The organism is Arthrobacter sp. 10N418, from assembly GCF_056394725.1.
Map to the genome: position 1 here is coordinate 1 of NZ_JBFTIK010000020.1, position 56,914 is coordinate 56,914.

Annotated in this window: 56 protein-coding genes (1 of these 56 cut by a window edge); 33 read left to right on the plus strand and 23 right to left on the minus strand. The window is 63.2% G+C overall.

Features of this window, described 5'->3' with window-relative positions; genetic code table 11:
- Positions 1-93 precede the first annotated feature (93 nt).
- Together AC1DCZ_RS15175 and AC1DCZ_RS15180 are read right to left on the minus strand one after the other, a co-directional pair.
- Positions 94-525 carry a LexA family protein gene (locus tag AC1DCZ_RS15175; protein WP_476975334.1) on the minus strand — a complete coding sequence of 144 codons (432 nt, stop codon included), beginning with the start codon at positions 523-525 and terminating at the stop codon, positions 94-96.
- Positions 526-872: 347 nt separating this feature from the next.
- The gene (locus tag AC1DCZ_RS15180; protein WP_476975335.1) at positions 873-1,529 is read right to left on the minus strand and encodes a helicase associated domain-containing protein; all 657 of its coding nucleotides are present in this window, start codon (positions 1,527-1,529) and stop codon (positions 873-875) included.
- A 439-nt stretch (positions 1,530-1,968) separates the two neighbouring features.
- On the opposite strand from AC1DCZ_RS15180, the gene AC1DCZ_RS15185 reads away from it, so the two are divergent.
- From AC1DCZ_RS15185 to AC1DCZ_RS15195, 3 genes are all read left to right on the plus strand, one after another.
- Positions 1,969-2,397 (plus strand): hypothetical protein, encoded by a 429-nt coding sequence (locus AC1DCZ_RS15185; RefSeq protein ID WP_476975336.1) that lies wholly within the window; start codon positions 1,969-1,971, stop codon positions 2,395-2,397.
- Positions 2,398-2,474: 77 nt separating this feature from the next.
- Complete coding sequence (locus AC1DCZ_RS15190; RefSeq protein WP_476975337.1) at positions 2,475-2,825, plus strand: DUF3846 domain-containing protein; 351 nt, start codon at positions 2,475-2,477, stop codon at positions 2,823-2,825.
- Positions 2,826-3,403: 578 nt separating this feature from the next.
- Positions 3,404-4,747 (plus strand): ParB/RepB/Spo0J family partition protein, encoded by a 1,344-nt coding sequence (locus AC1DCZ_RS15195; protein WP_476975338.1) that lies wholly within the window; start codon positions 3,404-3,406, stop codon positions 4,745-4,747.
- Positions 4,748-5,100: 353 nt separating this feature from the next.
- On the opposite strand, the gene AC1DCZ_RS15200 is transcribed toward AC1DCZ_RS15195, so the two are convergent.
- The gene (locus AC1DCZ_RS15200; protein WP_476975339.1) at positions 5,101-5,496 is read right to left on the minus strand and encodes a DUF7793 family protein; all 396 of its coding nucleotides are present in this window, start codon (positions 5,494-5,496) and stop codon (positions 5,101-5,103) included.
- Positions 5,497-5,844: 348 nt separating this feature from the next.
- Between AC1DCZ_RS15200 and AC1DCZ_RS15205 the strand changes: the two genes are divergently transcribed.
- The 5 genes from AC1DCZ_RS15205 to AC1DCZ_RS15225 all read left to right on the plus strand — a co-directional run bounded on the left by AC1DCZ_RS15205 (position 5,845) and on the right by AC1DCZ_RS15225 (position 7,761).
- Entirely contained in the window at positions 5,845-6,117 is a 273-nt protein-coding gene (locus AC1DCZ_RS15205; protein WP_476975340.1) for a glutaredoxin family protein, read from the plus strand.
- Positions 6,118-6,143: 26 nt separating this feature from the next.
- Entirely contained in the window at positions 6,144-6,680 is a 537-nt protein-coding gene (locus AC1DCZ_RS15210) for a single-stranded DNA-binding protein (RefSeq protein WP_476975341.1), read from the plus strand.
- Positions 6,681-6,758: 78 nt separating this feature from the next.
- Positions 6,759-7,214: a hypothetical protein gene (locus AC1DCZ_RS15215; RefSeq protein ID WP_476975342.1), complete on the plus strand. Its 456-nt coding sequence runs from the start codon at positions 6,759-6,761 to the stop codon at positions 7,212-7,214.
- Positions 7,204-7,467, plus strand: coding sequence for a ParB family protein (locus AC1DCZ_RS15220; protein WP_476975343.1), 264 nt, complete (start codon positions 7,204-7,206; stop codon positions 7,465-7,467). Before AC1DCZ_RS15215 ends, AC1DCZ_RS15220 begins: the two co-directional genes overlap by 11 nt.
- Before the next feature lie 3 nt (positions 7,468-7,470).
- Entirely contained in the window at positions 7,471-7,761 is a 291-nt protein-coding gene (locus tag AC1DCZ_RS15225; RefSeq protein ID WP_476975344.1) for a helix-turn-helix domain-containing protein, read from the plus strand.
- A gap of 337 nt (positions 7,762-8,098) precedes the next feature.
- Here AC1DCZ_RS15225 and AC1DCZ_RS15230 read toward each other — a convergent pair whose 3' ends face one another.
- The gene (locus tag AC1DCZ_RS15230; protein WP_476975345.1) at positions 8,099-8,398 is read right to left on the minus strand and encodes a hypothetical protein; all 300 of its coding nucleotides are present in this window, start codon (positions 8,396-8,398) and stop codon (positions 8,099-8,101) included.
- A gap of 223 nt (positions 8,399-8,621) precedes the next feature.
- Between AC1DCZ_RS15230 and mobC the strand changes: the two genes are divergently transcribed.
- The 10 genes from mobC (at position 8,622) to AC1DCZ_RS15280 (ending at position 21,738) form a co-directional block, all read left to right on the plus strand.
- Complete coding sequence (mobC, locus tag AC1DCZ_RS15235; protein ID WP_243182105.1) at positions 8,622-9,014, plus strand: plasmid mobilization relaxosome protein MobC; 393 nt, start codon at positions 8,622-8,624, stop codon at positions 9,012-9,014.
- 2 nt (positions 9,015-9,016) lie between these two features.
- Positions 9,017-10,633 carry a relaxase/mobilization nuclease domain-containing protein gene (locus AC1DCZ_RS15240; protein WP_243182104.1) on the plus strand — a complete coding sequence of 539 codons (1,617 nt, stop codon included), beginning with the start codon at positions 9,017-9,019 and terminating at the stop codon, positions 10,631-10,633.
- Between the two features lie 29 nt (positions 10,634-10,662).
- Positions 10,663-11,895, plus strand: a complete 1,233-nt coding sequence (locus tag AC1DCZ_RS15245; RefSeq protein ID WP_243182103.1) for a hypothetical protein — start codon at positions 10,663-10,665, stop codon at positions 11,893-11,895.
- A gap of 205 nt (positions 11,896-12,100) precedes the next feature.
- Positions 12,101-12,793 (plus strand): hypothetical protein, encoded by a 693-nt coding sequence (locus tag AC1DCZ_RS15250; RefSeq protein WP_243182102.1) that lies wholly within the window; start codon positions 12,101-12,103, stop codon positions 12,791-12,793.
- 768 nt (positions 12,794-13,561) lie between these two features.
- A complete protein-coding gene (locus AC1DCZ_RS15255; RefSeq protein ID WP_476851572.1) occupies positions 13,562-13,933 on the plus strand; it encodes a hypothetical protein in 372 nt (123 codons plus the stop codon).
- A 462-nt stretch (positions 13,934-14,395) separates the two neighbouring features.
- Positions 14,396-17,599 (plus strand): RHS repeat domain-containing protein, encoded by a 3,204-nt coding sequence (locus AC1DCZ_RS15260; protein WP_476975346.1) that lies wholly within the window; start codon positions 14,396-14,398, stop codon positions 17,597-17,599.
- 1,403 nt (positions 17,600-19,002) lie between these two features.
- Positions 19,003-19,605, plus strand: coding sequence for a zinc metalloprotease (locus tag AC1DCZ_RS15265; RefSeq protein WP_243182099.1), 603 nt, complete (start codon positions 19,003-19,005; stop codon positions 19,603-19,605).
- Between the two features lie 14 nt (positions 19,606-19,619).
- Complete coding sequence (locus AC1DCZ_RS15270; RefSeq protein ID WP_476851573.1) at positions 19,620-20,165, plus strand: hypothetical protein; 546 nt, start codon at positions 19,620-19,622, stop codon at positions 20,163-20,165.
- 609 nt (positions 20,166-20,774) lie between these two features.
- Positions 20,775-21,236, plus strand: a complete 462-nt coding sequence (locus AC1DCZ_RS15275) for a hypothetical protein (protein WP_243182097.1) — start codon at positions 20,775-20,777, stop codon at positions 21,234-21,236.
- Positions 21,237-21,276: 40 nt separating this feature from the next.
- Positions 21,277-21,738 (plus strand): hypothetical protein, encoded by a 462-nt coding sequence (locus tag AC1DCZ_RS15280; RefSeq protein WP_476975347.1) that lies wholly within the window; start codon positions 21,277-21,279, stop codon positions 21,736-21,738.
- A gap of 211 nt (positions 21,739-21,949) precedes the next feature.
- Here the strand turns inward: AC1DCZ_RS15280 and AC1DCZ_RS15285 are convergent, their stop codons facing one another.
- The 13 genes from AC1DCZ_RS15285 to AC1DCZ_RS15345 all read right to left on the minus strand — a co-directional run bounded on the left by AC1DCZ_RS15285 (position 21,950) and on the right by AC1DCZ_RS15345 (position 35,572).
- Positions 21,950-22,882 carry a DUF8175 domain-containg protein gene (locus tag AC1DCZ_RS15285; RefSeq protein ID WP_243182095.1) on the minus strand — a complete coding sequence of 311 codons (933 nt, stop codon included), beginning with the start codon at positions 22,880-22,882 and terminating at the stop codon, positions 21,950-21,952.
- 425 nt (positions 22,883-23,307) lie between these two features.
- Positions 23,308-23,904 carry an RNA polymerase sigma factor gene (locus AC1DCZ_RS15290; protein ID WP_243182094.1) on the minus strand — a complete coding sequence of 199 codons (597 nt, stop codon included), beginning with the start codon at positions 23,902-23,904 and terminating at the stop codon, positions 23,308-23,310.
- 324 nt (positions 23,905-24,228) lie between these two features.
- Positions 24,229-24,666, minus strand: a complete 438-nt coding sequence (locus tag AC1DCZ_RS15295) for a DUF4913 domain-containing protein (protein ID WP_476851575.1) — start codon at positions 24,664-24,666, stop codon at positions 24,229-24,231.
- A gap of 14 nt (positions 24,667-24,680) precedes the next feature.
- Positions 24,681-26,453 carry a type IV secretory system conjugative DNA transfer family protein gene (locus AC1DCZ_RS15300; protein WP_243182092.1) on the minus strand — a complete coding sequence of 591 codons (1,773 nt, stop codon included), beginning with the start codon at positions 26,451-26,453 and terminating at the stop codon, positions 24,681-24,683.
- A gap of 24 nt (positions 26,454-26,477) precedes the next feature.
- Positions 26,478-28,049, minus strand: coding sequence for an ATP/GTP-binding protein (locus tag AC1DCZ_RS15305; RefSeq protein ID WP_476975348.1), 1,572 nt, complete (start codon positions 28,047-28,049; stop codon positions 26,478-26,480).
- Positions 28,049-29,557, minus strand: coding sequence for an SCO6880 family protein (locus AC1DCZ_RS15310; RefSeq protein WP_476975349.1), 1,509 nt, complete (start codon positions 29,555-29,557; stop codon positions 28,049-28,051). Before AC1DCZ_RS15310 ends, AC1DCZ_RS15305 begins: the two co-directional genes overlap by 1 nt.
- Complete coding sequence (locus AC1DCZ_RS15315; protein ID WP_476975350.1) at positions 29,544-30,854, minus strand: TrbL/VirB6 family protein; 1,311 nt, start codon at positions 30,852-30,854, stop codon at positions 29,544-29,546. Before AC1DCZ_RS15315 ends, AC1DCZ_RS15310 begins: the two co-directional genes overlap by 14 nt.
- 1 nt (position 30,855) lies before the next feature.
- On the minus strand, positions 30,856-31,602 hold the full coding sequence (locus AC1DCZ_RS15320) for a DUF8175 domain-containg protein (RefSeq protein WP_476975351.1): 747 nt from the start codon (positions 31,600-31,602) through the stop codon (positions 30,856-30,858).
- A gap of 27 nt (positions 31,603-31,629) precedes the next feature.
- The gene (locus AC1DCZ_RS15325) at positions 31,630-31,899 is read right to left on the minus strand and encodes a hypothetical protein (RefSeq protein ID WP_243182088.1); all 270 of its coding nucleotides are present in this window, start codon (positions 31,897-31,899) and stop codon (positions 31,630-31,632) included.
- A gap of 11 nt (positions 31,900-31,910) precedes the next feature.
- Positions 31,911-32,525, minus strand: a complete 615-nt coding sequence (locus tag AC1DCZ_RS15330) for a DUF6668 family protein (protein WP_476975352.1) — start codon at positions 32,523-32,525, stop codon at positions 31,911-31,913.
- Positions 32,526-32,559: 34 nt separating this feature from the next.
- Positions 32,560-33,984 carry a MinD/ParA family ATP-binding protein gene (locus AC1DCZ_RS15335; RefSeq protein ID WP_476975353.1) on the minus strand — a complete coding sequence of 475 codons (1,425 nt, stop codon included), beginning with the start codon at positions 33,982-33,984 and terminating at the stop codon, positions 32,560-32,562.
- Positions 33,985-34,025: 41 nt separating this feature from the next.
- Entirely contained in the window at positions 34,026-34,544 is a 519-nt protein-coding gene (locus tag AC1DCZ_RS15340; protein ID WP_476975354.1) for a hypothetical protein, read from the minus strand.
- On the minus strand, positions 34,541-35,572 hold the full coding sequence (locus AC1DCZ_RS15345) for a CHAP domain-containing protein (protein WP_476975382.1): 1,032 nt from the start codon (positions 35,570-35,572) through the stop codon (positions 34,541-34,543). The genes AC1DCZ_RS15340 and AC1DCZ_RS15345 overlap by 4 nt, the downstream gene beginning before the upstream one ends.
- A gap of 173 nt (positions 35,573-35,745) precedes the next feature.
- On the opposite strand from AC1DCZ_RS15345, the gene AC1DCZ_RS15350 reads away from it, so the two are divergent.
- A complete protein-coding gene (locus AC1DCZ_RS15350; RefSeq protein WP_160669317.1) occupies positions 35,746-36,072 on the plus strand; it encodes a helix-turn-helix domain-containing protein in 327 nt (108 codons plus the stop codon).
- A 268-nt stretch (positions 36,073-36,340) separates the two neighbouring features.
- On the opposite strand, the gene AC1DCZ_RS15355 is transcribed toward AC1DCZ_RS15350, so the two are convergent.
- The 4 genes from AC1DCZ_RS15355 to AC1DCZ_RS15370 form a co-directional block, all read right to left on the minus strand.
- A complete protein-coding gene (locus AC1DCZ_RS15355; protein ID WP_160669318.1) occupies positions 36,341-36,796 on the minus strand; it encodes a hypothetical protein in 456 nt (151 codons plus the stop codon).
- A gap of 150 nt (positions 36,797-36,946) precedes the next feature.
- On the minus strand, positions 36,947-37,573 hold the full coding sequence (locus tag AC1DCZ_RS15360; protein ID WP_476975355.1) for a hypothetical protein: 627 nt from the start codon (positions 37,571-37,573) through the stop codon (positions 36,947-36,949).
- Positions 37,570-38,571, minus strand: coding sequence for a hypothetical protein (locus tag AC1DCZ_RS15365; RefSeq protein WP_476975356.1), 1,002 nt, complete (start codon positions 38,569-38,571; stop codon positions 37,570-37,572). Before AC1DCZ_RS15365 ends, AC1DCZ_RS15360 begins: the two co-directional genes overlap by 4 nt.
- Positions 38,568-39,044 (minus strand): hypothetical protein, encoded by a 477-nt coding sequence (locus AC1DCZ_RS15370; RefSeq protein ID WP_011689804.1) that lies wholly within the window; start codon positions 39,042-39,044, stop codon positions 38,568-38,570. The genes AC1DCZ_RS15365 and AC1DCZ_RS15370 overlap by 4 nt, the downstream gene beginning before the upstream one ends.
- 865 nt (positions 39,045-39,909) lie before the next feature.
- Here AC1DCZ_RS15370 and AC1DCZ_RS15375 point away from each other — a divergent pair.
- The 6 genes from AC1DCZ_RS15375 (at position 39,910) to AC1DCZ_RS15400 (ending at position 49,755) form a co-directional block, all read left to right on the plus strand.
- Positions 39,910-41,526 (plus strand): hypothetical protein, encoded by a 1,617-nt coding sequence (locus tag AC1DCZ_RS15375; RefSeq protein ID WP_476975357.1) that lies wholly within the window; start codon positions 39,910-39,912, stop codon positions 41,524-41,526.
- Between the two features lie 591 nt (positions 41,527-42,117).
- Positions 42,118-42,888, plus strand: a complete 771-nt coding sequence (locus AC1DCZ_RS15380; RefSeq protein ID WP_069953086.1) for a ParA family protein — start codon at positions 42,118-42,120, stop codon at positions 42,886-42,888.
- Positions 42,889-43,209 carry a hypothetical protein gene (locus AC1DCZ_RS15385; RefSeq protein WP_160669323.1) on the plus strand — a complete coding sequence of 107 codons (321 nt, stop codon included), beginning with the start codon at positions 42,889-42,891 and terminating at the stop codon, positions 43,207-43,209.
- 200 nt (positions 43,210-43,409) lie between these two features.
- Positions 43,410-43,754 (plus strand): TnpV protein, encoded by a 345-nt coding sequence (locus AC1DCZ_RS15390; RefSeq protein ID WP_476975358.1) that lies wholly within the window; start codon positions 43,410-43,412, stop codon positions 43,752-43,754.
- Between the two features lie 98 nt (positions 43,755-43,852).
- Entirely contained in the window at positions 43,853-48,805 is a 4,953-nt protein-coding gene (locus AC1DCZ_RS15395; protein WP_476975359.1) for a helicase-related protein, read from the plus strand.
- Positions 48,806-48,837: 32 nt separating this feature from the next.
- On the plus strand, positions 48,838-49,755 hold the full coding sequence (locus tag AC1DCZ_RS15400) for a GNAT family N-acetyltransferase (RefSeq protein WP_476975360.1): 918 nt from the start codon (positions 48,838-48,840) through the stop codon (positions 49,753-49,755).
- A gap of 56 nt (positions 49,756-49,811) precedes the next feature.
- On the opposite strand, the gene AC1DCZ_RS15405 is transcribed toward AC1DCZ_RS15400, so the two are convergent.
- Complete coding sequence (locus AC1DCZ_RS15405; protein ID WP_476975361.1) at positions 49,812-50,417, minus strand: recombinase family protein; 606 nt, start codon at positions 50,415-50,417, stop codon at positions 49,812-49,814.
- 350 nt (positions 50,418-50,767) lie between these two features.
- Here AC1DCZ_RS15405 and AC1DCZ_RS15410 point away from each other — a divergent pair, with 350 nt between their 5' ends.
- The 6 genes from AC1DCZ_RS15410 (at position 50,768) to AC1DCZ_RS15435 (ending at position 54,916) form a co-directional block, all read left to right on the plus strand.
- Positions 50,768-51,094, plus strand: coding sequence for an ArsR/SmtB family transcription factor (locus AC1DCZ_RS15410; RefSeq protein ID WP_476975362.1), 327 nt, complete (start codon positions 50,768-50,770; stop codon positions 51,092-51,094).
- Positions 51,091-51,861, plus strand: a complete 771-nt coding sequence (locus AC1DCZ_RS15415) for a cation efflux transmembrane domain-containing protein (protein ID WP_476975363.1) — start codon at positions 51,091-51,093, stop codon at positions 51,859-51,861. Before AC1DCZ_RS15410 ends, AC1DCZ_RS15415 begins: the two co-directional genes overlap by 4 nt.
- A complete protein-coding gene (locus tag AC1DCZ_RS15420) occupies positions 51,858-52,775 on the plus strand; it encodes a cation diffusion facilitator family transporter (RefSeq protein WP_476975364.1) in 918 nt (305 codons plus the stop codon). Before AC1DCZ_RS15415 ends, AC1DCZ_RS15420 begins: the two co-directional genes overlap by 4 nt.
- Positions 52,775-53,464, plus strand: a complete 690-nt coding sequence (locus AC1DCZ_RS15425) for a DsbA family protein (RefSeq protein WP_476975365.1) — start codon at positions 52,775-52,777, stop codon at positions 53,462-53,464. Before AC1DCZ_RS15420 ends, AC1DCZ_RS15425 begins: the two co-directional genes overlap by 1 nt.
- Positions 53,465-53,541: 77 nt before the next feature.
- The gene (locus AC1DCZ_RS15430; protein WP_476975366.1) at positions 53,542-54,150 is read left to right on the plus strand and encodes a hypothetical protein; all 609 of its coding nucleotides are present in this window, start codon (positions 53,542-53,544) and stop codon (positions 54,148-54,150) included.
- A gap of 151 nt (positions 54,151-54,301) precedes the next feature.
- Complete coding sequence (locus AC1DCZ_RS15435) at positions 54,302-54,916, plus strand: copper resistance CopC family protein (RefSeq protein WP_476975367.1); 615 nt, start codon at positions 54,302-54,304, stop codon at positions 54,914-54,916.
- Positions 54,917-55,017: 101 nt separating this feature from the next.
- Here AC1DCZ_RS15435 and AC1DCZ_RS15440 read toward each other — a convergent pair whose 3' ends face one another.
- Complete coding sequence (locus AC1DCZ_RS15440; protein ID WP_476975368.1) at positions 55,018-55,476, minus strand: hypothetical protein; 459 nt, start codon at positions 55,474-55,476, stop codon at positions 55,018-55,020.
- A 322-nt stretch (positions 55,477-55,798) separates the two neighbouring features.
- On the opposite strand from AC1DCZ_RS15440, the gene AC1DCZ_RS15445 reads away from it, so the two are divergent.
- Together AC1DCZ_RS15445 and AC1DCZ_RS15450 are read left to right on the plus strand one after the other, a co-directional pair.
- Positions 55,799-56,410 carry a recombinase family protein gene (locus tag AC1DCZ_RS15445; RefSeq protein WP_476975369.1) on the plus strand — a complete coding sequence of 204 codons (612 nt, stop codon included), beginning with the start codon at positions 55,799-55,801 and terminating at the stop codon, positions 56,408-56,410.
- A 288-nt stretch (positions 56,411-56,698) separates the two neighbouring features.
- Positions 56,699-56,914 carry the beginning of a hypothetical protein gene (locus AC1DCZ_RS15450; RefSeq protein ID WP_476975370.1) on the plus strand. 294 nt of this gene lie beyond the right edge of the window, so the window shows 216 of its 510 coding nt (coding positions 1-216); it begins with the start codon at positions 56,699-56,701; the stop codon falls past the right edge of the window.

Below are 56,914 nucleotides of genomic sequence, written 5' to 3' on the forward strand. Positions count from 1 at the left end.
TCCAAGGACGGGTCGAATGCCCGCTCGGCCGAGGCATAGAAGCAGTTCACATCCACATGCGCGATCTGCGGCATATGCCGCATCACAGCCGGCTTAGACATGATGCAAGCACCGGGTCACGACGCCCCAAACGACCAGATCTGATAAGGACGGCACCCGGATATCCGGGTACGCCGGGTTCTCCGCCTGCAGCACCACCCCGGTCACGGTGATCCGCAGCCGTTTGATGGTCAGCTCGCCGTCCAGGACCGCAACGACCACGGACCCGTCCACCGGTTCCAGGGCCCGGTTGACGATCAGTTCATCACCGTCGCTGATCCCGGCACCGGCCATCGACTCCCCGGACACCCGCACGACATAGGTGCTCGTGACGTCCTTGATCAGGTGCTCGTTCAGGTCGATCCGCCCGTCAAAGTAGTCCTGCGCCGGCGAGGGATACCCGGCCGCAACAGCGACCGGAGAGATCAGCACCGACAACAATGACGCGCCCGCATCTATCACACGGGGACCGACAACAACGCCCACAACACACCCTTATTCGAATATATGTTCGATTCTGTAAGTCTACTGGTGCGGGCCGACAAAAGAACCATCGAGGGTCCTGCTGGGCATTTCAACGGGACGGGTTGTACGCCAATGGGGACAGCCTGAGCTGTGCGGAGGGCTCCACCTGCCTCCAGTGGGCACAACCTGGTGGGGTCGTTTGCTGCTTGGCCACAACGTGGTTTCTGTTGGGCTTATGAGGAAAGCCTCCGCGCGAGTCCAGGACTCAAGCGCAGAGGCTCCCGGCTCTCCAAGCTGGGGGGACTGGAGAGCCGATGTAAGTCTACTAGCGGCCTGACCTCCTGGCCGCTGAAGACGTGACCTTCCGGTCACCGCCGTGGAGGGCGGCCACGAGTGCGCCCGGTCTGCCACCCGGGAGCTGCATCGTCCAGGAGCTTGACGCTCAGAAGGTCGAGTTCGCCGCGGCGGCGTTTGTACCGCTGGGCGTGGATCCAGACCCCGAGGGTATGTTCACGCTCTGAGTCATAGTCGTGGTGGCGTGGCCAGTCGTTGCCTTCCAGCCGGAAGTCCACGAGCTCGGCCAGGCGTTTGTGCCACCGCGCCTCATCTTCCACTTTCCGGCGGTTTTCGACCCACCCCGGCACCTGGGCAAGGCCGTCGCTGTAGGCCGGGTCCAGGGTCCCCTCCGCTGCTTCGCGCCGGCGCCCGGACAGCCACCGCGCCATCGACCTTTCGCCCTGGTCCCCGGAACGGCCGTCAGGGAGCCGGCCTTCGGCCGAGACCCAGGCGATGACCTCTTCCATGCGGGCAAGGTCCGTGGGGGAGGGGTAGGGAACGGGGACGGCGCCGGCGGCCGCCTGGTGTTCGGCCTCGAGTCCCGGATCATGGCGGCGGGCGATGACCAGGTGGTATCCGACGGCGGCGGGCGGAACGCGCACGAGGGCAGCGATGCGTTGCCGGCTCAGTCCGAGCCGGTACATCAGCACCCATTCGGCGTCCGGAGCGCGCCGCAACCGCCTGTCCATAATGGACCCCATCCTGCCACGGCCTGTCCACAAGACGAGCGGGCACTGCGGGACCAAAGACACAGCTCTCGGGCGTCCGCTGGCGCGGCCGGCTGTTGGGTCCAGGTTCGCCGTCGCAGAGCTCCGGAGCCCCCGGCCCTGTCTTGTCTACGACGTCTTTTGGTTGCTGTCCTCCGGATTCTAGGCGTCCGCTCCACCCCGTCTAGCCCCGGTCGTTCCTCCCGGGGCCTGCGGTGCAGGAATTTCCCTCCGGCGCTCCTGCGTCGCTGATTTCCTCCGGGAATTTCCTCCCCCTTGCCCTGCGGGTAGACAGGGCTCCGTCGGCCGCCGAGCAAGCGAGCTCGCCAGCAACCAAAAAACTACGGGGGAGAGGGGACGCTGGCCGGTCATCTGAGCCGCCCCACCCACCGAATCCTTGGGCAAAAAGGAGCAACACACCATGAACGCAGTAGCAACCAAGACGGTAACCACCAAGGACACCGGGGAGTCCATCGACGGCGTGACCGTGCTGGGTGATTACCACGTGAACGACGGCTATGACTGGATGGAACTCATCGAAGCCGAAGGCTGGGCCGTCATCCCCAGCTGGGGCTGTGACGGGTGGGACCTGGGCCAGTGGCCCTACGTCATGGTCGCGGCCACCCGGACCGCTGACAGCATCGGCAACCTATTCGGAGTCGCCACGTACTGCGAGGGAGACGTGAGCTGCACGTTCTACCGGACCAAGGCCCGGCAGTGGGAAGCGATTACCGAACAGGCGTTCTTCCACTGGAAGAACGGACAAGCCCACGGCCCGGACGACCTCCCGGAAGCCGCCGCGGAACTTCCGTCCCGCTACCGGATGCCCTACACGGTCAACGCCGCCTAACCAGCGCCAGAGCCGGTGCCCCGCCGCTGTCGGCGGGGCACCGCACCCCACCGCACCACTTGAGAGGACGACACCTGATGAGCACCTGCACCGCCCTGATCATCCCCGCCGACCGGCACGAACCGGCACGGGTCGAAACCATCGACGCCTCGCTGGCGAACCTGCAAACCCTCGTGGCCGGAAACATCGAAGCCGTGAGCAGCTACGACTGGCACTTCTACGTCAACGAGGAGGGCAAAATCCTCAACCTCGCCCCTAACCGCCGCGCCGCTCAGCTGGTCCTCGAAGAAACCGGAGTCCTGACCGATGTCTACTGCGGGAACGCAGTGTTCCTGGGCGAGGCGGACGACGGCGGCGAGGCCGACGTACCCGAGGAACTGATCGATCTGGCACAGCAACTCTTTGGACTGCACCAACCGGTGAGCTGACACCCAGGACGGTGGCCGGCCTTCCCGGGCCGGTCACCGCTGGCGGTCCGCCGCACGTGGCCGGCTGCCGATTCTGGTTACGGGCGGCGGACCGCCACCGCGCAGGGTCATAAGCGGAAGCCAGGACGGCGCGCGGCCAACCGGCCGCAGGACAACAGGTGCAGATCCCGGGTGCTCTTAAATGGTTCGCAGGGCTCACCCCAATTCGGGCGTCCGCTGGCGCGGCCGGCTGTTGGGTCCAGGTTCGCCGTCGCAGAGCTCCGGAGCCCCCGGCCCCTGTCTTGTCTACGACGTCTTTTGGGTTGCTGTCCTCCGGATTCTAGGCGTCCGCTCCGCCCCGTCTAGCCCCGGTCGTTCCTCCCGGGGCCTGCGGTGCAGGAATTTCCCTCCGGCGCTCCTGCGTCGCTGATTTCCTTGAGGGAATTTCCTGCCCCTTGCCCTGCGGGTAGACAGGGCTCCGTCGGCCGCCGAGCAAGCGAGCTTGCCAGCAACCAAAAATCAACGGGGGGAGAGGGGACGCTGGCCGGTCATCTGAGCCGCCCCACCCACCGAATCCTTGGGCAAAAAGGAGCAACACCATGAACACCACACCCACCCTCGAAATGCTCGACCCGGCCACCCTGACCGTGGACATCAACGTCCGCAAAGACGCCGCCCTGACCCCGGATTTCATTGCCAGCATCAAAGAACACGGCGTGATGGAACCCGTCATCGCCCACCGCAAAGACGACGGGACCGTGCACGTCCTGATGGGACAGCGCCGCACCCGCGCCGCCGTCGAAGCCGGACGCACCAGCATCCCGGTCATGATCATCGAATCCCCCGAGGAAGCCGAACGCATCGTGACCCAGGTCGTGGAAAACATCCAGCGCGCCGAACTGACCGAAGCGGACGAGGCCGACGCCTACCACCAGCTGTCCCTGATCGGCGTCTCAGCAGCCGCGATCGCCAAGAAGACCGGGCGCACCAAGACCACCGTGGAAGGGGCACTGAAGGCCAAGTCCTCGAACGCCGGATCCGCCGCCCTGGGCAAGGGCTACACCATTGATGAAGCGCTCATCATGGCCGAGTTTGAAGGGGACCAGGACGCGACCGAGGAATTGGAGTCCGTGATCGCGGACGAACCCGATCAGCTCCTGCATGTTGCGCAGATGCTCCGGGACCGCCGCGACCGCGCCGCGGCCCTCGCCGCACTCATCGCCGAGCTCGAGGCGGAGGGCAAGAGGATCGTGGAGGACGCCGGGCACTACGCCAGCGAAGAGAACCTGTACGTCTCGGCCGCGAAGCGGGTCGACGGGGAACCGGCCACCGACGGGGACGCCAACGCCTACCTGATCAGCACCGACTACCGGGGCCAGCACAAAGCCCAGCCTGTCATCACCGGCTGGCAGGACCTGGGCTTCACCCCGAAGTACGAACGCTACGACGGCGGCACGCAGGCCCAGAAGGGCCCGATGACCGAGGAACAGAAAACCGAGCGGAAGACCCTGATAGCCAATAACCGCGAGATGGAGAGCGCAACGAAGGTCAGGCGTGAGTTTGTGAAGACCCTGCTGTCGCGCAAGACCGCGCCGAAGGGCTGGCAGTACTTCACCGTCCACGCCATCACCCACGACCCGGAAACCGCCAGCGGCTACGACGGCAAGGTCGCCACCGAGATGATCGGGGCCAAGACCGGGGAGGACACCGACCGGTGGGGCTGGAACCCGCTGCGGGACCACACGGCCAAGTCCACCGCCCGGCCCGAGTTCTCCCTCATAGCCCTGATTTGCGCAGGGTATGAAAAGACCATCCAGAAAGACTCCTGGCGGTCCGCCGAGAAGCGGCACTTCCACTACCTGAACCAGCTCACCGCCTGGGGGTACACCGCCAGCGCCGTGGAGCAGATCATCCTCGACAAGCACACCACCGAAACCGAGTAGCCTGACAGGGTGCCGGGCGGCTGAATCCCCCAATACAGCCGCCCGGCCACCCCAATAGGGCCGGGAACCTCCCAGAGGTCGGGCGGTCCGCCGCCCGGGGCGAACCACAGCAGCCACTCACCAGCGACGGACCGCCATAACCGCGACCACGCATCTGGTGGACCACCGCCCGCGGGACCAGGAACAACGAGGTTCCGGCCCGCCGTGGCAGCACCAAACCCTTCAGCTAAGCTGAATCACAGATTTCCTTTGCCCAAGGGAAACCAAGGAAGGGCCGGCGCCCAACGGCGCCGGCCCTTCCGCCTTTAAAGGGATCCGCGCCCCGGGCAAATCTCTGCGCTTCGCGGGCCCAGTTAGACGCCGGATTGTTCCAACGCGTGCGGAACGGGCAGCCGGCTCAGCCATTCCCTGGCGTCCTCCACGGACGTGAAGTAGCCGTGCGGGCAGTCCTGCTTCCGCAGTAGGGCAGCGGCCATCACCCGGTCGACCACTGTGGCCCCGACCAGTGCCACGGCGGACACAAAACGCATGCCCAACAGCGTGACCCTTGCTTCGAGGCTGACGCATGCGTCCGTTACCTCGACGAGTATGGGCTGCAGGCTGGCTCCGGTCACGCCCTGGACGGCGGCGATGACCGCGTCAGCGTCGGCTGCCGACACCGCAGAACCCGGCGTCCACCGCAGATGGAAGACGCCCCCCGCATCCACGCTCAAGGTTGCGTTTGTGCAGGTCAGTGCGATTTCCAGCATGATGTCTCCCTAATCCTCCGATGAGGGTAGCGGACCCCGAGGCATAAAAGTGATTTATCGAACACTCTTTTGGCCGGGACCCCGAAGGCAAAGCACGCGGGACTTTCCGGGGCTGGCACAGTCACGCCTGCACCACCTCCACCGCAGCTCTATTCCGCGGACCAGGCACGGGCCGGCTAGACGCCCGGAGAAGACGGTCCCACCATCCTGAATCGCACCGAAATACACGCGAAAAAACCCTAGAAATCAAGGCGTGAACCCTATTCATTCAGTTGAATGATTGTTAGAATTGAGGTAGCAGTCAGCCAGTCGAACCTAACTAACGTGATACGAAACCGAGGACTGAAAATGACTCTCACCATCTACACCAAGCCCGCCGGATGCTTCGGCTGCACCAAGACCAAGCAGAAGTTCGCGGAGGCCGGCGTCGCCTTCCACGAGGTGGATGTCACCACCAACCCGGCCGCCTTCGAGTACATCACCGAAGAGCTTGGCTACTCCCAGGTGCCCGTGGTCGTCTACGACAGGGACGGCACCGAGAACCACTGGTCCGGGTTGAACCCGGTCGGGATCGAGCAAATCATCACCATCGAATCCGCCGGCCGCGTCCGCGAAGCCTAGAAACCAGAGCAGGAGGAATGCAGCCAATGTCAGCCGATACCAGTATCACAGTGACCGGTAACCTCACTGCCGACCCCGAGCTCCGGTTCACCCCGGGTGGATCCGCGGTCGCGAACTTCACCATTGCTTCCACGCCCAGGGCGTTCGATTCCCAGGGGCAAGAATGGGTGGACGGGGAGACGTTGTTCCTGCGGGCGAGCGTCTGGCGGGAGGCGGCCGAGCACGTCGCCGAGTCCCTGACTAAGGGCGTCCGCGTGATCGCAACGGGGGTGTTGAAGTCCCGCAGCTACGAGACGAAGACGGGGGAACGGCGGACCGCGATCGAACTCGAAGTCGAGGAGATCGGCCCGTCCCTGCGGTACGTCGCGGCGGCCGTCCATTCGGCCGGGAGCAGCCGCCCGGATGCCGCGCCACGCGGAGCCGGCCAGGAGGAACCGCACCCGGCCGAGAGCCTGAGTATCAGCAGCCGGGAGTACGCCGACGATGACCCATGGTTCGGTATCGACGCCAACCCCACCGGACACATCAGCATCCGCCCCCAGGACACCGAACCGGCGTACTGACCCGCCGTCGGAGCCGGAGGATACGCTGACTCCAGCAGCCCACCCGTCGAGCCCTACGACCAACCAAAGGAAAACGCTATGACGCATGAAGATGACCTCCGGAGCTGGGCAAAGGGCTCCTACACTTCCGAGGCCGGAACCGAGCTGCTGCTGCGCGCCTTCGGCGGCCGGTACGCCGCCGTCGGCAACCCCTGGGTCCACACGAGCGACACCCCGGCAGGCCCGCACCAGGTGAACGCATGGATCGATTTCGAAGCCCTCGGAGAGCACGCCAACAACGGACCCTATTCCGGCGGTGAACGACGGTTCCTGCTGCTCGCGGCGTCGCTGGCGGAGGATGTTCCGGTCGTCCTGAGTGAGGTCGTTCCGGGTCTGGACCGGCAGAACCTTGATTTGGTGCTCGCCGCCATTGCCCATGCCGGTGGTAGCCACCAGCACTCCGATATCCGCACGAACGACGATGGAGACATGACGCTTCATCCCGGCTATCTGGACAGCCTCCACCCGTGGCCACGGAGCCTTCGTGCCGTCTAAAAAGATCGCCGCTTTTACCCCCTACTTCACCGAGGATGAGGCCGGCCAAGTCCGGGCCGCGTTCCTGGCCGCCGGGCAGTTGGAGGGGGACGCGAGCGTGTCCGACTTCATCGTTCGTGCAACGATGCGCGAAGTGAAACGCTTGGAACGCAAGCACAACCAGGGTAAGAAATGGGAGCCGGTTCCGGCCGGATCCCTCCGCCGCGGACAGCGCACCAGGGACGAGCTGCAACACCGGAACGAGGTGGATTGAGAAATGCCGAAACGGACAGAGGACCCCAAAGAGAACCCTGCGCCGGCCACGGGGCCCGCGTTCCCCAGGATGCTGACCCTGGAACAGGTCCAGGAGATCCTGAACGTCAAAGGCGCGCTCGTTTACTCACTGGTTCGCAGCGGTGAGCTGCCTGCAGGCCAGTTCGGCGGAAGAGGTGTGTGGCGGGTCCGGGAAAGTGACCTGACGGCGTACATCGAGGCGGCGTTCGCGAAGACCGCAGAGCGCATCGCGGCCGGTCAGATCAAGGATGACGACGTCACCACGGAAGACTAGAAGAACACAGATACGACGAAGGCCGGCACCTCAAAAAGGTGCCGGCCTTCGTCGTATCTGCCCACCGGAGCCGCATCTGGCCTACGGCTGAAAAGAGCCAGCCAGAGCGCCCTGCCGACGTCGGGAGCGGCGTGTCTTGGACCATGGGGAACGTTGCCGTTGGTGACCGCACACTGTGCAGGTTGTGCATGGCCGCCGGACACCTGGGTGAGTGAAGAGTCCCGAGGTTCCCCGGCGGTTGTGTGCAGCCGGTCAGCTGGGTCCCGTCGTCCGGATGTGTGCGGGAAAAGCAGCGGAGCGATAGGGCTTTTGCCGTGCCCATGTGGGCGAGGGGCTACTACTCAGGTCCGACGGCAACCGGACCGGACTCCTGCGTGGTTTTCCGGCCACGCGGACGACCGCTGGCCTTCTTGGCCGGAGCGTCCAGACCAAAGCCTCGCAGGTCGGATTCGGTCCAGTCTGCCCGCAACGCTGCCTGATAGTCCTTGGCGTACTTCTGCTCTGCGGCGGCAAGCAGTTGCGCAGCCTCCTGGACCTCAACTCCGCTGGCGGCGGCCCTCTTGACGGCGTTTACTTTGGCGTCCCTGGCGGCGTCGATCTTTGCGGCGGCTCTTGCGGCGATGTCATTGATATCCATACCCAAACCCTACCTGCCACCGCTGACGGTCGGAGGCAGGGTTTTCAGAAGTCTCGCACACTGGGCGAAAAAACTCTCAAAGGCATCCATTCGGAGCAAGCTATACACTTACACGGGTGTAAGTGGCTTGTCGCGCTCGACACTGGCGGTCGAGTGCGGCACACTGGTCAGTGTGGTCCCCGGTTCCGGGGTCGCTGCGCTGGGCCTTGAAGGGATGGATTGAATGTCGGATGAGGGATTCACTCACCGTTTCAATCTGTCGCGCCGACGTCGGGAGAACACTCCCGCCGGCACCAAGAAGCGCCGTGACCTGTGGGTCACTGTGGAAGAGGAAGCTGCGCTTGTTGCAAGGGCCGAACGCGAGAAGGTGACCGTCCCGAACTTACTGATTACCTCGGCATTGTCCGAGGCGCAGGAGACGACTACCGAACGGCGGGCAGCTATCGCGGAACTGATGTCCCTGCACAATCTGCTGGCGCGTTCTTCGAACAACATCAACCAGCTCGCACGGCAGGCCAACGCCACGAGCGAGTTCCCCGCAGAGGCGCACGAAGCGTTGAAGCACATCCGCTCTGTTGCGATGCGCATCGACGATGCCATAGACGGGCTGATGTAGAGATGATTCCGAACATCACCCGCGGTTCGCGCATGGGCGGGCTCATGGTTTACCTGGCCTCTACGGACGCCAATAAGACGAAGAACGCACACAGCGATCCGCACTTGGTAGCCGGCGACGCTGCGATCATGGCGTGGTACGACGACGGTGTTCTGGACCGCGACGATGCCCTGGCTATCGCCAAGCATCTGGACCGTCCGCGCAAGGCTTATGGCGTATCGGTGCAGATCAAAGACATGCAGTGGGATGCGGCCAAGAAGGAGCGCGTCCACGTCGGCTACAAGGACGCCAGCGTGTGGCACTGCTCGCTGAGCCTGCGTGCCGAAGAGGGCGCACTGACGGATCAGCAGTGGGGCGATATCGCCAATGATTTCGTGGACTCCATGGGCTTCACCGAAACCAGCGGAAAGGCCCGCTGCCGGTGGGCCGCGGTCAACCACGGCACGAGTGAAAACGGCAACCACCACATCCACCTGGCCGTGTCCCTGGTCCGCGAAGACGGCACCAAAGCATCGACCCACGGGGACTACAAGAGGGCGCAGGAATCGTGCCGTGAGCTGGAGGTCAAGTACGGGCTGGAACAGCTCTCTACCGTGCACGCCACCCGCGGCTACGACCGGGCCGAGAAGGCCACCGCTGTCCGGGACGAGCGGGAGATGCACCGGTCCTCTTTGGCCCGGAAAGTCCGTGCCAGCGCCAGCTCTTCCGCGACAGAGGGTGAGTTCGTCCGGCGTGCCCGCGACACCGGGATGCTGGTCCGACCCCGCTATGCGAAGAACACCACCGAGGTCATCGTTGGCTACTCCGTGGCCGAACGCCCCAAGCAGGGCGAGCGGCCTATCTGGTTCGGCGGCGGCACCCTCGCCTCGGACCTGAAGCTGGGTGCTTTGCGTGAAGAGTGGATGGACTCACCGCACCTTGCAACAGAGGCTGCAGCTGAGTGGAACGCGGCAGCCCGCAACAGGCGCACCGTGTCCAGGACCGGCCCCGAGAACGGAACACCTCCGGCGGAAATGTGGGTGGAGTACACCCGGAACGCGACCGCGTTGGTTGAGCAGCTGCGCACCCTGCCCCGTGATGATCACGCGACCTGGGCGAAGGCAGCGCGGGAAGTCTCCGGCGCGTTCGCGGCATGGTCCCACCGGCTCGAACCGACGCCGGGTCCGCTGGCGGCCACCGCCGCCGAACTGTCCCGCACCGCCCAGCTCCGCGCACCACGCCAGCACAGCAAGCCCGTCGCCCTGCCGTCCATTGCCGGCACTGCCATGTTGTTCATGGCCGCGTCCAGCAAGAACAAGACGGCCGCCCAGTCGGCGCTCATGCTGCAGTTGGTCAACACTGCCTTTGCCATCCACGAAATGCACCAACAGTCCGGACGGACCCGTGAAGCGCAGCGGCTCCGGGCCGTCGTCACGGAACAACTGAAGCCGTTCGCGGCGACGATGCCCAGGCCGGTCACCGTCGGTGCACCGGAACAGGCAGCGGCATCGAACTCCGTAGAACTTGGGCTGCGTGGCATGGCGCCCATCCGTCCAGGGTCAGCAGTGCCGAACACACCAACGCCGGCCAGGACCCGCCAGTACACGGGCCGTGATTCGGGCCCCGTACTTGACCGATAACGACTACCACCAACTGCAAGGGGAGCACGATGAGTGAATCAGACGGAATGGACGAACTGCTGGACGGCGGAATGCGGCAGTCCCTCATGATCGCGTCCCGCATTGCCGAGACGCTGGCCCGTCGCCGGCAGGAGTCCCAACGCAAGCAGGAACACCAGGATGCACAGGCAGCGCACGAAGCGCAGGCCCGCCTCACGACAGACCGCAGTGCAGCACACGCGGCGCTGGCACCGGTAGAGAAGGACCAGTGGTGGGACAAGGCCCGGCCCCATGACATCGCCACGGCCCACGCCGTCGCGATGAGCTGGAAAGACTACGACCCGACCGCCCTCGCGGCCTCGGAAAAGATCCGTAGGCAAGTCCTCACCCGCTACGGCATCGACACCCGCGACGTCGGCGCGGACGCCGCCTACCTGGAATCAGGGATCCAGACCATCACCACGGAAAAGGCACGGCAGGACGCACTGGAACGCAGCCAGGAAGAGACACGCAAGGCGGCCGCCGAACACGAGAAAGCCATGGGATTGCTCGCCGCGGCCCGCGCCGAAGAACTCCGCGCCCAGGCCGCGACACTGGCCCCGGAAATGGAACGCCACCAGGTGCCCGTGGAATACCTTGCCAACCCCGAGCTGGCCCAGGCATTGCAGACTGCCCACACCGCCAAGACACCTACAGCGGTAGAGGCAGCGGACGCCATCGTGAAGGAACGCATGTTCCTCATCGGCAAGGACGGCATCAACGGTCCCGACATCGACCAGCTCCGCAAAGAGACCACCGCGAACATCAACGGCGCCGGCGACGCGCACTTCGAGGATCCGGAGTTCGTGCAAGCAGCCAAGAATATGCACGAGGCCAGGCTTCTGGCCGCGGCCGGTGTCAAGAGCGAACAGTGGGAGTACCTGGAACAGCGGTACGAGCAAGCCGAAAAGGAACTCTTCGCCCGCATGGAAAGCGTCGGCCGCGAGATCGAGAACCGCGTCACCGGCAACGACAGCAGCCGGCTCAAAGACCAGGGACTGAAGACTGAGGCGACGTCGGCCGCCGACTATGGCTCAGCGGAACGCCAGGAAGCTTTCGCCGCATCCTTGGCCGGAACCGGAGCGAACGAAGCACAAGTCCGTGGGCGCGCCACCGCAGAACGCAGTGAGGGCACACACCCCCGCGCGGCGGTCACCATGGGCAAGAGTGCAGCTAAAGCCAAGAAGACCCGCACAGGGGCGGCCGTGGGTGCGGAACGGACCAAGAGCGGTCCGGCTCGCTAGGCAGTTGCCCGGTATCTGGACTCAGTCCGCTGAGCCTGGCATCGGAGTGTCTCACTGAACAACAGGAAGCCCCGATCGGGTCATCCGGTCGGGGTTTCTAAACTGTCTTTATGAACCGCTTTTTTTGCCCCAATGTATGTGTTACTTTTCAACCAGCCTTTCATTTGGGGGAGGCGATCAATGCGGATCGTTTGAAAGGAAGAACGTGGTTCAAACACGAAGAAAATTCGGCGCGACTGTCATGGCAATCGGAGTCTCACTGGCGGTACTGCTGCCGACATCCGCCGTCACAGCAAATGCGGCGACCGAGGATAAAACCTCAAGTGCGGAAACCCAGTACAACGGGATTTACGTCGTCAGTGAGGCAGCCGTTGCTCCTGACGTGGAAGGCAAAGCCACGTTCATCCCGCTTCCGGAGAATGCGAAGCAGTCACTTGTTGTCCTTCCGGAGGTTGCTCGGAAGCTGAACCTCAAGCAGGGCAAGGTAGCTAAAGCCGATGAGGCTCGCGTTTTTGGTGAGCTTGGGGCGCCCGGCGGCAAGAAGAAATCCGAACCCACTGTCACGCCAATGGCAACAACCAGTAACTGGACGAATTTCAACGCCCCGCTCGGCGGCGGGTGGTCGGGTTCAATCCGTCGCAACACCTCTTTCATCGGGTCGGGCGGCAAGGTCTACAACTGGTACATGGATGGAGCCACCGGCACCTCGGTCTGCGCCCAGGGCGTCGGCTACTACCAGGGATACTACGGAAGCAGCTTTGGCATCTGGAGGACCTGGTACGACATTGGTTGCGGACGGGCTGCCACTATTCGCGTTCCGTGGGACGGAGTCTCTGCCTATCCCGAATTCAACGTAAGGTCGATCACCTATACGTGGGGTTTTGGGCAGTTCGAGTAAATCGGACGACTGAAACTGCATGAGAAATGGAGGGATGACATGTCATCCCTCCATTTCTTTACCATTTTGTGTGACAGATTTGTCATGCATACTTGACCGGCCCGCGATATGCTTCTGGCTATTCATTACACAGCGGGAGCATGCAAGAGAGACATCACCACTGATCCGCGTTTCCGCCGAGCAGTCCAACTAAATGCGTGAGGACGGACGTTATGACTACCCCCGATGAACCGAACGGAAGCCTGGTTGGCTCCGAAGACGGTGGCGGACACAGCTGGCCACCCAAGCTTTCAGCTCACCGACTGTGTACTGTCGGCATCGTCCTCATCTGCGTGGGCGTATTGGGCGGTGAGTGGATCATGCCGGCTCTGGCTATCGCCATAGATTCCGCATCGGGGTCCACTGCTCAGATCGGGACGAGCCTCGTATTTGGCCTGGCAGGTCTCTTGACGAAGCTCATGCTTCCCCTGGGCATCGGCCTGTTTTCAGCATCCCTTGTGGTTCGAGCGTTGGACGCCAGCCCAAGATAACTGGTGCCCATATGCAATCGGGCGACGTTTGCGGCCCTCGGGCCTGTGAGCCACGCCCACCTTATGTCAGGATAATTTCAACGAGACAAGTGGGGGTCTGAAGACCATGGACAAGCTCAAGTACAGGAACGCCGCCGCCGCTCTGGCGCTAGGGTGCCTCCTTTCAAGTTGCGCGGCAGCTGGACAGCAGACCGCTGCGCAACAGCCGGCTGCGCAACAGCCAGCCGGACAACAGTTGGTGGATCAGGGGCTACCCGAATTCGGCTCCCTCGACGATGCCCTCCACGCCGTTGACAAAGTCCTGGGCTGCGAGAAGAAGCCCACGACGGATCCGATCATCAACAAGGCCATTGACGAGAAGGGGATCAAAGCCGAATATGCCGTGTGCTCCGGCCACGTCCAGATCGACTGGTTCAAGGATGAAGCGGGTCGGAAGGCGGACTACCAGGTGTACGCAGACGCCAAAACCCAGCCCGTCTCTGTCGTGACGGGAAAGAACTGGCTGGTCGTAGACCTCTCCGAGGCATTGCATGAGCCGGCCAGCGGGAAGGATCTGCAGAAACTCGCAAAGGAACTGGGGGCCGAGTACGCGGCTCTGAATCGGCCCTAGCCTCAGGGGGACATACCCCCGAAAACACAGAACCCCGTCCGGGCCATCCCGGACGGGGTTTCTTTTTGTGGGCCTCCAACGCAGCCTAAGGGCGCAGCCAAAGCCAAGAAGACCCGACCCGCGCAGGGGCAGCAGTTGGCTGAGCGGAGCAGAAGCGGGCCGGCCTTGTAGGGCTGACTGTGGCAAGTGTTTCCAGCCCCGGGAGGACGGTTGAAAATGACGGCACCCCCGTGATGTCTGGAGGGCTCGGCCTTCCGCTGAAGGTGGTACGTGACAGCCGGTGCAATATTTTGTCACGAAAATGACAAGCATACTTCTCTAGTCATTGGACAAAACCCGTGCCTAAAGTGAGCGCCATCACTCACTTCCAAGTCTGGGGGCACAATGCTTGTTGGGGGAAGGCGGCCTGCGCCGCAACGTTCAAATCGATCTGCCGGTGGCCATAGGCCGCCGGCTTTGTTGTTGCGGGGCGCCATCGCCTCCTGCCTGGGCATCGGCCTGCTGGCCGGGACCGCGGGCCCGGGCCTGGCAGTAGTGCCTGTCCCGATGGTCCTCCCCGGCGCCTCGTCCGGGGAACAGACCACCATCGGCGAGCTCGGCTCCCGGCCCGGGGCGACCCGGCTGCCGCTGCAGATCTCCGACCAGGTCACCGGCTCCGTGGACGTCGGCACCGGCAACCTGATGCTGTCCGTGAATGGGCTGGCCCTGCCAGGGGTCAATGCCGACGTTCCGCTCGGCGCGGTGTTCAACTCCCAGTCCACCGCCACAACCCAAGGGGACGCCGCACAACGGTGGACCCTGAACCTCGGCGGGACCGGTTCCCTTTCATCGATCCCTTCCGGCGTGCTCTACACCGCCGGCGACGGCTATTCGGCCCTGTTCACCCCGGTCTCCGGATCGACGACGGCGTTCACGGCACCGGCCGGGACGAAGGCCGACCTGGTGAAGTACGGGGACGGCACCTACACGCTGACGTCCAGAACCAACGCATCCGTTGTGACGTTCAACGCCGACGGGCGGGTGAAGTCCCTCGCGGACCGCAACGGCAACACGACGACGTTCACCCCGGGGACCGGGAAAATCACCGACATCAGCGGGAATAAGGGCGTGGGCGGCAAACTCGCCTACGACTCCTACTCCGGAACCCTCGCGACCATCTCCCTGACCAGCGGGTCAGCGACTCGGTCGGCTGCCCTGTTCAACGACGGCTACGGCAACTGGACCAGGTTCACCGATCCGGCCGGGAAGATCACGACCTTCGGCTACAACAGCGGAAGGATCTCGGCGATCACCCCGCCCACAGGCGGTAAAACCCTCCTGACCTACGACACCACCGGCCGGGTCACGCAGATCGAACGGGTCAACACCTCCGCCGGGTCCCCGGGGAACTCGATCACCCGGATCACCTACCCGACGAGCACCCAAACCCTCGTCGCCGGACCCAACACCGACCCCGCGGTTCCGGTCGCCTCGGGACCCCGCACCACGTACAACCTCAGCACGGACGGACGCGTCACCTCCGCGACGGATCCGATGGGCCGGGCACAGGGGGCGACCTACACCGGCGACTTCGACACGCTCACCGCCACCCAGGGCACCGGAACGACGTCGGGGACGACGACGAACACCTACGGGGCGAACTCCGGCCAGTCCATCACCGCCTCAGCCTCCCAGGGCGGCGCCGCCGGCCAGGCCGAGTACGCCAACACGGCCGTGAACACGAGGTACCTGGCCAGCTCGAGCACGGACGATGCCGGGAACAAGTCGCTCTACACCTACAACGGTGCCGGGAACGCGCTGACCTCCTCCGACGCCATGGCCGCCACGGCCACCCTGGGGTACAACACCAACCTGGACGGCACGGTTGTCTCCGCCCTCGCGCCGGGGAACGGGACGAACAAGACCCTGTACGGCTACAACAACCTCCACGAGCTCACGGACCTGACCCCGGTCACCGGCTCCTCGCTCGGGGCCAGGGCCTTTACCTACGATGCCTGGGCCCGGCCGCTCACCGCCACCGACGGCCGCGGTAACACCACCACCTATTCCTACGACGCCGTCGGACGGCTCATTGGCACGAGCTTCTCGGACGGCACCCCGGCCGTGGCGTACACGTACAACGCCAACGGCCAGGTCCTCACCCGGGTCGACGGCTCCGGCACCACCACCTACGGCTACGACCAGATGGGCCGGCTGACGTCCCGGGTGAACACCGCCGGCGGCGGGACCATCTCCTACGCCTACGACAAGGCCTCCAACCTGGTCTCCACCACGGACACCCGCGGCACCACCTCCTATGCCTTCGACACCTCGGGCGTCATGACCACGATGACCTACCTCTACAACGGCACGCCCCAGACCCTGGCCGTCGCGACCGATGACCGGGGCCGGCGCACCGATACCTGGCTGCAGGCCAGCGCGGACCGGACCACCTGGGCCGCGCACACCCACACCGACTACGACCGGACCGGACGGGTCACCCGCGTCCTCGCAGAGCAGGGGACAGGGGATGCCAGTAACTCCAATGTCGTGGACCTGACCTACTGCTATTCCGCCGGTTCCACAGCACCGACCTGCCCGAGCACCACGACGGCGGACCGGTCCAAGATCCAGTGGGTCAAGAACAACCTCACCGGAGCCGTCACCGCCTACACGTACGACAAGGCCGGGCGCCTCACTAAGGCCGCGATCACCGGCGGCTCATCGCCGACGACCTACCTCTACACCTACGATGCCCGCGGCAACCGGCTCACCGCCAGCGGCGGCACCGGGGCCAGCCAGAACTTCACCGCCAACCCGGCCAACCAGATCAGCACCGCCGGCTACACCTACGACGGGGCCGGCAACCTCACCGCCGACCCGAACGGCAGCTACGGCTACAACGGTGCCGAGCAGATGACCTCGGTCACCAAGGCCGGCACCACCTACAATTACACCTACGCCGGAGCCTCGCAGAACGAGGTGCTTTCCCAGACCACCCCGAACGGGACCTACAAGGTCATCTACGGCCGCACCGACGCCCAGGGCCAGCCCATCATCGAGCAGTACAAAAAGGACAACGCCACGGCCTACGTCGAGCACGACCCCGTCACCGGAGAAGCCCTGATGCTGCGCACCAGCTCCGGGATGCAGTCCCTCTACGTCTACGACGGCACAGGCAACCCGGCAGCGCTCATCACCAGTGCTTCCTACAGGGCATTCGCCTACGATTACGACCCCTACGGCGTCCCGACCATCACCGCGGACTCCGGCGGGCTCGGCACCTCCCAGAACCCCTACATGTTCAAGGCCGGCATCCAGGACCGCGTCACCGGCTGGGTCAAATACGGCCAACGCTGGTACAGCCCGACCCTCGGGCGGTGGACCCAGCAGGACACCCTCGACGCACCACTGAACCCCAAGAACGCCAACCGGTACGCCTTCGCCGGATGTGATGCCATCAACCACAGCGATCCAACCGGACGCAGTGTATGCGACGGTCTTACCGCTGCAGCGGCTGGGATAGGGGTTTTCGCCGCGGGCCTCTTCGGTTTGTCCGTTCTGGCTGATCTCTCCATCATTGCTCTTCCAGAAGGTGTGGCGCTCGGCGCCCTCTCAGGGGCGGCAGGGGCTGTCGCCGGCCTAACTGGCGGAGCAGCTTTCGTTGCATGCGCGGCAGGGTGGTGAACGATTGATCTACTGGCCACTTGTTCCGCTTGCCGCTGGTCTCATTCTGCTCGCCGCCTGCGCTCTCTATGTGAGGTCAAAGCGACCCGGCCCAGGACAGCCATACCAGGGATCGCGGATCGTCTTGATCTTCATAGGGCTTGCCCTGGCCCTGTGCGCCTCCGCTCTGATCGGGGTTTTTACGACACCCAGCTAATGCAACACGCCGTTGCTGCACCGATCACACTCAGATGGTGACCATGCCATTTGTCCCGCTCGCCGCCGGACTAATTATCTTCTGGGGTTGCTTCCTCTACGTGAGATCTATACGACTCGGCCCGGGAAAGCCCTTCTCGGGCCGGGGTGGGTGGCTGGGCTCGGGGGAGCCGTAACTGTCGTCTCATGCGTGATTTAGGGAGTGGCTTCAATGGGCAAGATAGTTACAGTGATTTCTCGGGCAACGTGGTGGCAGGTTGGCCTTCTTGTCGCGCTTGCCGTGGTGAGTCTCTTGGACCTAACTCCTCCACGTGTCGCGGGAGGAATATTGTTGTTGGCCTTCGCCCTTTTGATTGCTATGTGTAAGCTCCTCGCACGCGGCAACAGAGACGCGCCTCCCCAGGCATGACTTCTCCCAAGCCAGCAGAGAAGCGATTCTTTCCCAGTGTCGGAGGGGTCATCGCCGGGCTCCTCCCAGGGGTATTCGCACTATTCACAGATGTATCCCAACCATTTTGGATTGGCTTCAAGGTGGTCCTGGTAGCAGCGGCGCTGGGGTTCGCCGCTGCAAACATCATCGGGTTGGTCAAGCATCGTCGCTCATCTAGGGATGGAGCGAGGAATTACTTAGCTAGTGTCGTCGCACTCCCCGGGCCCCGACGGGGAGGCCGGGAGACCCCGGACCGATATGCGGTCCGAGGTCTCCCGAGGAAGTTAGGCCATGGTAGTGCCTTAAAGAAGGCAAGGGACAGAAAAGTCCTTGGAAGGAGCAGGAGTGAGCCTCCACTGGCGCGTGGCCAGGGCTGCCGCTCTTGGGGCGTAGTAAGAGGCTAGGGCAGGCAACTCCGATCTCACGCACCAAACACTACATGTGGCGTCTTTTCCACAATTTTTGCCATATCTTGTGGTTCTGACATCACCGATAACCATGATTACGTAAAGCTGTGCTCTCCGTGCACCTCGGTTACCGACTACGGCTCCCCCGAACACCACGAAAAGTTCGGGGAATCCCTGACAAACACCGGCGCGAACGAAACCCAGATACGCGCACTCACCGCAGCCCACAGCAAGGGGTTCCGAAAGGGGCAAGAACGGCCTCACGTGGTAGTTCTTGGTCCGAACGGCTGGGGCGGTCCCGCCCGATGGGCGACTCCCAGGTTCCAAACCGGTTTTATCCAGATCACATTTATGTCACAAATACATACTTATTGCTCATTCTGTTCATTCCGGGCAGATACTTCTGGTATGCCGGAACCGGCACTCATGGAACAAGGGGGATCCAGATGCTATTGCGCCGCCTTACGCGTATTTCCGCTTTCTTCGCCGCACTTCTCTTCATCACCGTAACCGCCCTGCCCGCCCAGGCATACAGCTGGTCCGGCTATAAATGGGGCTCCTCAACCCTTGCCGTCTACATTGATGGCGGTCAAAGCGGGCAAAATTCCAGTGGATGGTCAGCGGCGACCTCCAACTGGTCCAGCGCGACCGATATTAACCTCTATGTCACGACGGGGACCGCCAACATTTATTTGCGCCAGACGCGAATTAGCAATGTGACGTGGGACGGTATTACTTACCGTTCGACGGCTGGAAGCCTGTACCAGGCACCCATGAATGCGTACCTGAATTCGTACTACACCGACGGGTACACCTACACAACGACTCGCGGTGTTGCGGCACATGAGCTGGGACACGCGCTTGGGTTGGAGCACGTGGGCGGGTGCTACTTGATGAACTCGGCGACGCCCAATCGTTGCGGAATTTACTATCCAACAAGCGACGAAATCGCCGGTGTCAACGCAATTTACTGAAAGGGGTGACCACCATGAAGAAACTTCCATTTCTCCCATCAATGGCTGCGGTCTTTGTCGGAGCTTTACTCCTGAGTGGCTGCGCCTCGCCGCAGGCACAACCGCCGGCCAAGACTACGTCCATAAGCGCAAGCTGGGCCAAGGCATACCCGACACTGAAGGATCTCGCACAGAGCGCTGACGCAATTGTCGTGGGGACAGTTGAGAAGTCCGCACCGGCAGCAGCTGTTGATGGCATCCCCTTCACAGACGCTACGGTGACCGTTAAATCGTGGCTGAAGGGAACCAAACCGGCAGCGACCATAACGGTGCAGCAAACCGGCGGGGCGCTGAAGGACTCGGTTGTTGTTGTGGAAGGCGATGCGATTATGCAGCCAGGGGAAGAATCCATGCTTTTCCTCCAGAAGAACGACGATGGCACATACGTGGCACTTTCAGGGCCGACAGGCCGTTTGCCGGTCTCCGGCACGTCGGTCAAGAAGATGCCGGATACCACCCTCACCGAAGCAATTCCTGAGACGCTTCCCGAACTGATTGCCGCCGTTACACGACTTCTCTGAAACGACCGCCCAACCCGACAAGGGGTCGGCCGATTCACTCGACGCACCCCGGGCTCGGGTTAGTTTTCAATCCAGGGAAGAGCAGGGATGGCCACGCCATCCCTGCTCTGACCTTCTTGGCGGGATGTTGCCATCTCCGGCGCCAAATGTGGGTCCCGATGAGACTGCAATTTAGGTCCATCGTGGGCACAAATCAGACTGACATTCCCAGACCGGATTTGCAGTCTCACTCAGCGCTGGGCGCTGCTTCTGACAGCCTTGCCCACAGCACCGCTTGGCAGCCCGCCGGCCGCGGGCTCGGTTTGAGTTTGAACTCAACGATGTATTCAAGCATCACTGGACACTCGATTAGTTGGCGCGTAGCCAGCGTCCATGCTCGAACGTTTGCTCGCACTGGGCTGGCTCTCCACTTGACTTGTATTTTAGGGTGCCGCCCATCTCACCCCATAGCACGATTGATTGCGAATTTCACGACGGCTTAACACAGTATTTCCTCAAGACTTCATGATCTAACTGCGTGTTTTTCGAAACCTTGACATTCAGGTTTAGCTGATGGAATGAACCGCATAAGCGTCGCTCGGGGCGCGCATTATTTCTTTTGGGGGAAATATGATCGAGATCAAGAGTGCACTTGCGGCGATACTAGTAACCATCGGGTTGGTATCAGTTCCAGTCGCCGCCCAGGCGAATGGAACCAGTGCAAGTCCGAATGGTAACTACTCGGTTGATGGAGTATCTTTCTACAATTATGCCTTAGTTCAAACCTCTAACGGCTTCGCTACCGGATACACCTACAGTGCTCCGGTATCTAAGTGTGTCATTGCTGGCGGAATAGCCGTTCAAGCACGCTTGATTCAAAATTACCAACAGAGCGCTGAGGTTCTTGTTTCCAGCAGTGCGATGTCATACTCGGATCGAACGCTCTGTGGCGCCCAAACGTGGCGGACGTCTGCAAGTTATGCCGGAAAGGGAAACTTCTATAGCAAGGGAATATCTTGGGCTTTCAACTATTCCAACTATGCTTACGAAGGATTCGAGACATTCCCAACGGGAATGCAGACTGCAAACTGACCTAAAACAATCTTGGGGGAATGTTTTGAAGAAAATAAAAATGACCGCCGGCACGAAGATCATGACCGCAACCGCTGCCCTTCTGATCGCGGGGATTGGCATGGGATCAGTTGCGGCTGCCGCTTCCATCTCCAGCGATGCGCCAGCCACGCGTCTAGCCTCTGAGCCTCACGACAATAGGAACCGCGAGGGGCAGACCATCTTCAAAAGAAACGCAGCCGGCCAGACGTACGGATCGATCAAGAACGTAGACGGCGTGGTCGTAGAACCCGATTTAATCAAAGCCCTTGCGACCAACGGAGAACTGGGCTATGTCAGTAACGATCAACTAAAAAAAGGGGAAGGGCATCCGTCGTTGTTCAAGTCCCCAGCGGAAGCCTTGAAATGGCAAGAGTCTCAAGGAAAAAAGGCAGTCAGCATTCCGGTGTACGACGAAGCCGGAACCACAAAGATCGGTGAGTTTGTGATCGCTCCGGGTTCTGGGGAAGTCGCCCGGGGTTAGTTTTTCAGAATAACTCGCGACACAAAAGCGAACTGCCACCATCGGATGGACTCTGATGGTGGCAGTTCTTTTGGTGGCAGGGTGGCTTTGGACTCAAGCAGCGGAGGCTTGGTTTCCCGGCTACAAGCGCGTCTGCATCGTCATGCCGGCCGACTCTTCCATGTCTGTCCTCGAATGACGACTTCCTGATCGCGTGAGGGGCTCATCAAACTCAAGCTCCGGCCCATGGGGTGTAGCCCGTGAGGTCGTTGATTGGGGCACCAAGACTGCTGAGGACACTTGAGGCGTCGATAGTCCAGTCCGATCCGGCCCACTCCAGGTTCATTTGCCCGCTGACAAGTGAGCCTTTCAGTGAGATTGCCATCTGAACAATTGCCTTGTCCGGTCCATCCATGGTGATCCGGTATCCCTTGATCTGCGGAACGGGATCGGGCAGGGATGCCGCCCTGGTGTTCAGGCTGTCCAGTACCCAGACCTTTTCCGGGGAATCCACGGCGTATTTGGTAACGACCGCTGCGGGGCCGTCCTGCCAGGTCACGGAGAGCATATGGGCTGCGGCGAACAGGGCCCCGGAGGGGTTGTGCGCGAAACACTTGGCTATGCCACCGGTGGTCGTGGCGGGCCCGAACGTCGTCGGGGCGGAAGGGACGGCAACTTTACGGTCCAGTGCCCAAATTGCTTCGGGTGCGGTCCGCGGTATTCCTTGTTCCCCCTTAGGCAGGGCGCAAGCAGTGCTGCTACCAGGGCCGGTCGGAAGCTCGCCGGAGAGTACATTGTCGTTGTTCTCACCAGGCCCGCCTCTATCTGCTTCGACGACGAACTCACCCACGACCGTTTTGCCGGCCACGTCATAGACGGGGATGGGGAATGATTTTCCGCGGCGGGCCTTTTGCCAGTCGACTGCGTCCTGGGGGCTCCTAAACGTCCGCATGGCTGCCGTGCCGTCGGCTTCTTCCAGGTCAGTGCGGTAGGCGTAGCCCCGGATGCCATTGGTTGCCATAACAGAGACTAGGTCGGGTGCTCCGGTTTCGTTCTGGACGCCGTACGAGTTGCCGTTTTCGTTGCGGACCCAGCCTGTGGTTTCCTGCCGCACGTACTGTGCCGTCAGTCGCCAGCGCGCGTCTGGTTCGGTCGTGATGGTCACGCTCTCCTGCCCAGGGGAGAGTGGGACGGTGAGTCCGCTCCGCTCTCCGAGCGAGCCGACGTCGGCCGCTGCACAAGAGCTGCTGGCGGCTCCTTCGTATTCGAAACGCCCAGGAGTCAGGCAGACAATATCCATTTGGACGCCGGTTGCCCCGTCCGGTGGTGCCCCGAGTTGCACAGTCGCCGTCCCCGAGTGTGTTGCTGTCACCGGCGATGATAGCGGCGTAACGCGCAGGCTGCCGGGCGTCACGAACACCCCGGCAGCAGTTGCGCCTACCCCGCCGAGAAGTCCCGCCCCCGCAAGTGCGGCGGCACTAAGCCAACGCCGAGCCCGCTTCCGAGCACGGGCGGGTCCCGTGTCCTGAACCCGTGTCACAAGTTCCGCCCGGAGTGCTCTGCTGAAACGGTCATCGCTGCGAAGCTCGTTCATGGCCTTTCTCCTTCCAGTGCGGGTTTAGTCGTTGGGTGTCCCTGAAATGATTCGGACAGCGACGCCTTCATACGCTTTCGTGCCCGATGCATGCGCGTCTTCGCCGCGGTCGGCGTCAGGTTCAGAACGGTTGCCGCCGCGACGACACTGTATTCCTCGAAGATGACCAGAGTCACGAGCTTTAGATCCAGGGCGTTTAGTCCCCCCAGCGCACGGGCGGCAACCTTGTCCATCTCGTTCTGCAGATACGGGTCACCGGCGGCATCTGATACATCGCTGTTCCGAGGGAGAGAGCTCAGCAATCTTCGGTAGCGAAATGCGGCCCTCCCGCTATTACGGGCCACATTGGTCGTCGTGACGAGCAGCCAGGGAAGTACGGAGGCCCCCACGAGCCGCACCTTCGCCCGCCGCCGCCAAAGTTCGAGAAAGGCCGCGGCCATAATGTCTTCAGCGTCATGTCGATCCCCGGCCAGCCGGTAGGCATGGCGAAAGACTCTATCGCGGTGTCGGTCGAACAACACCCCAAAGGCTCCGCCGTCGCCCTCGAGGCTTTGCGACCACAACTCCTCATCTTCAGATTCAAAGTTCCCCATGCCTTGTATTGTCCGGGAAAGGCCAAAAGGTTTCACAACCAGAGAAGTTTAAAAAAGAATCTGCAATTCCGATGAAGTTGACATTCCCGCCAGGTCAGACCGCGCCGCTGATTGAGCTCTTGAACCGGGTCCTAGGGCGGAAGGCAGCACCGCCAATCCTCAAGCCCTTCAACATCAGTTCACCCCCTGGCTCAGAGTTCAGCAGTGACCCCGCAACCTCCGCGCGTGGCCACCCTGAGAAGCCGCGAACGCGAGGGCGATGCCCAACTTAGTCAAGATTGCGGAGCCTGCTGGCAGTCTCCCCTTTACGGTCCCGCTGGGTTCCTACATTGCCTGAGTTCGCACGTCAGGGAACCAGCCCTCAGGTGCTTTCTTTGGTTCCAGATGGTCAGGGTCGCGATGTTCTTTCATGTCGCAGTTAAAGAACGGCCCTTGAGGGTTCAGCAGGACGCCCATGTGAGCGTCTGCGTGGTCGCGCCACCAGACGCTCATTCCGGTGGCCGGGTCGAGGCGCAGGTGCTCCCAGGAACGCCACAGCGCCGCAACGCGGGAGACGGCTTCGGGGTGGAAGTACCACTCGATGCACCACTTCGCGGTCTTCCCGGTGACGCTGCGGACGTACGTCGGCAGCAGCTGCTCGTGAAGGAACTCCTCAGCCGTGCCATAGACGAGCTCCGGTGTCTTCTCCGGTTTTCCGTCTTCTCCCGTGCCGGGGTTGGGGGTCGGCGTGTCCGTGTCGAACAGTCCGAAATCATCTGCCATGGCTGTCTGCTTCCTTACCCGGTGACCCAGGGATTAGCGGCCGGAGCGGAGGGCACCGGGACGGCCTCCGGTTCCTCCGGGCGGGGGCTGTACTTCTTGATGGACGTCTCCACGGCGTCTTTGTGCCGGCCTGTGTACCAGGGCACGGTGCGGACCAAGGTGGCCGGGGCGCCGGAGGCGAGGACGACGGCGCGGCCGCGGTCGAGTTCGGCGAGGTTGGAGACGTCGAAGATGCGTTCCTTGCCTTCTTGGCGGGAGCGGCTGGAGCCGGACTTGCCGGAGGAGATGGAGACGTTGGTGTAGCTGTAGTCCCCGATGAGATCCGAGAGCGCCCGGAGGAACCCTTCTTCAGCGACGCCGCCGCCGTAGACCTTGACGTTCGCGGCTGACCAGATTTTCCGCATGTTCGCCTCACCCCACAGTTCGACGCCCTGGGACCAGGACTGCAGGATGCCCATGACGATTAGGCCCTTGGAGCCGTAGTGGCTGAACTGATCCGGCAGACCGGCCCAGCGGACGACGTTGGCCAGTTCATCGAGGGCGAACAGCGCGGGTTTGGGCAGGCGGCCGCCGCTGCGTTCGGCCCGTTCCTCCATGGCCTCAGCGATCGCCACCGTCAACGCCGTGGTGAGCGGGGACGCTGAGCCGGCCCCTTCCTTGGAGAGGATGTAGATCGTCTCCTGGGAGGCGGCGAAGGCGTGCGGGTTGAACTGCCGGCGAGGATCCGTGGCTACCGTCGCGCCGCCTGTCGGGGCGACCCAGCGCAGCGTGTTCCTGGACTTGAGGCACTGGATCATCTTCTCGGCGGTGCCGAAGATACCGTCGCGCTGTTTGTCGGCCAGCTCCAGCGTGGACTCCAGGCCCTTGTACTGCAGCTCGTAGTCATGCTCTTTCAGGATGTTGATAGGTTGCCGGTTCACCTGTTCGGTGACCCAGAAATAGACCTGCGTGATCGGCAGCTCCCCCAAGGCGGCGGCGAGGAAGTACGAGGAGAGGATGTCTTCGGCTTTGGGGTCGAAGTAGGCGTCCGGTTTGGACCCCGGGACCCGGGAGCCGACGGAGAAATGCTGGGTGAGTTTGTAGGCCTTCTCTTCGTCGGTGACGTAGGAGAGCGGGTTCCACCACCAGTCTGCTTCCTCCTGTGCGATCTTCTGCGGATCAAAGACCCATACCGGGGCCGTGAGCTCGCGGACGCCACGGGTGCCGTCCACCACGTCACGCTTGTTCGAGGTAGAGACCACGGCGCCGGGTGCGTCCAAGATGGCGGGCATGACCCGTGAGGTCGACTTACCGGTCCGGGGACCCCAGATATCGAGGCTGAGGTCTTCCCAGGACTGAATAAACGTCTGGCCGGTGGAGACAACCTTGCCGACCACGATGCCCGGAGCGTCCTTCACGCCCAGGCGCTCGGCAGTCGCTTTGGCGCCCTTCTCGGAGAACGCGGCCAGGGACTTCCCGCGGCCCAGATACCGGGCGGCCTTATCGACGCGGGCACGCTTGGACGCACCCTTCCTCCACGCCACGAGCACGACGATGGCCAGAACCAGGACAACGCCTGCCATGAGGGCAGCCGCGACGGTGGACTGGACGGGCCACGGCACCCGGCCCTTGACCAGCCCGGCGATCAGATCAATGGGATGTTTGGGCGGCGCGTCGATGCCGGCCATCCAGGATCCCAGGTGGACGGCCGCGTAGGTTCCGCCGCCGACCACGACGATGAAGCCGATGGCGACCCAGACCAGCAGGGCATCTCCCAGGCCCATTCCTTTACGGTTCGGTGCACTCACAGCGAACCTCCTTCAAGGGGCAGGTCAGGGGTCATTGGCTCGAGAAGCGTTTCCGGCGTTATCATGCCACTTTCCTTCGGTGTCGTTGACTCCATCCGGGCCTTGCTCAAGCGAGGTCAGTCCCACCAGGACAGGGATCCCGGGACGGCCGCCGACCTTGATCAGGAACTTCCCGCGTCCGGGAGGTTCGACATCGAGCCCGCGGGAGTCCCAGGCGGGCGGGTCCTGCCAGGAGATGAGCTTCTGCTGCTCCTGCCGGGACAACGGGATGGCGGAGGTCAGCAATGGCATTTCCGAAGCCGGGAGGCCGCCGCAGATGACCATGCCGGAGCGTTCCACGAAGCCGCGGGCCTTCATCCGGTCCTCTTCCGCCGGCAGCGCCAGCAGGTCGGACATGGTGTGGGAAATCATGATCTGCCCGACACCGACGGAGCGGTTCAGCCGGGTCAGGGCGTCTACCCGGTCCACCATGCCTTTACCGGCGCGCAGCGCCCGCCAGAGTTCATCCAGGACGACGAAGTAGTTCCGGCGCGGTTCCAGGCCGGCGTCCGCGAGGGCGTTGGCGACGTTGACGGTGCCGAAGCCGTAGGACCAGCACGCGAGCAGAATGGCAGCCTGAAGGTCGGTTTCGGTCTCGTCAATGCTGGAGACATCGAAGACCACGGCGCGGTCGCGCATCATGGGGTTGGTGGTGCGCCGGGAAAAGATTTCTCCGAGCTTCCCGCCGCCGGTCAGGCCCAGCAGGGTCGCCTCCAAGGCCCTTGTTTCCTGCAGATAGACGTTCATGTCGCCGCGGTCCAGGGCGACCTGGCGCAGCTCATCGGGTGCGGAGATGATCACGTCCAGCAGGTCTTTGAGGACGGGAACGCCTTCGAACCGGTCATCGAGGACGCGCAGGGCACGATCCAGGATGGTCTGTTCCTGATCGGTGGGCGGGTTGTTCCGGCTGATCGTGATCAGGGAGACGACCATGGTCAGGCGCCGGCCGTGCGCGTCGGCGCGGACCCGGGTCGCGTCCTCATGGTGGCCGCTGTCTTCGAGCAGCTGCGCCGCTTCGACGGCCTGGCCGGGATCAAGGATGTTCAGGTAGCCCACGCCGCGGCCGAGCCTGATGACCTGCCCGCCGAGCGCCTGGACGGCCTTGACGTGCTCGCCTTTCAAATCCCCGAGGATCAGGGGGTGGACGCCCTGGCCGGAGAGTCCGATGAACATCCGGCGGACCACGGTGGACTTGCCCAGCCCCGGCTTGCCCAGGATGAACGCCGACGGATTGGAAATCAGCCGTGCCCGCTGGAACCAGCTGATCGGGTCACAGCAGACCGTGGCCTGTGTTTCTTCATGGCGTCCGAGCGGGACGCCGATCATGGGCGAGGATGCTCCGGAGGAAAAAGGCCACAGCCCGCAAACCTGGACCGTAGTTCCCCGGTATTCCTTCACGGACGGCACGAGCTGGGCCATGCCGCCGCCGCGTCCGGTCCAGCCCCGGGCCGACGGCCCGGGCTGACGCTGTTCCTTCTCAGCCTTCTTCTTCGGTGCAGCCTTGACCGGTGCTGCAGCCTTCTTGGCAGGGCGGGTGAAAAGTTTCATGCGGGCCATTACAGGGCATCCTTGATTTCGGAGGGCAGGAGGCTGTGCTTGGGAAGGACCAGACCCAGCGGCAGCGACGCGGCGAACGCGGTGTCCTGGGCGCCGTAGGCCCGGCGCAGCAGCACCCGGGCGGTACCGGAGGTCTGTTCCACGGCGGCCACGGCATCGGCGAGGCGTTCCCTGTCGGTCACGGTGGCGGTGACGACCATGCCGAAGTTAACCAGCCCTGCGCCCTGGGCTTCTTCCTGGGCGGTCTGCACGGCGGAGCGGGCATCGACCAGGGCACGGGCGGACGGGCGTCCCCCAGAGGTGATGCGCACGTTGGCGTTGTTCTGGTCCCGCTCGACCACGGCCGCGGCACGGGCCGAATCCATCGGACGGTAGAGCAGTGAAACGCGCTTGCGGTCGATGTCCCCGTGCGGGGCCAGCAGCCGGGACAGGACCGAGGAGTTCACCGACCCGCGCGGGGCACCTGTCATGGTCCACGAGACGGAGAACGCGCCCTCGTGCCGGTAGTCGTCCCAGGACGCCTGAGTTGCGGAGGGTCCGACTTCGCCCCAGGTCAAGGAGACCGGGGAACCGGCGGAGTGCGCTTCGTCAATGATCAGGGCGGCAGGCGGATCGTAGGCGATCCGGACGACCTCGCAGAGTTCCTGAGCGGACATGGGACGGGCGATCCCGGCGCCGGTGGACTGCAGCCGGGCCGACAGGCCGGGGATCCGGGACGCGAGGTCCCGGGCTACGTCCTCCGGCGTGCGCTTCTTCGATCCTGCCCGGAGGGAGGCGTTGAAGGACAGGGACACCCAGGCCCGGACCGTGGCCGACCCTTCCGGATACGTGTCGACGACCTCGTGGAGCACGTTCTTGGCAAACTCCGGGGCGTTCGGGTCGATGTTCATCGTGACCTCGTTGCGGAGCCGGTAGCCCGAATCCGGTGCGGTCTCCACCGTCACCGCTGCGGCGTCCAGGCCTGCTTCATCCCCGAGGCCGGCGATCCAGCCGCCCCAGTTCGCGACCCACGCATCAACCTGCTCCGGGTCCACCAGGGACGCACCGTCGGGTTCGGTGGAGAAAATCACGGTGTAATGGCTGGTGGAAGGCACATGCAGGAGGGCGAACGGGCGCTTGTAGGAGTCGGTGAATTCATACAGGGTCGACTTCGCCGCAAGTCCGGGCAGCTGGTACATGCCCCAGGCCGTGACCCCGAGGGGGCCGGAACGGTAGAGGTTCGTTCCGGAGGACTTGGCGAGCCGGAAGCTCATCCGGGTCCCGAACCGGTCAACAACGGACTGGCCGTGCTTGTCCTTGACCGTCAGCAGCAGGGCGGCCGCCCCGGCGACGGCCAGGACAGCAAGGCCCGGGAGCAGGCCCCAGATGGCGAAACTGATGATGCCCAGCAACAACCCGGCCATGACAATGCCGGTGCCGATAGCGCCGAGGTTGCCCAGCCCGGCAGAGCGCGGGACACGCCAGTTGCCGTAGGACGGTTCCTTGTATTCGGTATTAATTGCTGCCACTGGGGCCCTCCGTTGTTTCTGATTGGCCGGTTGAATCCTGCGCGGTCTGTTGTGCGGCCTGGGAAACCCTGGACGCGGCTTGTGCTCCTACGGCGAGGGCCATGCCGGCCGGACCTGCAGCTGACGCTGCACCCGAGGCGGCGCCTGCGCTGCCTGCGGCTGCTCCTGCACCGGTAGTGCCTGACGCGCCGGCTGTGGCGGCGCTGGTGGCCCCGCCCGGACCGGTCGCCCCGGGTGTCGGCTGGCCGCCATTGCCCCGGGGTCCGGTGGTTCCGGTGCTGCCCTTCGGAGCTGCACCTGACTGGTTGTTTTGTGTACTGGCCGGCGTCGGGGCTGCATTGCCTTTACCGCTTCCGCTGCGGCCCATGGAAACGGCGCCGGTTGCCATGGCCCCCACGGCGGCTCCTGCTCCCGCTCCCCCGCCGGAGGCGAGGGCACCGACCATCGGCGTCACGAACCGCATCAGCGCCGGCAAAGCGAACAGCGCGACGATCATCAACGTGAAGCCCGTGATGGACGTGATCAACGAATTCTTCCCGCCGTTGTTTCCCATGAGCAGGAAAGCGACCGAGTAGACAATGGCTGCCGCAGGTTTGTAGAGGATGAACGCGATAGTCCAGCCAACTGCCTTCTGGAACCACTGCCTCCCCATCTCGGTGTTGGTGAAAGCCGCGGTGGTGGGCAGGATGCCCGCCAGGATCACCAGCATGCCGCTGCGGACCACCATCAAAACGATCTGGACGAGGGAGGCAATCAGCCCGATCAACCCCAAAATGATGAGGATAAAAACCCCGACACCCGATTGATTGGCCAGCACGAGAATATTCATCGACTCGGCAAAGCCCTTACCGTCCGTGGAACGCTTGATGATCTCGGCCGAGAACGCATCCGCGGCGATGACCAGGATGGAGATGACCCCCAGGCCAAGGCCCGAGACCAAACCCAGCGTGATCAGGGACCGGAGTAGATCCTTCAGCGGTGCTCCGCGTTGTTCCCAGATCATCCGGATGCCACCGAGAATGACCGCGAGGACCGCCAACGTCAGAGTCCAGACCATCAATTCGCTGTTCACCACCGAGACGACGGGACTCGGCGTCGCACCGTCAGAGCTGGCGAGGTTCACCGTGGGCATCGACACCCAGAAAGTCGACAGAGTCGTCACCATCTGGCTCATGCCCTCCATGATGGCCTTGGCGAGATTGTTGATGGCGTCGTCCGCAATCCCTGCCGCGACATTGCCGAGGCCCTGCTGCGTCCAGCAGATCGTGTTCCAAACTTCGCACTCTTTGTCCGCCATGTCAGACGCCTGCCCAGGGGATAAACGAGCTCAGGTCCCTGATCTGGCGGACTGCGCCGCCACCAGCGGCCGGGATATCGAGTTTCCAGTCCCCGTCCTCCCACAGCAGCGATGTAGAGAAAGCACCGTACCCTCCGTCGGCGCTTTTGATGGCCAGCTCCACGACGGCCGTTCCAGGCGTATACGAATGGATGATGAAGCCTGCGATCTGAACCTTCGGTGACGTTCCACCGCCAACGTCTTTGCCTTCCTTTATGGCTTGCACAGCTTTGTCCCGCGAAGGGCTATCCGCTGAAAGCTCCAGGTAAACCTGTTTTGCGTATCCGTTGAACGACGCTGCCCAGATGTTGGCCGTTGCGTACAGCGCGCCGGTAGGAGATTGAGCAAAACACGACCTCAAACCGTCTTTTCCTACAGTGCCGGGGCCGGCCGTTGATGGATCGCTGGGGACGGCCATGGTTCCGAGCAAGTCCCACTTGGATTTAGGCGCTGCTCCGAGTGCGGTTTCTTTGCTCCCAGGTAGTCCGCAGACGCTCTTGCCGGCGACCGCCGTGGCGCTGGGGCTGGCTGTGGCCGGGTTGGCGGACGCTGCTGTTCCCGGCGCAGGCTGGGCGGGGTCCTGTCCCTTGGGGAGCAGGAAGATGACGACGGCTGCTGCAATCAGCGCGACCACCAGCGCGGCAGCAATGATGAAACCGGGTTTGGTGAACGGATTGCTTTCGGTGGTGCTCTCTGTTGACTGGCTCATGGTGAACCTCCCGTTGTTGGTGCTGGTTTAGACGAAGGCGCGGACGATGCCGGAGGCACCGGTGATGATGATGCAGCCCATCAGGACCCAGCCGAGCTTGCCGATGGCCTGAGCGCCCTCGCCGCGCTGGAGCTGGATGACCATGCCGATGCCGACGATGATCACGCCCAGGACACCGAGGACCAGGCCGATGCCGGAGGCCCAGTTCAGGATCGTGAGCAGGCCACCCGCCTGTGCCGGGACAACGGGAGTGGGGTTGGGGATGACGCTTGTTGCAAGTACGGAGAAGGAGTTCATGGTGAGACCTTTCAGTTGGTGATGCCGGGTGTGGAGTCGGTAGCCAGGGCGGCTAAGTCAGTGATGAAGCGTTGGTATTCGCGAGCCTGCGGCAGGGTGGTGGAGTCTCCGTGCCGCCAGGCCTCGACCCAGGGCAGGGTCCAGGACCGGGGGGCTCCCCCGCCGACGATGGCGGCGAAGTCTCGCAAGGGTTTCGGCGTCTTCCCCGGTGCGTCCGCAAGGACGGCGAGGCCGAGCAGATCAAGGTCCGGTGCCGCGCCCGATGCCCACTGCATCAGGGCGCTCTGTGCCGCTGTCAGGCCGCGGATGTCTGCACGGCAAACCAGCAGCACCCGCGGCTTGCTGCCGTTCTGGAGGACAGGCCAGCAGTGACCGGTCGCCCGTCCCCCGCCGATCAGGTCAGCGATGCGGCTTTCACCGGATCCACCGTGGGCGCCGGCGACCCACAGTGCTGCGGAGCCTGCCAGTGTGCGGCGGCCCAGCCGGTCTGCGGCGTCCGGTTCAACCATTCCCCTCAGCGGCGCACTGATCACGGCCGCCGGCGGCACGTGAGCTTCCGGGGCTGCGGTGTCCGCGCCGTCGGCCGGAGCCGGGTGGGTGATCCAGGGGTTCAGGGACTGTTGCATGGTTGCCTCCTTTCAGAGTCCGGTGGTGGGTGGTTTAGAAGCCGGCGGCGACGGCGGCCGCGGCCGCGAGCCAGGCCCGCTGGGTGGCGGGCTGGAGGGCTTCGTAGCGGATGGGGCCGTTGACCAGGGCCGGATCGTAGGGGATCCGGACGACCGCGCGGACGAACGGTGCGAAGCCGTCAGCGATCCGCTGCGCCTCGTCCTTGTCCCGCTTCAGCGCCTCGCCGCTCATACTGCGCTTGGCGTCGGTGGACTCCGAGACGATGACAACGGCGTTGCGTGCCAGCTCCGCGTCGTGGCCGCCCCGGGATTCCAGAGTCTGCAGCGTCAGCCGGGCGGCTTCGGCGCGGTCCTCAATGGCTGTCACCGGGACCACGAGCTGGTTGGTGTGGTCGATCATCCGCCGCCAATTAGCGGCCCTGGCCGTGTTGCCCGAATCCATAACCACGAGCCGGTAATAGCGGGTGAGCACCTGATGGGCGATGTCGACTTCCTCGGCCGTGACTTCATGGTCGCCTTCCTCGTTTTCATCCGAGCGGAGGACGTCGAACTTGTCGGCGGTCTGGTGGTGGACGAACTTGGCGATTTCGGCCGCGTTCGTGGACGGGGAGAGCAGTTCGGTGGAGGCATCGATCAGGTCCAGGACGCTGCGGTCGTGGGAGCCTTTTTCGGTCCGCCATCCGAGGGTGCCCTGGGATTCGTTGTTGTCCCACGCGACCGTGGCCGCGCCGCTGTAACGGGCCAGTATGGCGGAGAGCATGACGACGGTGGGGGTCTTGTTGGCCCCGCCCTTGCGGTTGACCACGGCGATGGTCCGGGGGCCGGGCCAGTGCTGGCTGACCGTGCGGATGTCTTCCCGTTCGGTGAGTTCTTCCGCCGAGGGATCCATCCGCAGTCCCAGGCGTGTGAGTGTTCCGCGCCAGCCCTGGGTGGCAGGTTCGAGGACCGGGGCGCTGACCAGGAACGAGGTTTCCTTCAGGCTGCGCCGGGTTGGCGCGGCTTCCTCAGCAACGGCAGTTGTCTGTGGTTCCGGGGTGGCCGTCGCGGGGGCGGGCGGCCACGGTCGGGCGTCCACCGATGCGGCAGGGGCCGGAACCGCCGTGGGCTCGGGTGCGGTCTCAATGATGGCCGGCGCTGCGGTCGCGGGTGTGGTTTCGGGGGCTTCTGCCCGGCGGCGGGCCGGAGCGGGCTCGTAGGAGACGGATTCGATTTTGTTGTCCGGGTGGACGATGAGTTCGCCGTGTCCTTCGGGGTCCTCGATGCGGACCCGGACGGGGCGCTGGAGGGTCTGGGCTTCACCTACGATGAGGGCCAGGGCGTTGTTGCGGAGTTCCTGCATGGAGTCTCCGGCAGGGACGATGCGGGAGTTGCCCGCGACGATGACCTCGGCTGTGCCGTTGTCCCGGACGATGGCCCGGATGTTGGGAAAGGCCATAACTTGCGTTGGTGTAGTGCCCATGAGCTTCTTCCTTACGTGTGTGGGGGTGGACGTGCCGGCGTTTAGGAGGCGGGCGGGGTGAGGCGGTTGACCTTCCACGGGGCGTCCTTGCCGGTGCGGAGCAGCTGCACCGTGTAGGTCCCGGCGTTGGTGGGGACCGCTGCCATGACGCCGAAGCCGTTGGCTTCATCGACGCTGAGGGTGGCGGTCCCGGTGACGCGGGATGCGGGGATGTTGGCCGGGTCCACTGCCGAGTAGTCGGCGGTGGCTTGTGGGGTCAGCCAGTGGGCCAGGTCGTTGGCCCACTGCTCGTCCTCCACGGCGGGGCGGGCGAAGTCCGTCATGGCGTTCTCTGCGACGTCCATGGCTTCGTCCTTGCTGGCCTGATCCCAGCTGATGCCGATGGTGGCGGGGATAGTGCCGCCCGGTGCCTGGGGTGCGCTGTTGGCGCTCAGGGAGACCGGCGCGGATGAGGTGGGGCTGGCGGCCGCTGATGCCGACGGCGCTGTCGTGGTGTTGCCTGCCGGTGCGCACGAAACGCAGAGCAGCGCCACGGCGAGCAGGGTCAGGGGCTTTTTCACTTTTTCTCCTCTTGGGTGGGCAGGTACAGGAAAGCTGAGGGGACAGTGTTGGTCACTGTCCGGGTGTAGTAGCTGTGGTCCGCCGGGGCCGGGTTGCCGTTGTAGCCCTCTTCGACGTAGGTCCCGTTGTTCTTGACTTCCTTGACCACCGCGACGTGGCCGAAGTTCGGGTCCGCTCCCCCGGCGCCGGGCGCGTACCAAACAACAGCGCCGGCCCGGGGTGTGCTGCCGGAGGCCCAGCCCTTGGCGTCCCAGCCGGCCTTCCAGGTCAGGGCCGAGCCGAGGCCCTGCCCGTCGGGACGGAAGGTGCCGTTGAGGAACTTGAACGGTGTGCTGGTCGAACCCATCTGCTGGTTTACCCGCCAGAGGGCGAAGTCCACGCACTCGCGGTAGTACATGCCCAGGGGCGAGGTGCTGGCTGTGTTGGCGCCGGCCTGCAGCCAGGTCGGGGAGTTCTTCCACGGGTAGTCATCCCCCGCGCCGGACCGTCCGGGGACCGCGCAGTCGCTGCCCTGCAGGGAGAACTTCGAGTTCGAGAGCGCCTGGACGAGTTTGACGGCCTCGGGCCAGTACTTCTGGTACTGGTAGGGATCGGCGTTGCGCTGGACCCTGTTGCCGGCAATCGTCGGTTCCAACAGTTCCCAGCCGGCCACGCCTTTCAGGGCTTTGATGAAGTTCGTTGCGCTCGTGGTGGGGTTCATGCGGTCTGCGTAGGATCCCCACGCGCCATTGTCGCGCTGCTGGAACAACCCCCGGGAATCCGGACCCGCGCCGTCGCCGGTATCCAGGACCCGCAACCCCGACTCCCCCAGGGCCACCATCACGCTGATGACCTGCCCGTTGACAGACAGGTCCAGTGCCTTTCCGGCGCCCATGATCGCTGCGGCATTCTGCAGCTGCTCCTGGGTGTAGCCCTCAACCTTGGTGTCGGCGCTGATCGCGACGGAAACGGCCGGACCGCAGTCGGCCGCAGCAGGTGTCGGCCCGAAGAGCAGAACCATCGACAGGATCAAACCCAGGAAGAGCATCGGCACAATAGCCGCAGTGCCGATCAGAAGTCCTTTTGGCTTCACGATAATTCCCCCTCTTGGTTGTCCTGGCGGACACTTGCAATCAATAGCATCATTTTTATAGTGATGCTAACATCACCAAAAATATGTTGGTACTTCATGAGGGCGCGGCGGTGAGTGAGAATTGACGAATGCCCCGCATCTACAAGCCACTCCCCGGACAGCCGCAAGAGGCTGCAAAGGCTTTGAGTGTGTTCAACGCCAACACCCTGCGGGCGGCTGTTATCAGGGACCTGGCCCAGCATCTTGACGGCGACACGACGGGAAACATCGCCAAGCGCATTGGCGTGGACTACCGGCAGGTCTACACGCATATCAAGACACTCGAGGCCGAAGGGTTGGTCTCCGCTGCGGGCGAAGTCGGTGTCCGCAACGGGCAGCGCATTCATTACTCCATAGACCTGGGCAGGTTGCGGGAATGCGGCCTCGTCTACATGAGCTATCTGTCGGGAGAATAGGCGTCGAATGTCCCAGCGCTCGAGCATGAAGCCCACGCCGAGATTTCTTGAATCAAAGGCGGGAGCGCCGGGAGCTGGGCATTGGGGGGCGGCTTGAATGCACAGCTGAGGTGCGCATGCTGCGGGGGTGTAGCCCCTACTACCCCCCAAACCTGTCGTAGGGGCTACCCCTTTGATGCCACTCAATGTGCATGGTCAGGCCGTAGTGGGCGCCTGGAGCATGTCATGCTCCAGAGTCTACTGAAAAAAATTCAGTAGTGAGAATTTTTCAGTTGGGCGGACTTTTTTTCTCGGGCCTGGGCGGAAGGTTTCGGAGAGCTTCTGTCACCGCACGAAGGGCATCGATGTTCACTTCTCCCAGAACCCGCGCGGCGAAGTGCTCTACCTCGGCAATGCGGTAGGCCTCTATCAGTCTGAGTTCGGCCTCCACGCGCTCCGGGATGGGCCCGCTGCGCTGAAGCAGGTAGTTCTCGTCAACGTCAAAAAAGTACGCCAGTGCCTTCAATAGCTCCGGATCCCAGCGGTTATCAGGAGAGCCAGCCAGTAGCCGGTGCCAGCGCGTTCTTGTGAGCGTGAGCCCTTGTTCGGCCAGTCCCTGTCGAACGTCTTCGTACGTGAAACTGTCGGCGTCCTTGGCATGAACGATGTCTAGAAGAAGCTGGATTTTCGATGCGAGAACCTCTTTATCGCTGCGAGGATCTATGGGGTTGTCGTTCGAATTCACGCGTGATCCTGCTCCCGGCCAGCGAGGGCGGCCACATCCCGAGGGCAGCGCTCTGCTAGTGGTAGCGAAGTCACAGCCCTCCTTTTTAATTCCGTCATCGTTGAGGCCACTTGTAGACCTTGGCGGCTTCGTGGGATGCCACGTGAAAAATCAGCCGACAATGAGAGTATATGAGGCTCCGAATGCGACTACGCCCGTTATAAACCCGGCAATGACCTGAGGAGCTGAATGGTCCCGGAGATAAACCCTGGACCAGCAGACAAGCGGGGCCGCCACAACGAACGGAAGCCCCAGCCAGCCGAACATCAGCACAGCTGACACGGTCGCGCCGCCCAACGTCATTGCATGGCCCGATATCTTCCAGATCGGACTGACCAGAATGAGCGCAACAATCCCGCAGAGAATCCCGCCAATTAGCCCCCAGACTGGCTGGGGCGCGCCCATGAGCGAGAGGATTGCGCAGCCAAGCAGCGACGAGCCCAAGGTCCAGAGCATGACCGGGCGGCGTTGTTTCTTGTCTCCAACATGGTGGTCCGTCAACTGGCCCCTCTTGGCAAGCAACAGTACGACGGCAAACGGCACCAGGCAGATGAAAAGGGCAGCGATAATGCCCGACCAGATGGAGACCATCCACTGGTCACTCAGCAGAGAAGCCAAAATCAGCAGAAGGGACAAAACCAGAGGCGGCTGCGCAATCTCGGTTGCGGACCGGGCCACACGCCCGATGGCTGTGGAGGCTCTCTCTGCGGTGGCTAGGGTCGCGGTTTCTGCTGTCACTGAGGTGCCTTTACCGGCAGCACAGATTCCAGAGAACCGACGCCGCCATCAAATCGGGCTTGGACTGCGTCTAGGACACGGCCGGCAAGCATGGGTGTGGATCGCTCCGAGAGAGCGACCTTGTGATCGCTGGAGCGTATGACGTACTCGTACAGGCGCACGGAGGGGTGCGTTGCATAGAAGCTGCTCACGATGGCCTCCAGCCAAGCCGCTCGGGAGAGTCCCCAATATGCTCTGGCCAGCGTGGCCGTAAGAAAGACTAAGGCTGCTCGGTCCCAAAGCTGCAGGCGGCGCCACACCTTAACCACCGGCGGAATGCCCAGCCCAAGAGAAGTCAGCAGAACCCCGCCGTAGAACAGCGGATTGAACAGGACGTACAGAACCTGGTGGAGAGACGAACCGCCCACATTGATATGCATGGCGGTCATGTAGGCGATCTCTTCGACCGAAGCTACTGCGACCAGAGCCATGCCGGATGCAACAACCCGCGAACTCACGCGGACGGGCAGGCTTTCCTGAGGCCGGAGGCAAATTCGAAGAACAGAAACGGTCAACAGCGTCAAAATGCCCATGTAGACGCTGGCATAGACGAAGACCGGCAGCTGCTCGACGTTTTCCGGCACGAAGCTCAAAGTCGTCGGAACGAACTCCTGGCACAGGAACGGAACGGTGATCGCGATGGCTCCAAGGCCGGCTGCCAAGGGTCGGTGGCTGAAGCGTGAACGGTAGCTCTCATCCGGAGAATAGGCGGCGAAGATTCCCTGTCGCACCAGCCAGACGGCGCTTGTGACACACAAATTGCGAACGAGGTGAAGAAAGTTTACGCCTCCCAAGGCCGCATCAATGGTTGCTTCAGGTACGACGACGCCCGTAAGAAAGAGGCCGAGGATCCCGATGCCGATCGCACCGGCAAATGCCGTTGAAGCGCCCCAGCGAGCTACAAAATAGAGGCGAAAGACAAATACCGCTACCAGAATCCAGAACGCGGCAGCGATCATAGGCCAAACACTCGTTCGGCCTTCGTGGCTTCCTTCACGGGCGTAGCATGCAGAATCCGTGCCAGGCCGAAGGCCAAATTTTCGGCGGCAGCTTCCGCCTCGTCCAGGGGAACGTCCACTGCACGGCACATCCAACTGACACCGTTCCGTTTGCCAATACCGGAGAAGAAAGACCCCGAGATAAGTCCATCGAGAGGCTTCCCCTTATGGCCCAAGAGGATGTGGCTCAGTTCATGTAGCACGACGTGAACACTCCAAGCCTTGGCACCCCGCAGGTAACTGACGATGCCATGGCTCGGGGTATCGATCCAGTGGCCGGTGACGCCTTCCCCGAGGCTGTCCACTGTGCCCTCCTCGAAGACCAGAGGTTTGCCGTATTTTTCTTCAACCGCGGTCACGAGGTCGCCCAGATCCGGGTACGCCGGAAGGTTCAAGGTCTCGATGACGTCAGCGGTCAGTGTGGCCTGTTCCATGTCCTACGGCTCCGGTAATCCACTGAAAAAATTTCAGTAATGTGTACTATGAAATCAGCGCGAGACGCGCCTTGGCAAGGAGCCACCCTACCAAGCTTCCGAAAACAGGCGCTGTCAAAGGAGTAAAAGGAACCCCCATGGCTCGAAGCCCTACACCAAAGCAACAGTAAGGGGAGGCTCATGACAACCTCCCTTCGGCGGCCTCGGGCGACACGCCGACCACCTTCCCACTTAATAGAATCTGATTCATGTTGTGTATAGAAAGTAACTTCGGTCCTGGGAGGGAAAGTGCCACAGCTAAGCAAGGGTGAGCGTCACGTAATCACGGCGCGTTTGCCCATCTCGGACGCCGAGAAACTTGCGGCCGTCGTAAACGCCACTAATGAAAGCCGCAGTGACCTCATCGCTAGGCTCGTGCATGCACACCTTAAAACCATCGATCTAGACCACCTCACTGGCCAGGAGGCTTTGCCTATCGCTAAGGCCAGTTAAAGACTGAAGGCCCGCTTTCGCGGGCCTTCAAAAGTATGCCGTTCAGATCCGAAATCTTGCCGGACGACGATCTGAACTTACCAAGCTCCCCGTGAGGGGCGCTCCATTTGCTGTACCCCGAAGGGACTAGCTGTTGTCTATGGTACCTGTACCTGCCGTGTCGTCAACAACGGACGCACCGCGCTCGGCGGGTCAAGTCACGCCCGATATGGCGTGGGCTCTCGCCCCATTGATCGCCGGCGTCCCGGTTTACCGCCTGGGACGTTGGATTGGCGGACGGTTCCAGTACCCGCGGCCGCAGAACCCGCCACGGATCACTGCTTCGGTGCCGACGCGGCCGGCGGCCGTCCTTATCCATGGTGCGGATGGCTCTGTGGCTTCGCTCTGCCTTGACCTGGATACCTCCAAAGCGCTGCAGGGCGTCGTCAATGACGACGCCCAACGGCTCGGGAACCTCTTGGAAAGTTGCGGTGTCCGCTACGTCGCTGACGTTTCTCCCAGCGGCGGGCGCCACCTCTACATCCCGCTCGCAGAAAGAGTGAGCGGCCCGGAGGCCCGGGAACTCGTCGAAGCCATGACGCTCCTCGCTCCGAGTCTCGATCCCAGCCCGCATCAGAACGTCACCGACGGCTGTATCCGGGTTCCGGGTTCGGCGCATAAGTCCGGCGGTCACCAGATCCTGACCACTCCCCTGGCTACTGCCTATGACATCCTGCGCCGCCGTAATCCCGCCAGCGCTGTCGCTGCGCTCCGGCTGGCTCTGGCGCCGGAGGTCAGACGCGCCCGCGAGCTCAAAGACCGCGCCGCCAAGATGGTCGCCACCGCGACGGCGCACGGTATTTCCCCCGTTCCCTTCGGTGGGAGCCAGTACCCCTTGCGGGTGCTGGCCCGTACCGGCCTGTACGACACGGCCAAGTACGCCAGCCCGTCGGAGGCCCGCATGGCGGTGCTGAACCACTTCGCCGCCTGTGGCTGGACCCTGGATCAGGTTCGCCTCGAGCTGGGCGGCCAGTTCCCCGGCCTCGCGGCCCTCTATGCCAACACCGACCGGCAGGAACGCCTGATCGACAAAGAGTGGGCCGAGGCCTGCCGGTGGATCCAAAAACGGGGAACCCCGCCAACAGGGAGAAGGACTACCCGTATTAACGACACAAGCCCCCCCAAACCCACAGGGGGGGGCAGCAGAACCAGCAGCAAGGCTGGCACACACCAGCTCGTGAACGATCTCGAAAATGTCCTCTACGCAGTCTTAGATCACCGGCTGAAAGAGCACGGCCGCGAGGGCCTTAGTCTGCGCCTGCTGCTCCGGGCCGTACTTGGCTACATGCGAACCATGGAGACCGATTTGTTGGATGTAGGCTGCCGTACTTTTGCTACCGCCACGGGCAAACACCATGGCACCATCGCCAGGCTCCTTCGGACGCTCGAACAAGCCTCAGATGGCATCCTGACTAAAGTCTCCGATGCCCGCGGCCGTAACGCTGATGCATACGTGATCCAGCTCCCTCGGCACTTTGAACAACTCGCCCGGGAACTCTCCTGGCGCAGCGGAAAAATCCATGGCATCCGCCCTGTGTTCCGGGCCCTGGGTGACGCCGCTGCCTTGGTCTACGAATCTATCGAACGCGGGCGCCTCTCCCCGACCACGGCAGGAATCGTCCGGTCCACAGGTCTTAGCCGTACAGCCGTTGAATCGGCCCTGGGTGTCATGTGCAGCTACAACATGATCGAACGTCGGCACGGACAATGGGCAATTACGGCCGCAACCAGCCTTACCGCGCTGGCCCGCCGGCTCGGGGCGCTTGACGATGCAGCAGAGCAGATCCGCCGGCATCGAATGCAGCGCGCGGCCTGGCACGCATGGCTGGACAGGAACTTGGTACCTGAACTTGCAGAACACGAAGTAGAAGACGGCGAATCGGACCTCTACTGGATCCCTCCCTCCGAAAGTGAACTGGACTGGGGTGGGACGTTGTGGCGAGTGGCCTGAAGCTCTGCACGATCATGGAACTTTTAACAAATACTGCCGGTATAAATTGGCTCGGCGGCAACGGTGTTCTTTGTGCCGCGGAGCCTGACCCAGAACGCTGAGAGGATCAAGCTATAGCGGCGGAAACCGTTTATTTAAATAATTCCGTCATGACAGATTGACGGATTGATGCACGTCTATCAATCAGGCCTTGAAGGGGCCACCGTTGCATCAAAGCCTTCAGATTTCCGGAGGGCGCGTCGGTCGATGCCAGAGGATGACCGTGACTGCAGACCTGCACGAGGCATAGCGCGCGTAGCCAGGAATTTTTGTACTATATAAATAATTCTGTCATGACAGATTGATAGATTGACGTACAACTATCAATCAGGCCTTGCAGGCCTTGAAGGAGCCACCGTTGCATCAAAGCCTTCAGATTTCCGGGAGGGCGCGTCGGTCGATGCCAGAGGATGACCGTGACTGCAGACCTGCACGAGGCATAGCGCGCGTAGCCAGGAATTTTTGTACTATATAAATAATTCTGTCATGACAGATTGATAGATTGACGTACATCTATCAATCTGTCAGTCTGTATTCAAACGAAGGAGCAATATGAAAGTGACTGCCATAGGCAACCGAAAGGGTGGGGTGGGCAAGACGTCAGTGACCCTCGGACTTGCCACCGGGCTCCGGCTGATCGGCAAGAAAGTTCTAGTCATCGATCTGGATCCCCAGGCCAACGTCACAGACGCGCTTGAAGGGGCTGGAGAGTTTGACATTTTTGACGTCCTCTACGGCGGGGAGGCCGGTACTCTCGGGCAAGCTATCACCACGACCTCGTGGGCTGGCATTGACCTGATCCCGAGTTCCGAGTCACTGGCGCGGCTGGAGTCCGAAAGCATAATGACTCCAGAGATGCGGCTCAAGGCTGCCGCTTGGGGTGCAGAGGAACTAGAAGAGTACGACCACGTCCTCATTGATTTGCCGCCGGCTCTCGGGAGGCTAACCCTGAATGGACTGATCTGGGCTGACCGAGTCTTGGTTGTGACCGAGCCGGCCGCATTCTCCGTCAAGGGAGTGACTGAATTCCTGGAAACGGTCAAGAAGGTGCAGTCGCTGCCTCACCTGAACCCTGCCCTGGAATTCATCGGCATCATCATCAACAAAACCAGCTCACCACTGACCGGCGAGCACGCGTTCCAGATCGGCGAACTGGAAGCGGAGTATGGCAGCGACGTGATGGATCCGCACCTGCCCCTTAGGACGGCGATGCAGGATTCCATCAGCAGTAGGGCGCCGCTGACAAAAATCAACAGCAGGGGAGCGGCCATCATGACAGAGAAGTTTGTCGCCCACGCACGGTACTTGGATGGGGAGAAGTAGATGGCCGTCGATAGAAAGTCATCCATTCGAAAGGCGCCAGCCGCCGATGTTGTTGATGTCCTAACGTCTAGAGCGGAAGCACCATCGTTGAGGCCTGATGTGCAGCCCGTTGTCGAGGCGCGGTCGGCCCAGGCAAATCTCGAGCCTGTTGGTACGAGGGGGCCGGGCCCGGGCCGGCCGAGAGGCAAGAGAAGGATGGAGCCGTTTTCATCCAAGATCGAGATCGGCCTCCGCGACGAAATGGATGCTTACATCGAGGAATACGGAATCACGATTACAGACTTCCTTGATGAAGCGATACGAGATCGTCTAAAAAAATAATTCCGTCTAGACAGAATTATCAACCCAAGGTCGCCGCGCTGCCGATCCGCGCATCGTGGAAGGTAATGCGCCTTAAACCCGACTACCGTGAATACTGAAATATTTTCAGTAGAGGGGTTCGGTCATGGCAGGGCGTAAGAAGCAAGTAGATGGTCAGCTGAGCTTTGAGGCTTTGTGGGCGGCACCAGAGGAGGATCGTGATGAACAAGTACGGCAGGCAGGCTCAGGAAGCCTGGAAAGCAGCAAGTCCGACGCGCTACAGCCAGATCCAGGACCCGGAGGACTTCTTCACCAAGCTGGGGGAGGAAGCCCAGGAACAGGTGGACGGGCTGCTGCTGAAGATCGCAGGACCGGACCCGCAGGGGGAGGGCTATCTGGAGAAGGTCGGCCGGTTGAACGCGGCACGGAACCAGGCCGAGGAGATCGTCCGTTACGACCTGCTCTCGCCACCGGAGACGGAGGACGAGGAGGAGTACGTGAACCCGAGTATCCAGGAACACCTGGAGTTTATGGCCGAGGTGCAGAAGCTCAGGGAACAACTCTAGACACCGATCCCGACAGGTTCCGCCCCTCATCCCAGGACGACCTGGCACCATCGGGTGCCCGAAGCCGTATCCGGGCGAACCTGGCAGCCCTTGAAGTATTGCGGACGCTGCAGAGCGAGGACCGCCAGGCCACGGAGGCCGAGAAAGCGTCACTGGCACGGTGGGGGAGTTGGGGAGCCCAGGGCGTCTTCCAGATCTTCGATGAGTCCCGGGATGAATATGCCGGGGACCGTGAGCATCTTCGCAGCCTCCTGAGCGAGGTGGAATACGATGCGGCCCGCAGGACCACGATCAACGCCCACTACACGGACGCCGCCTACGTGCAGGCCATGTGGTCCACCGTCCAAGAGCTTGGCTTCACCGGGGGCACTGTCCTGGAACCGGGGTCAGGTGTGGGCACCTTCATGGGCTTCGCCCCCGACGCCGCCGAGATGACCGGTGTGGAGCTGGATCCGACCACCGCGGCCATCTCCCAGGCCCTCTATCCCGAGGCCATCGTCCGGGCTGAGTCCTTTGCCGATACCAAGCTGCCGACCGGTCACTTCGACCTGGCTATCGGCAACGTGCCGTTCGCGAACGTCACCCTGCACGATCCCCGCCACAACGCCGGCGGCCACTCAATCCACAACCACTTCATCCTCAAGTCCCTGGAACTGACCCGCCCCGGCGGCATGGTCGCCGTGCTGACGTCCAGCTTCACCCTCGACGGAACGAACCCCTCAGCCCGCCGGGAAATGAACCAGCTGGCTGACCTCGTGGGCGCCGTACGGCTGCCCACCGGCTCACACCGCAAGGCAGCCGGCACCGATGCCATGACGGACCTGCTGATCTTCCGCCGCCGGGAACCCGGGCAGGATCCGGCCTCCACCGTCTGGGAAACCGTCACCGCCCGCCAGATCGACGGAACCATCACCCGCCTGAACTCCTACTTCGATGAATACCCCGAACGGCTCCTGGGCGAGCTGCACGTCAGCCACGGCATGTACGGGGCCGAAACCCTGCAGCTGACCACCGATGACCTTTCGACCGTCCCGGAACGGCTGAATGCAGCCCTGGCCGACGTCGTACGCGAGGCCCGGACCGCCGGGATGGTGATGACCGGGCGGACCGCTGACCAGGAGCGCCAGCGGGCCGCCTTTGTTCCGGCGGCCGCCCACGAGTGGGACGGCCACATCAGCGCCGCCGACAACGGCTTCACCGTTGTCGAAAAAGGCTCACACACCGAACTCGCCGTGCCCAAGACCCAGGCCGCTGAACTCCGGGCCCTGCTGGGGCTGCGCGACAGCGCCCGTCAGCTGCTCACCGCAGAGGCCGAAAGCCGCGAGGACACCGCCGGCATTGATGGACTCCGTGAGGAACTGAAGAACGCCTACGGCCAGTACGCGGAAACCTACGGGCCGATCAACCGCTATACGCTCCGGAACACAGGGCGCGTGGATGAAGAGACGCAGGAGCCCATCCGGGCCCGCATGACGCCCAAGGCAGTCACTATCGTCTCCCGTGACCCGTTCGGTCCTCTGGTGATGGCGTTGGAGAACTTCGATGAAGCCACGCAGACAGCTTCACCGGCTGCCCTGCTTTCGACCCGTCAGGTCCAGCCGCGCCGCCCGGTCCTTGGCGTGGACACCGCAGAAGAAGCCCTCACCGTCACCCTCGATACCGTGGGCGAGGTTGACCTGGACTACGCAGCGTCCCTGTTGGGCATCAGCGCTGAGGACGCCCGGGCCGCCCTGGGGGAGAGCATCTACCAGATCCCCGGCGCCGAGGAGACCTTCCAGACCCGGGCCGAATACCTGTCCGGGAACGTGCGGGAGAAGCTGGAAGTGGCCCAGGCGGCCGCGCTCTCCGATGACCGGTTCGCCGTCAACGTCCGGGATCTCGCCTCGGCCATGCCGGAACCGCTGCGCATGGATGAGGTGGAAGCGCGCCTCGGTGCGGTCTGGATCGACGCCGGCACGCACCAGGAGTTTGTCCGGGAAATCCTGAACGATCCCTACGCCACGGTCTCCAACGCGGCCGGCTCCATGTGGGACGTCAAAGCCAACCGCCACACCCTGGCCGCCACCAGCAACTGGGGCACGCAGCGGATGCCGGCCTCCGATGTCCTCAAACAGGTCCTGGAGCAGCGCCCCGTGCGGGTCACGGACGAAGGCGAGGACAAGCGCCGCATCCTGAACCCCACCGAAACCGCAGCGGCCCAGGAAAAAGCCCAGCTGTTGCAGGAGCGTTTCAGCGAATGGGTGTGGGAGGAACCCGAACGGGCCACCCGTCTCATTGACGAGTACAACCGCCGCTTCAATTCCATCGTGCTGCGCGACTACAGCACCGAGGGGGAGCGGCTGACCCTGCCGGGAATGGCAAAGGACTTCTCCCCGCGCCCGCACCAGCGCGCGGCCGTGGCCCGGATGCTCTCCGAGCCTGCCGTGGGCTTGTTCCACCAGGTCGGCGCGGGAAAGACCGCCGAGATGGTCATGGGCGTGATGGAGCTGCGCCGTCTGGGTATGGTCAACAAGCCCGCCGTCGTGATCCCCAACCACATGCTCGAACAGTTCGCCCGCGAATGGCTGCAGATCTACCCGCAGGCCCGTATCCTCGCAGCATCCTCGAGTGACCTTGCCGGGGATAAGCGCCGGCAGTTCGTGGCCCGCGCGGCCGCCAACGAGTGGGACGCCGTGGTGATGACCCGCACCGCGTTTCAGCGCGTGAGCCTCAGCCCAGAAGCTGAAGCCTCGTACATGAGGGCCGAAGTCGCCCAGGTGCGGGCCGAGCTGGAAGCAGTCAGGGACAGCGGCCAGGACAACGGACAGCCCAGCGCGAGCATCGTCAAACGGCTCGAAAAGGTGGTCCTGGGACGGGAAGAACGCCTCAAAGCCAAGCTCGATACCCCCGCCGATCCGGGAATCAGCTTCGAGGAAACCGGCATTGACTACCTCGTGGTGGACGAGCTGCACGACTACAAGAACCTGGAGACGCCCAGCAACATCCCCGGCGCCGGAATCCAGGGCTCCAACCGTGCATCTGACCTGCACATGAAGACAGAGTTCCTGCGCCAGCGCGAGGGCCGGCGCGTGATCACCGGAGCCACAGCGACACCCATCGCCAACTCCGTCACGGAAATGTACGTCATGCAGCGCTACCTGCGCCCGGACCTGCTCCAGGCTGCAGGAATCCAGGACTTCAACACCTGGGCAGCGACCTTCGGGCAGGTTGTCGAGGAAATGGAACTCTCCGTTGCCGGCGGTGACCGGTTCAAACTCAAGAGCCGGTTCGCGAAATTCCAGAACGTCCCCGAGCTGTTGAAAATGTTCCACACCTTCGCGGACGTGAAGACCGCGGAGGACTTGAAGCTCCCCGTCCCGGTCCTCGCCGCACGGGCCGGGGACGGGCTGCGGCAGCCGAACATGCTCACCGTGGAACCCAGCCCCGAACTGCGCGAGTACATCCAGGACATCGGTCAGCGGGTGGACCGCATCCAGCAAAAGCTCGTGGACGCCGAGGAAGACAACATGCTCAAAGTCTCCTCGGACGGCCGCAAGGCCGCCCTGGACATGAGACTCGTTGACCCCGCACTGTCCCAGCAGGGTCCCACCAAGATCAGCGCCACCGCTGACCTGCTGGCCAGCGTGTACGAAGAGCACAAGGACCGCATCTACACCGACCCGAAAACCGGGGAACCGGACCCCATGCCCGGAGCCCTGCAGCTGGTGTTCTGCGACTTCGGCACACCCTCTGACCGGTGGAACGTCTACGGCGAGCTCAAAGACCAGCTACGCCGCCGCGGCGTGCCCGAACACCTGGTCCGGTTCATCCACGAAGCCAAGAACGACACCGAGAAAGGCCGGCTCTTTGCCGCCGCCCGCTCCGGCCAGATCGCCGTGCTGATGGGATCGACCTCGAAAATGGGTGTCGGCACCAACATTCAAAAACGCGCCGTGCACCTGGTGGACATGGACGCCCCCTGGCGGCCCTCCGACGTCGAGCAACGCCACGGCCGCATTCTGCGCCAAGGCAACCAGAACCCCGAGGTCCGCATCTCCCAGGTGGTCACCAAGGAATCCTTCGATTCCTTCATGTGGCAGGGACTCGAACGAAAGTCCCGGTTCATCAACCAGATCATGCGCGGGCGCCTGGACGTGCGCGAAATCGAAGACATCGGGGACAACACCCTGAACTTCGCCCAGGCCAAAGCCATCACCAGCGGCAACCCGCTGGTGCTGGAGAAGGCCGTCGCCGACCAGGAACTGGCCCGCCTGAGCCGCCTGGACCGGGCCTACAACCGGAACATGGTTGCTGTCGCCCACACCAAACGCGGCGAACAATCGGCGGCCGACGCCGCCGCCCAGGACCTGCCTTTGATTCAGGCAGCAGCGGCGCGGACCCTCGACACTACGGCGGATGCCTTCAAAGCCACCATCGACGGCAAATCCCTCGACAACCGCGGGGACGCGGCCGAAGCACTCCGGGCATGGGCCGGCAAACACGGCCACCGGCTCATGAACCTCTACGGCTACGACGAGCTCGGAACCATCGCCACCCTCGGCGGCCACGAACTCCGCGCCCGCCTCATGCCGGCCCGGGACCTCGACAAGGCAACCGTCGAAGTGCGCATCGAAGGAGTGCCCAGGGCAACCACACAAATAGCCCGCCGCAGCCTCCTATCCGCCGACTTAGGCACCATCCGGCAGCTCGAAAACAGGGTCTCATCGCTCCCAAAGCTGGCGGCCGACGTAGAAGCACGACGGCAGGAAGCACTCACCCATATTGAACAGGCAGACAAGGCTCTGGCAGAACCTTTCAAGCACGCCGACGCGCTCACCGCCGCCCAAGTAGACTCGGCGAGAATCAACCAACTCATGGCCGACGCAGCAAAACCGGAAGAGCCGGCACAGCCCGGACCCGAGGTCGAAATCGACCCTCGCATGGCAAAGATGCAACGGCTCATGAACGCTTCATTCCCTCCACAATCAGGCCAAGCGGCCGCCGCGGCCACAGCCGCCCAACCCCGGACCCCGGAGCAGCGCCGCCAGCAACAACCCGAACACGGGCGATAAAGCTTTCGTCCCACACCGAGAAAGAATTGCAGATGACTACCAGACCAAACGTTGGCTTCCGTGCCATGCGTAAAGAGGACGTTAGAGACGTTCTGAAGCTTACGTATGAGGCCTTCCCCTTCGAAGAAGCTAACGACCTTGCAAAGATGGGGTCACGGGACGCTACCGTCAAGCGGTACGAGGCCATCGTCGGGGCATTTACGACTGTCGGTTCCAGACACATCGTGGCGGTGGACAAGAAGGACAAAGTACTGGGCTTTGTCGCGGTGAGGCCACTCGACAATGAACAAGGTCGAGTCAGTACGTCAGTCCTTACGATGCCGCGGATTGCTGTTGCAAAAAACAGCAGAGGAAGAGGGATCGGGCAGAAGCTTCTAACCAAAATGCTCGCCTTCGCGGCAAACCAAGGCTACGGAGAGGTAATGGCATCCGTCCCGGCGGGCCTCTCCCAGTGGTACACGGAGGCGGGCTGGAAAGTGTCGCCTCCTGATCATGTCTACGCTTTACTCGAGCAGCCTCACGAAGGTGACGATCAGTTTCTTCATGAGAAACCTCCAGAGGCTTTGCAGGGGAAATTCTCCCCAATTCACACGCAAGAACCCGGCCCCATCGAACATGGTTACACGCTCATCGCCAGGGCTGCCACTGGTGGCGAATCGAAATTCATCACGAGCTGGGTATACCCCGCGGGTGGGGATGGGTTTCGTAGCCTGTGGGACCTAGTAATCAGCGACCTAGGCCTGGTAGCTGAAATTCCGTTGATGACCTCCCTCTTTCTGGGCGAATTCGCCAGCAAATACGACGGTGTGCCCCAGCAAGACATGATGGCGTTTATGGCCATGTTCCAGGCGAAGATGAACCAATCTGGTTCCGGCGCCGACTCTGTAGTAGGCGGCGGTTCCGACAAGGATGCGGAAGACGCCAAACTCGGTCAGCTGCTCAATGAATGAGCAGCGCCACGGCCGGGGCGGCGAGGTAAGTCACGGTCAAGCTCAGGGTCCCCGGTTCATCGATCCTTGTAGGTTCCTGCGCCGCTGATGGGTGAGCGTGCCGGCAGGTGCCGGTACAAGGTGGTGCGTTTCAGTCCGGTCTTGGCGGTGATTTCCCGGATGGAGGAACCATTGGCCCGGAGCAGGGCAGCGTGTTCGAGCGTGTCAGCATCGACTACGGATGGCCGCCCGGTGCGCCTGCCATTCGCGGTGGCTACAGCCCGGGCGTGTGCGGCGCGTTCAGCGGCGTAGGTGCGTTCCATCTGTCCGAAGAGGGCCAGCATGAGAAACGCCAACTGGCTCATGGGCCCGTCCGGCTCGGCGGTATCGATGGAAAGGGGATCGGCCAGAGTCCGCACACCGATGCCGCGTTCTTTGAGGTCGTGGACCAGGTTTAGTGTGTCCCGTACGGTCCGGCCCAGCCGGTCCAGGGTGTGGACCACGAGCACGTCTCCCGCTCGGGCGTGGGTCAAAGCCGCCTGGAGGCCTGGGCGGGCCGTGGAGGCTCCGGACTTTTTGTCCACATGGATGTGGGCGGGATCAACGCCGGCGATGGCTAGTGCGTCCAGCTGTCGGGTCAGATCTTGTTTCGCTGTTGAGACCCGCGCATATCCAATGTCCATCTGTGCACCGTACCGAAAGTTGCACTTGTGACGGGAGATTGTGGCGAGATTTTTGGGATAACTTAAGGGACACGCAGGTTACGCGGGATTCCGCGGTTGATGTCATTTTCAGAAGTCGCCTGCACCGGATGTCAGAAGTCGTCTGCACTGGGTGGGTGCAGGTCGCGAGGGAGGTGTGCCCGTGCCCGAAATTGCGGATTCTGACGGCAGCGGACCTCTGCTGAGCTTTTGACGTGCCGCCGCGGAGACTCGACCGATGAAACTCGCGCGGGGGCGGGCGTCTTTGACTCTGGTCCGACGAGGATAGGTACAGAATTGCTTGGATACATCCTGCGCTGTACTTTGAAGTTATGGAAACACTCACCCATGCTCCGGTGCTGGCGCGGTTCGGCTACGCGGTCTCTGATCCCACCCGTGCGCGGATTCTTTTGGCTCTCGCGGATGCGCCCGCCTACCCGTCGGATCTGGCTGATTCTCTTGGCGTATCGCGGCAGAGCATCTCCAACCACTTGACGTGTCTTCGCGGCTGCGGCCTCGTCGTGTCTGTTCCGGACGGCCGGCGGAGCCGGTACGAGCTCGCCGACGCCCGGCTGGGCCACGCGATCGGTGACCTGCTCGGCGTCGTGCTGGCCGTGGACCCGTCCTGCTGCGCAGCGGACGGGACGTGCCTGACGTGAGCACCTCCCAACTCGCACCCGCCCCGGCCCGCCGCGCCGTTCTGAGCCGCCGAATCCGGCTGTTTGCCGCCGCGACCATCACCTACAACGTCGTGGAAGCCATCGTTGCCCTCTGGGCCGGCGGCGTCGCGGACTCGTCGGCACTGATCGGGTTCGGACTGGATTCAGTGATCGAGGTCGCCTCGGCCCTCGCCCTGTCGTGGCAGTTCTCCGCCAAAGATCCCGAGCGGCGCGAACACCTGACGCTGCGGATCATCGCCGTCTCCTTCTTCGCCCTCGCGGCGTTCGTCTCCGCCGATGCCATCCGGTCGCTGACCGGCGGCGGCGAGGCGCAGCACTCCACTCCCGGCATCATCATCGCAGCCCTGAGCCTGGCCATCATGCCCGTCCTGTCCTGGCTCCAGCGCCGTGCCGGCCGCGAGCTCGGATCCCGGACCGCGGTTGCCGATTCCAAACAGACCCTGTTGTGCACCTACCTATCGGCCGTCCTGCTCGTAGGCCTGGTCCTCAACAGCACCCTCGGGTGGTGGTGGGCCGACGCGGCCGCTGCCCTGGTCATCGCCGTCATCGCCGTCCGTGAAGGCATCGGCGCCTGGCAGGGCGACGTGTGCTGCACCGTCCCCCACGCCGCGGAGGCGCCCGGCACCGAAAGAGCTGACCCGGCTGTAACTCCGACCGACGGATGCTGCGAAGGGTGCGGGCCCGGGCCTGCACCCGGTCAGCAGAGCATCACGTTGACCAGCGCCCGCCCGGACCACCACGCATGAGCGGGCACGACCACGACCACGGCTCGGCCGCGGCGGGAAACCGCAGCAAACTGATCCTCGTCTTCGCCATCACCTTCACCGTCATGATCGCCGAGATCGTCGGCTCGGTCCTCACCGGCAGCCTGGCGCTTCTGGCCGATGCCGGCCACATGTTCACCGACTCGACCGGGCTGCTCATCGCTCTGATCGCCGCCTCGCTGGCCCTGAAACCGGCCACAGCCAAACGGACGTGGGGGTACAAGCGCGCCGAGATCATCGCCGCGGCCGGGCAGGCTGCCCTGCTGCTGGGCGTCGGCGGCTTCGTCATCATCGAAGGCATCCGCCGCCTCATCGAGCCTCCCGAAATCGGCGGGTCAACGATGCTGTGGTTCGGCATCATCGGCCTCGCCGGCAACGCCGCCGGACTGATCGTTCTGGCCTCGGGCCGGAACCACAACTTCAATATGAAGGCCGCCTTCCTGGAGGTGCTCAACGACGCCCTCGGCTCCGTGGCCGTCATCGTGGCCGCCATCATCATCGCCGTCACCGGCTGGGTCCAGGCCGACGCCGTCGTGTCCATCCTGATCGGCGTCCTGATCATTCCCCGCACGCTGAAGCTGCTCCGCGACACCGTCAACGTGCTCATGGAAAACGCCCCCCAGGGCCTGGACATGGCCCAGGTCCGGGAACACATCCTCGGGGTGCCGCACGTCATCGACGTCCATGACCTGCACGCGTCTCTGGTTGCCTCGGGCACAGCCGTCCTCTCCGCCCACGTCACCGTCGAAGACACCTGCATGACCGACGGTCACGCCGCCGCCATCCTGGCGGACCTGCAAAAATGCGTGGCCGAACACTTCGACGTCAGCGTCGAACACTCCACCTTCCAGATCGAACCCGCCGCCCACCGCGACCAGGAAAGCATTCACCACTGATGACACAAACCACGACAGCCCCCGCACCACCGGACCCGGCGAAAAAGGTCCGCCTGGTCCTCTGGATTCTCCTGGGAGTTATCGTCGCCGCCGGCGTGATCTGGTACGCGGTCTTCACCGCCGCTAAGCCGGCGCCGTCGGCGCCGCAGCCGGTAGCCGACGCGCAACTGGTCCGCGAGGACAGCCACCGCGTCACCACACCCGCCACAGAGAAAGCCCAGCTGGTCGAGTTCCTGGACTTCGAATGTGAATCCTGCCGCGCGGCGCAGCCGCTCGTGGAGGACCTAAAGCAGGAATTCGGCGACCGGATCACCTTCATCAACCGGTATTTCCCGCTTCCCGGGCACCGGAACTCCGGAACCGCGGCCCTGGCCGTGGAAGCCGCCGCGCAGCAGGGCAAGTACGAGCAGATGTACACCAAAATGTTCGACACTCAGCCGCAATGGGGCGAAAAGCAGGACTCCCAGGCACCCCTGTTCAGAACCTACGCGCAGGAAATGGGCCTGGACCTGGCCAAGTACGACGCCGCCGTAGCGGACGAAAAAACCATTGACCGGATCCGCAAAGACGTCGCCGACGGCAAAGCGCTCGGAGTGACCGGAACCCCGACCTTCTTCCTCAACGGCCAAAAGCTGACACTCAGCACCGAGGCGGACTTCCGGCAGAAACTCACCGACGCCGCCGAATAGCCGCCCCACGGCCGGGACTCTGCTGATCCACTACCCTCGATAAGCACCCCGCCCCCGACGGAAAGGAGCGGCGCACCATGATGCGAGACCCTGCGCCGTTCCGGCTGCCGCGCAGCGCCGCGGTCGCTGCTGTCATCCTCACCCTGGCCGCCGGTGCCCACACGGGCGCCGGCGGCCAGCTCCCGCCCGCGCCCATAATGGCTGCCTGCACGGCCCTGGTTCTGCTCGGCGTCGTCCTGGTGACCAGGTGGAAACTGACGGCCACGGCGCTGGCCGGGATTCTCTCCGCTGGACAGTGGATGCTGCACGCGGCATTCTCCGCCCTGTCCGAAACCGTCCCCGCCGGTCCAGCCTCGGTACCTCATCTGCACACAGCCGCAACAGCCATTGCCCGGGAGACCGCGGCTCATGAGCTGCCGCACAGCCACATGCCTGCGGACCTTGATCCGCCCATGCTCGGCGTCCACGTCCTGGCCACCCTAGTCACGGCGGTACTACTGGCCAGGGGCGAGGCGGCGCTGTGGGCACTGGCCTCTTGGCTGCGGCCTCTAGCCGGGATCCCGGATGTACCGATCCTGGCCACGTCGCCGACGATCCCACCTGTTCCCCGCCGCGCCCTGGCCCGCCGGTGGCGGGCCCTCCGCCGGCATCCCCTGCGGGGTCCACCGGCGGCTGCCCGCCTCTGACGGCACCGCCAATCCCGCGGCCCGCTCTGCCACACCCGCTCGTGCCTCCGGGCATCCCGGGCGCTACAGGGCAGACAGGCCAGCGTCGGCCGGTGCACGTGATGCGGATCTGCAGCCCAGACCCACCTCTTACGCGAAAGAACAACACCATATGCGCGCACGATTCTCTTTCAAGACCCGCCTCCGGCTGGCGGCCATTGCAGCAATCCTGATCCCCGCTGCCACGGCCGCCTCCCCAGCCCTGGCGCACGACTCACTCTCATCATCCAGCCCGGCTCCGGACGCCGTCATCACCCAAGCCCCGGCGACCGTGTCCCTGACACTGTCCGAGCCGCCGGCGGACTCCAAGAACCTGAACCTCAGCACCATCACCGTCACCGACGGCGGCGGCAAGACCGTCAGCGACGGCAACGTGATCGTCTACGGACCCACACTGTCCACCAAGCTCGCCGAGGGAGCCCCTGGCACGTACAAGGTGCTGTGGCGGGCGGTCTCCTCCGACGGGCACCCGATCGAGGGAAACTACACCTTCACCGTCGAGGCGCAGGCCGGACAAACGGCCACCCCATCGGCTTCAACGGCTCCGGCAGCTGCGCCGTTGGCATCCCCGGCTGCGTCACCGGCCGCGTCCGTGGCCGCGGAGCGCGCCGCGGGTCCTAATAACGACGGCGCCCCTCTGGTTCTGGGGATCGCGGCAGTAATTCTTGCCGCGGCGATCGGCACAGGACTGGTCCTGCGCAACAGGCGAAAGAACACCGGCGCCTGACTCCCTGCGCCTGGCAGCCCGGCGACCGGGCCGGGCTGCCAGACGCAGACTCCGGCAGCCCCGCCGGATACTTCACTCGAGGCCGGACAGGCAGTGAACGCTTAGACCTTCGCGGTCCGCCGACCTTTGGCCCGGACTGCGCGCAGACTCATGGCAACGACGGTAGCGACGGCCATCGCCCCGAAACACACCAGTCCGGCCGTAAACAATGCCGGGGCGAATGCGGGTGCCTGGGCGGCCGCATCCGCGGCAGCGATGAGGGAACCCCAGTAGGCCGCTGTGGCAGCAAGCCAGAGCACTCCTGCGGCCGTGGCAATCCAGGACCAGCGGGAAAACCACGGACCGTCAGCGCTGTAGGAAAGCGCCGCGGCAACCATGATGACACCCGCGACGGCCAGAAGCTGGCCGCCAAGAATATAGGGGCCGGCAACAAGACCGACGGGAACGCACAGGCCCCCGATCATGACCAGACGCCGGGCCCCAAGAGGCATCCCGCCCGTCGGTACCGATGCGGCGGGTGCCGGTCCGGTTGCTTTCGGGGTGTCCTGTTCGGCTGTCATTGCATTCCCTGTTCCTCGTGCGAGCCTGTTCGGCCCGGCCACGACACATACATTGAGGTTCCCGGCAGTCCGGAAGATGTCTCTGGCCGCCGCTGGCGGCCCCCAAAAACAGTACAGGAATCGATGGATCCCGCCGCTCCCAGTGCAGCTGCATCTACTTCGTGGTTGTGGACATCCAACAATGACCCACTTCCTAGGAAGTGGAACGCCCAGGCTTGCCCCTTCGAAAAATAGGGACACACCCCGATTTTTCGTTCCACAACTATCTTCTTTAAGACGTCCCATTTGGAGCGTGCAGGATAAGTATCGATACAGTGGTTCCATGGAAATTGGCTACGCCCGCGTCTCGACCGCGAAACAGGACCTCGACCGGCAGATCGACGCACTCCGCGGTGAGGGCATCCCGGACCGGCACATCTACGTGGACAAGAAGTCCGGATCCACTACAAACCGACCCGGACTGCATGAAGCCCTCGACCAGGCACGCGATGGAGACGTTATCGTGGTGCACACCCTGGACCGGTTGGGCCGTACCGTCCGGGACACCCTGAACCTCATCCACGATCTGGCGGGCCGCGGCGTCGGGGTCCGGAACCTGGCTGATCCGATCCGGGTTGATTCCGCCAATACAGAGGATCCCATGTCCCAGCTGGCAGTCGTGATGCTCGCGCTCTTCGGCCAAATGGAACGAACCTACGCGATCGAACGCGCAGCTCACGCGCGTGCCGTTGCTGTTGCTAAAGGCAAAAGGATCGGCCGGCCCAGCGTGATCGATCCAGCGAAGCTTGCCTATGCCGCCCACCTTCGCGACCAGGAAAACCAGTCCATCTCCGAGATCGTCCAAGCCACGGGTATCACCCGCTCCAGCCTCTACCGTTACCTGCCGCCCCGTCCGCCGGAGACGCTGACCGCCGAGACCCAGCCGAACGCCTAAAAGTCCCCAACGTCGGTGACGGTTCGTGCAGACGACTTCTGAAAAACTGACTGTTGGTGCAGAGGACTATTGAGCAGAATGCAGTTCCGTGCAGGGCACTTCTGACATGTCAATGTCCATACTCGTCTGCACTACCCCGGAATTCAGCGGGCGCCTGTGCAGACGACTTCTGAAAACGACAGTTGAGTCCGGCGAGCGAGTGTCCCGCCGAGGGTGTCCCAGTTCCAAGGAACTGGGACGCGCACTCAAACTGATGCATCCGCGCTTGCCGCTATGAAATATTGAGGCATGGGAAATACCGCCGCGTACTTGCTCGTCCTAGGCGAGCGTGAAGCAATCCTCTGGGTGCTCCTGAATGAGCGGATGGCGTTTCCATCCACGCCCCGACGGGAGGTCTCTGCATTGCAGCCAGGGGATGAGCTCGTCTTGCTGACGACGCGAGGTGCCTATCACAATCCAACTAGGGGCCGGACTAGGGTCATCGGCACCGCAACCGTGCAGAGC

What these genes read in the sequence shown, in the direction of transcription:
- AC1DCZ_RS15320 (WP_476975351.1), bottom strand. Translation starts at nt 31,602, where the DNA reads ATGAGCCAGTCAACAGAGAGCACCACCGAAAGCAATCCGTTCACCAAA.
- AC1DCZ_RS15275 (WP_243182097.1), top strand. Translation starts at nt 20,775, where the DNA reads ATGATCGAGATCAAGAGTGCACTTGCGGCGATACTAGTAACCATCGGG.
- AC1DCZ_RS15350 (WP_160669317.1), top strand. Translation starts at nt 35,746, where the DNA reads ATGCCCCGCATCTACAAGCCACTCCCCGGACAGCCGCAAGAGGCTGCA.
- AC1DCZ_RS15185 (WP_476975336.1), top strand. Translation starts at nt 1,969, where the DNA reads ATGAACGCAGTAGCAACCAAGACGGTAACCACCAAGGACACCGGGGAG.
- AC1DCZ_RS15290 (WP_243182094.1), bottom strand. Translation starts at nt 23,904, where the DNA reads ATGGGGAACTTTGAATCTGAAGATGAGGAGTTGTGGTCGCAAAGCCTC.
- mobC (WP_243182105.1), top strand. Translation starts at nt 8,622, where the DNA reads ATGTCGGATGAGGGATTCACTCACCGTTTCAATCTGTCGCGCCGACGT.
- AC1DCZ_RS15440 (WP_476975368.1), bottom strand. Translation starts at nt 55,476, where the DNA reads ATGACAGCCGAACAGGACACCCCGAAAGCAACCGGACCGGCACCCGCC.
- AC1DCZ_RS15230 (WP_476975345.1), bottom strand. Translation starts at nt 8,398, where the DNA reads ATGGATATCAATGACATCGCCGCAAGAGCCGCCGCAAAGATCGACGCC.
- AC1DCZ_RS15305 (WP_476975348.1), bottom strand. Translation starts at nt 28,049, where the DNA reads ATGGCCCGCATGAAACTTTTCACCCGCCCTGCCAAGAAGGCTGCAGCA.
- AC1DCZ_RS15245 (WP_243182103.1), top strand. Translation starts at nt 10,663, where the DNA reads ATGAGTGAATCAGACGGAATGGACGAACTGCTGGACGGCGGAATGCGG.
- AC1DCZ_RS15225 (WP_476975344.1), top strand. Translation starts at nt 7,471, where the DNA reads ATGCCGAAACGGACAGAGGACCCCAAAGAGAACCCTGCGCCGGCCACG.
- AC1DCZ_RS15190 (WP_476975337.1), top strand. Translation starts at nt 2,475, where the DNA reads ATGAGCACCTGCACCGCCCTGATCATCCCCGCCGACCGGCACGAACCG.
- AC1DCZ_RS15390 (WP_476975358.1), top strand. Translation starts at nt 43,410, where the DNA reads ATGAACAAGTACGGCAGGCAGGCTCAGGAAGCCTGGAAAGCAGCAAGT.
- AC1DCZ_RS15240 (WP_243182104.1), top strand. Translation starts at nt 9,017, where the DNA reads ATGATTCCGAACATCACCCGCGGTTCGCGCATGGGCGGGCTCATGGTT.
- AC1DCZ_RS15210 (WP_476975341.1), top strand. Translation starts at nt 6,144, where the DNA reads ATGTCAGCCGATACCAGTATCACAGTGACCGGTAACCTCACTGCCGAC.
- AC1DCZ_RS15270 (WP_476851573.1), top strand. Translation starts at nt 19,620, where the DNA reads ATGAAGAAACTTCCATTTCTCCCATCAATGGCTGCGGTCTTTGTCGGA.
- AC1DCZ_RS15385 (WP_160669323.1), top strand. Translation starts at nt 42,889, where the DNA reads ATGGCCGTCGATAGAAAGTCATCCATTCGAAAGGCGCCAGCCGCCGAT.
- AC1DCZ_RS15315 (WP_476975350.1), bottom strand. Translation starts at nt 30,854, where the DNA reads ATGGCGGACAAAGAGTGCGAAGTTTGGAACACGATCTGCTGGACGCAG.
- AC1DCZ_RS15205 (WP_476975340.1), top strand. Translation starts at nt 5,845, where the DNA reads ATGACTCTCACCATCTACACCAAGCCCGCCGGATGCTTCGGCTGCACC.
- AC1DCZ_RS15180 (WP_476975335.1), bottom strand. Translation starts at nt 1,529, where the DNA reads ATGGACAGGCGGTTGCGGCGCGCTCCGGACGCCGAATGGGTGCTGATG.
- AC1DCZ_RS15195 (WP_476975338.1), top strand. Translation starts at nt 3,404, where the DNA reads ATGAACACCACACCCACCCTCGAAATGCTCGACCCGGCCACCCTGACC.
- AC1DCZ_RS15400 (WP_476975360.1), top strand. Translation starts at nt 48,838, where the DNA reads ATGACTACCAGACCAAACGTTGGCTTCCGTGCCATGCGTAAAGAGGAC.
- AC1DCZ_RS15365 (WP_476975356.1), bottom strand. Translation starts at nt 38,571, where the DNA reads ATGATCGCTGCCGCGTTCTGGATTCTGGTAGCGGTATTTGTCTTTCGC.
- AC1DCZ_RS15215 (WP_476975342.1), top strand. Translation starts at nt 6,759, where the DNA reads ATGACGCATGAAGATGACCTCCGGAGCTGGGCAAAGGGCTCCTACACT.
- AC1DCZ_RS15420 (WP_476975364.1), top strand. Translation starts at nt 51,858, where the DNA reads ATGAGCGGGCACGACCACGACCACGGCTCGGCCGCGGCGGGAAACCGC.
- AC1DCZ_RS15435 (WP_476975367.1), top strand. Translation starts at nt 54,302, where the DNA reads ATGCGCGCACGATTCTCTTTCAAGACCCGCCTCCGGCTGGCGGCCATT.
- AC1DCZ_RS15425 (WP_476975365.1), top strand. Translation starts at nt 52,775, where the DNA reads ATGACACAAACCACGACAGCCCCCGCACCACCGGACCCGGCGAAAAAG.
- AC1DCZ_RS15410 (WP_476975362.1), top strand. Translation starts at nt 50,768, where the DNA reads ATGGAAACACTCACCCATGCTCCGGTGCTGGCGCGGTTCGGCTACGCG.
- AC1DCZ_RS15295 (WP_476851575.1), bottom strand. Translation starts at nt 24,666, where the DNA reads ATGGCAGATGATTTCGGACTGTTCGACACGGACACGCCGACCCCCAAC.
- AC1DCZ_RS15280 (WP_476975347.1), top strand. Translation starts at nt 21,277, where the DNA reads ATGACCGCCGGCACGAAGATCATGACCGCAACCGCTGCCCTTCTGATC.
- AC1DCZ_RS15430 (WP_476975366.1), top strand. Translation starts at nt 53,542, where the DNA reads ATGATGCGAGACCCTGCGCCGTTCCGGCTGCCGCGCAGCGCCGCGGTC.
- AC1DCZ_RS15345 (WP_476975382.1), bottom strand. Translation starts at nt 35,572, where the DNA reads ATGCTCTTCCTGGGTTTGATCCTGTCGATGGTTCTGCTCTTCGGGCCG.
- AC1DCZ_RS15445 (WP_476975369.1), top strand. Translation starts at nt 55,799, where the DNA reads ATGGAAATTGGCTACGCCCGCGTCTCGACCGCGAAACAGGACCTCGAC.
- AC1DCZ_RS15380 (WP_069953086.1), top strand. Translation starts at nt 42,118, where the DNA reads ATGAAAGTGACTGCCATAGGCAACCGAAAGGGTGGGGTGGGCAAGACG.
- AC1DCZ_RS15200 (WP_476975339.1), bottom strand. Translation starts at nt 5,496, where the DNA reads ATGCTGGAAATCGCACTGACCTGCACAAACGCAACCTTGAGCGTGGAT.
- AC1DCZ_RS15325 (WP_243182088.1), bottom strand. Translation starts at nt 31,899, where the DNA reads ATGAACTCCTTCTCCGTACTTGCAACAAGCGTCATCCCCAACCCCACT.
- AC1DCZ_RS15330 (WP_476975352.1), bottom strand. Translation starts at nt 32,525, where the DNA reads ATGCAACAGTCCCTGAACCCCTGGATCACCCACCCGGCTCCGGCCGAC.
- AC1DCZ_RS15370 (WP_011689804.1), bottom strand. Translation starts at nt 39,044, where the DNA reads ATGGAACAGGCCACACTGACCGCTGACGTCATCGAGACCTTGAACCTT.
- AC1DCZ_RS15335 (WP_476975353.1), bottom strand. Translation starts at nt 33,984, where the DNA reads ATGGGCACTACACCAACGCAAGTTATGGCCTTTCCCAACATCCGGGCC.
- AC1DCZ_RS15405 (WP_476975361.1), bottom strand. Translation starts at nt 50,417, where the DNA reads ATGGACATTGGATATGCGCGGGTCTCAACAGCGAAACAAGATCTGACC.